Here is a 57,138-nt window from a genome sequence, read left to right on the forward strand (position 1 = left end):
CGGTTCGCTTGCACTCCTCGTCGTTGTACGAGCGCCACTCGGGGCCGTGGTCGACGGGCTGCTCGTCGACGACCAGGCCACACTCCGGACAGTGTGTCTCCTGGCCGCCCGTGGCCAGGCTGGCGCCACACTCGGGACAGTTCTGCGTCGATGCGTCGAGTCGTGTCTGGACACGCGAAGACATGGAGAATCGCTCCTCTACCCGCCTCGGGAGTCAGAAAACAACCGCGTCACTGCTGGTCAGGCGTCGGGAAGCTTGCCGTCGGGGCGGGGCACCAGCCCCTCGCGAATCTCGATATCGACACGCCGGAGGTGCTTGCACCGATCGGCGGTGTCGGGACAGGTACACGTCTCCTCGAGGACGTCGACCTCGTAGCGACTGTCCGACGCCGAGTGGACCTCGTACACACCGGGCTGTTCCAAGAAGGCGACGTCGATAGACTCGCGCTTGGCCCGCTTGGTCCGTGGCTCGTCTTCGGAGCGGACTGCGAAGGGGTCCTCGGCTGGGTCGGTGATACCGCCATCGTCAACGCGGGCCTGCGCGACACCCCCGTCGGCCACCGCTCGGCGCGGCTCGCCGTCGACGTGCATCCCGAACTGGTCGTCCAGGGCGCCGGCGTCGATCCACTCGGGGATGGGTCGCTCGCCGGTCGCGAAGGCGACCCGCTTGCGGTGCTTGCACTCCTGGTCGGGGTTGTACTGTTGCCAGGGACACTCGCACGTTCCCTGGTAGGTGTCGACGAGATACTCCGAGCCAGAACTGGAGTTGACCAGGAACAGACCGGTGCGTCCCGCACCCGACCGATGGAATTCAGGACTGTCATCACCTCGGTGAGTGCGGCGACGGTGCGTTTGTCCGGGCTAGCCTCCTCGACGTCGATCTGCGTAGTGTGGGTGGTAGCCATGTGTTGCAGGCGGGACGTCCTCGTTGGGACACCCCTCAGCCACCGGGGGTGCAGAAAATCAGCCCGGAATCTGCTCACCTGATTCGGCTTCTTCTCGACGAAGCTCCCGCGCTCGCATCCGCAAGTTCGATTGCACTGGTGTGCGGTTCCGGTGCTGGTTCTCGTAGGCGAGATACTGCTGGACGGTCTCGACAGAGTGCATACAGCGAATCCCGGCTATGATCGGCTGGAGGTGGTCGCCGTCCAACAGCCGCTCGGGCGGGAGTTCGTCGAGGATCGCGTCGCGATCGTCGCTCATCGCCGCCCCTCCGGGCGCTCTTGCATGTGCTTGCGAGCTAAGGAGAGTCCTCGTCGAGTGTCTTGCAGGACCCGATCAACTTCCCAGCCCGCCGAAGCACCCAGCCCTGGTCCGTCGACCGAAGGAGCAGCGCCGCCGTCGTGTCGGGAACGTGCCAGCCGATCATGTTCCGCGTCCGGGCTTGGAACTCCCACTGGCCTACGGTAGCGTCGATCGCCGCCTGCTTCTTGTCGATCATCGCCTCCGACCGTCGGCCACCGGCGCCGAAGTCGCCCAGCGTTGCGGTCCCCTCCGAGCTCATTCCGGGGCCTCCTGTTGGGGCCAGCTGGCGACCGTTGCTTCGATGGCGTCGACGATCGTCGCGACGCGGGCCTCCAGCGGCGCCGTCTCGTCGAGGTCGACGTCCAGGACCGTCCGCAGTTCCAGTACGTCCGGCAGATCCAGGATCTCCGAGTGCCGGGCGACCGCCCGCAGGACCACGGCTTCGAGGTCGTGGTCGCTAGCGTCTTCGCGAGCGCTCCTCGCGATGGACTCGATGAACGCCGAGTGGTTCTGACACGAGACACCCACACTGCCGGGTCGAGACTGGTTTCGAGACATCCTCTCACCTCCAAGGAGGCACACAAAACCCGGGGAGAGAGCTAGCCTGTCTGTAACGGTAGGAAACCGACGAGCTGTCAACCCCTCTTACAGCCAGTTAGAACTGACATATTCCAGCGTGACATCCTTTTGATCGAGATACTCAGACATTTCGTGGACGATGTCGCCGACTTCGCGTGCAGCGAGCGTCTGGTCTTTCTGGAAGAGAACCCTGGACTCTGAGAGAGGTCCATCTCGGTAAAGAAATCATCATCCTGGGTCAGAATCAGCCGATTTCCGGCCGTCGCGTAACTGGCGATAGCGGTATCAGAACTACCGACACCAAGTTCGGAGACGTCTCGAATCCACTCCACGTCGTGACCGAGCTTCCGGAGATACGTGACCGTCGCACGCTCAATATTCTCGTCGGCCAAAATACGATACGCCATCAGTCCCGGACGTCGTCAGGATCGGTGGTCAGGTGTTCGTGCTCTTCGATCGCTGCCTCTCTGTCGGCTTCTACGACCTGCATCTCTTCTGGGTGATCGTAATAATACGTGAGTGCACGATACACATCTGCGACATCAATATCATGGCGGTCAGCGACAGTTCGGGGACTGAGACCACGGTCTTCGATCTGTGTCTTGATGAACTGAACCGTGATTCGTCGTCCCTCTAGATGTGGCTCGTCATGGAGTTCACGAACGATCTGACGTGCCACTTGACTCATATTATTCTGTACACTCCGTCGGTACTTGAATTGCAGGCTTCAGAATATCAGCTACTGTACCAGGGGGCCACAATCGAGGGAGTTCTCTAACTGGTATTCAACGGCGGGAACCGAACCGACCCTCCGGCCCCGACGGCGTGGCTCACCGGCTCGAAAGGAACCGTGAGACTCCGAAGAATGTACTCCTCGCCATCGTACACGAAATTGAGTGAGGCTGTTCCCTGGGACTCGTACCCGCCGTCGCCGTGCTCGAAGACTGCCGTGAACCCACAGGACCGGAGCGTGGTCTGGCCGTCGCCCTTTGCGAGATCGACATCGTTGTGTGGCACATCTTCGAACCACTGAACAGCCACGTTCCGGGCCGCCTGCCGATCCGCCTCCAGAGCGTTCACCAGACTTTCTTTGACAGTTTCTGGTAACATATTTTCCCACTTCAACAGGAATATAAAATAAAAATATGGATTAAGTTATCGCTTAGAACACTGCGTAATATCTGTCTGCGACCGGTCGACGGCCGTGTCGGACTGCTCTGGGTCCGCCCCTGGACACTGCTCGTAGCCCGCAACTTCGCGGAGCGCTCGCTTGTCTCGCCCAGCATGGACAGCGCAGGGATGCCCGCTGGGCCGGCGACACTGGCTGCCGACGTCGGCGCCACAGGCGGGGCAGTCGACTTCCAGCGCTGGATCTCGCTCCCACTGCTCCCCGCAGGTCGAACACTGGACGGTCACTCTGACCACCGTCCGAGCGTTGACTGCTCGCGAACGCGCTTGACCGGGCAGAGAAACCGCCACTTGAACCGCTCGCGAACGCGCTTGACCGGGCAGAGAAACCGCCACTTGAACCGCTCGCGAATCGGCTTGTCCTCACGGTTGCTCGCTTGCCCTGGCTCCCGATACCCGGTACAGGTCCAGCCTTTGTCTCGGAGGGCCCGAACCATCGCGCCGTCGAAATCGGCTCGCACCCAGGTCAGAAGGAACCTGATACCGCGGTCCTCGTGGTCGCGAACGAAACGCTCCTGGGAGCGGGCCAGCGCTGCCGAGGCGAGGTTGGGCATCCGGACACCGAGACAGATCCGGGCGACCTCAACGATCGTGTCGCCGGCGACGACTTCGCTGTCGACAACGGGCTCGTCCGTCGACGGGAGGACCCGGCGGGCTGTTGGCCGAATGCCTCGTGGCAATGCCTCGACGTCGACGGGTTCGGGACGCAACTGGCCGTCGACGCCGTACCGGATTCGCTTCTTCGAGATCAGCGGATACCGGTACGTAATCGCGCCGACGAGCGACTCCTGGAAATACAGCCCGTGGTGGGCGAGGTTGACCGACGGCAGCGAGTCCATGTATGAGTGGTGGGCCTCGTAGACGGCGGCTGCGGTCTCCCGGTTGATCGGGGCGACGTCGACGTGGTCGGCGAATCGAACCCCAGCGGCACCGTGAACGGGTCGCCGCCCGCATGAATCGGACAGGTACAGCTCGTCGACGGACGATGCTGGAACGACTGCGTGGGTGGGTGAGTAGCCATCCTCTCACCCGCCGGAGGAACAGAAAACCACCCTGTGAGTTACTGTGAGGACTGTTTCGGAGCGACGAGAACCGCGCTGTCTGGCCCCTCCAGCAGCATCCCATCATCGCCCAGGAAGTACAGCGTGTACCGCTCAGGCGTGTACCGGTGGCCGTCGACGAGCGTTGCGAGCGCTCGCGACAGCAACCGCGCCGAGAACAGTGGTCGCCCGGAGGGGAACGTGAGTCGTCCGGATTCCAGTGGCTCCCAGGCGTCGAACCGGAACCCAGCTGGCGGCGTGTATGTTGCCCGGGAGACGGCGACGAGATACTCCTGCCCGTCGACGACCTTGCCGGTGGAACGGCCACGACCCAGGCGGAGCTGGACGAACCCGTCACACTCGTCGGTCACTTCGTCCTGCCAGGAAATCGGGGTCGGGGCGTCGGCGTTGGGCACCGGCGGCCCTTGGACTGCCTGCTCCCGAAGGTGGGTTTTGGCCGCTGCTTCGCTCTCGAACTCCTCGCCGCAAGTACAATGAAATTCCTCGTCCTCGACATAGTAGCCGTCGGTGTCCTCGATTCGGACTGTATCGCCCTCCCGCAATTGGATACGGTCGACGTACCGCCAGGAGTACGCCGCCTCGATCTCGTGGTCGCCGGCGAGCGTGATGAACTCGAAGCCGCCGGAGTAGTCGTGAGCCGTTTCCTCGGTCGGAGTGGAACTGTCTGTCGACATCCTCTCACCCTCTGGAGGAACAGAAAACGGGGCTGGCTGCGTTGTAACCAACACACCCACAGGAACCCGACCCAGTGTTGGTTAAGACCAGCGCCGGAGGTCACTCTGTGCGTCTGTCTGTCCCAGGAACGATAGCCGATCGGAGTCGGGGACACGAACCGCCTCGCCGTCGCGAGTGACGTACTTGTTGAGGTATCGGTAGTCCGCTTCCCGATAACTTCCGTCTTCGTTGGTCGCGGCCTCCGGCGAGACGTACACGATGCTGAACGCGGGCAGGCCGAACGATCGGGTGCGAGAGACCTGAAGGACCATGCCGTCGCCAGGGCTATGGCACTCGAGAAGGTCTCCCCGATGCAGTTCCTCGTCGAGAGGTGGCCGCTCACACTCCGCTCGCGTGAGCTTCTGGCCGTCGTAGCTGGCCTTCCACGGCTTGAGCGGGTCCAGATCCTGATCGGGACAGACCCGTGCCGTCGTGTCGTCGAGCAACTCGACGACGAAGGGGTACTGGCTGCCAAAGTGGTAGTCGTAATCCGGAGACCGTCGGGCTCGCTCGACGTGTGTCTCGACTGCCTCGCTGGCCATCTCTCGGCTCGGGAACAAGCCCTGCCAGGAACAGTGGTGGTCAGCACAGACGGCCAGGAATCCAGTCTCGGTGGATCTGATCGTCTCTCGATCTAGCGGCGTCCCGACGCGAACGTCGGCTGCCCGTTCGATGTGACGCCCTCGTGGACTACACATCTTGGCCTCCCTCGCCGCCGTCGGTCGCGAGGCTCGTCTGCCTCGTGGCAAGGAATCGTTCGGGGACGTCTTCGAACGCTTCCAGGCCTGCCTGCTCGGTGCCGTCGACGTCGACGCTACTGTGGTCTGTTTGCCACGAGGCACGTTTGCGCTCGAAGCCCCCGTCGAAGGCTGAGAGTTCCGATTCTCTGGCGGGCGTGGCGGCTGTGTCAAGGTCCTCAGCCCGGTCGGAGAGCCACGCCATCTGGTCGAACATCCCGTCGAACTCCCGCTCCTGGAAGGGGAACCGGACAGTCGCTTTCGGCGGGAGCGCTCGGTACGTCTCGCGATCGGTCCGAATGGCGGTCGGCCGTCCGTCGAAAATCTCGCGCTCGCAAAGCGCATCGACGTAGTCACTGCCTGCCAGTACGACCAACTCCCGGCAGGGCGACTCCTGTTGATCGGCGGCAAACGGGCGGCGAAGCCAATCGCCCAGAGCCGAGTGGACACGAAGCGCCCACTGATCTGACGGGTTGCGACTCGGTCTCCCGACGGGAGCCGGTAGTGTGGTTCTCCGTCGATCGGTTCGCCCCGCAGGTCCTCGACCGTGGTGTCGTAGGGAGCGACCGTCTGGCGGGGCAGCAACACGCCGTGTTCGGCGGAGAGGACGCCCCAGGCGTTTGCTCGTCGGTCGGCGGTTCGTGCCCACTGGACGGCCGCTTTGGCGTACTTGCGCTTGACCGCAAAATACGAGGACGTGTAGAGGTTGCGAGCGTCGGCTGGATCGTCGGTTTTCGCGTCGCCGCAACCGATGAGTACGAAGCGGCCGCGGGTTCGTTCTGTCTGCGTGGTGGTCATCGTTGACTCCCTCACCCCGTCAGGGAGTCAAAAAACCGCTACTAGAGGCTGTTGGCGGTAAACTAACGTGCGAGATACAGAGGTTCTACGCAGCACGACGGCCCGTCTCTTTCAGAGACGCTCTACTGACTCAACTGCTCAGTGTGCGTATCAATCACAGACCGGTTTTTCGAACACCGGTTCGGGATCGGTTACATGGTTTGGGTCACATACCCGGATAGCACCGTCATCACGAACAAAAACATCCCATTCATTCACGGAGAAATGGAGAAGGTTCGGCGTACCGTCAGGGCCTGTGAGCAACTTGTCTATCGATTCTAAGTCGATCTCGTCGGACAATGGGTCAAGTTCTATCGGGCTGATGCCCTCGGCTGCTGCCACCGCTTCGATAATTGCCAGAGACGGGGGGCGTCCGCGTTCACCCTCAAACCGTGTCCCTACTACGGGTGTGCACTCACAGACACTCTGCTCGGTCATGATAGACAAAACGTGTAGCGGGTGGTATTTGTTTTTTAGGGAGAAAGAATAGCAAGGAGATAGTTGAAGACACGTTTTGGCTATTACGTGGTCGGTTTAAGCGGTCGGTGAGCAGCCTGTACTGACCGATTCAAGCGGCCTCTTTCTGGCAAGGATTTCATGCGAGATACGCGCCCTGTATGCAGCAAGTCCACCGAGACCTGTCACGGACCGATGGTTTCAGAAACCAATGCTAGCTGGCCTCAGTATTCGGCCTTCGGCGTCAGCCCCTCCCGGTATTCGATTCGCTCTCGCTCATGCTGATCGCGATAGGCGAGTGTCTGGCCGTTCTCGTACTCGATGACGATGGCGTCCTCCAGAGCCTCCGCAGTCGCCCGGCTGCCGTCGACAGCCCAAACGGGGTCCATCGGCTCGCTCTCTAGCGGGCTTCGAGCGTCTCCGCTGCTGGGCCAGACGCCCTTGTCCTGCCAGAATCGCTTGATCCACTCCAGGCTCTCGCGAACCGTCTCCCGGATCGAGAGATGGTCAGCCGTGCCGTAGCCGTGGGGCGTAAAATACTCGCCGTGTAACGCCGCGAGATGGATACCATTCCAGTCGACGCCGACGATATCGGCTGGCTCCTCGCCGGTGACACGCGGCTGTGTCAGCGCCTCCATGGCCTCGTACTGTTTCGGGGGACTCGCCCCCAGTAGATGCACTCGCCGGCCCCGCCAGTCGACGATATCTATGTACTCCTGGGCGGTCTGGTCGGAGTAGCCCAGCGGGTACCCGAGTACGATGTCCTCGTCGATCTCGTCGATAGCCTCTCGGCACTTCGGGACGACAATAATCTCCGTCTCCGGAAACTTCCGTGTCAGCTCCCGTGCGGCCTTGTTGTAGCGTCTGGCCTCCTGGCGATCGTACGCATCGCCGAGTATCCCGACCGACGGCTCGTAGGTCTCGAACCGCTCGATGTACCGGTCCAGGTCGGGATTCCGAAAGTCGTTGTCGAGGATCTCGACCGGGATGTCGACGTTCCGGAGCGACGATTGATAGGAGTAGTCCTCGCGAACGCCGACGGCGAATCCCCGCGCGTAGGCGTCGATCACGAAGGGCTCGCGATGGAGGAATCCGACGTAGTCTGCGTGCTGTGCGTCGCCGATGGCCGTCGCTGACCAGGAGTGGATCGCCTCGGAGGACATGGAGTATCGCGCGCCACTATCGGGCGCGCCCAGCTGGCCAGCGCGCCACAAAATCCCACCCTGGTGGTTACTCGTTTTCGACGGCGTCGATGAGATCCGCTGCTGTCGAGGAGATCCGATCCAGGCGGTCCCGCAACGTCTCGGCTGCGTCCCCATCCCAGGCAGCGAGATAGAACGCCGAGTTGTCCGGGTCCAGCCCGAAGTGTCGACTGACGATGTAGGCGACGGCCTCGGCTTCGACCTCACGCTTGTCCCGTTCCGTGTCGTCCTGGACGTCGAAGTGGAGCTTGGCGTGGGCGAACTCGTGGATCAGCACGCTCGCGACTGCTGCTCGGTTGTCCTGATGCTTCACTTCGACCACAGGATTGGTCGTCGTCACGCTTCGGCGCGTGCAGACCCCCTTTGCGGCTCCGTGGTCCCACTCGTCGGACTCGACAAGTTGGGCGTCGACGCCGATTTCGTCGGTCCCAGCCAGAAGGTCTTCGACGAGTCCCTCCGGGTCGCCGTGGGTCTCTGTCTCCAGTTCGGGGAGTGGCTCGCCCTCGGTCTGGGAGATGTCGAAAACGCTAGCTGGCCGGAACCCGACCAGTCCGCGGGACCACTCGTCCGGGTCGGTCTCGTCGTACTCGCAATCCGTGTTCTCGTGGTACGACGGCGAGTTCCCGCACTCGGGACACTTGTTCGTGATGATGGGCGCCCAGATCCAGATGGCCGACTCCCCTTCCTGGACGTAGCGATCGAACTCGTTCTTCCAGGTGTTGTACCCCGCAACGCGGGTCGCGTTGGGACACTGCATCTTGATGAGCAGCGTGTTCCGGGCCGAGTAGTCATGGAACTTCGACTGGACGTCCAGCCAGCGCTGGAACTGCTCGCTGGCCTGGGCCTCGTCGGTGAGGTCAGCGAGGTCCTCGACCCACCCGTTGAGGCGCTCGCGCATGTCGTCGGCACGGCTGTCCGAATCGTCGAAGGTAGTGGTCTGCTGGCTGTGCTCCTGGTCGGGGAGGTTGCTCTGTGTCGTCGACATGGTTCTGTGTCGGATCGCGCTCTCGGGCACGACCCCGCACCTCCCCTGGGGGCAGAAAATCCCGCTGCTGTACTGCTTGAGGGAGCTGGCACAGGCTGTCAGAGAGCAGCGCTGTTTTCAGAGCTACTGGGACGAACCAGCTGATCAGTAGGTGTGCGCATCCACCAGAAGCGACTTGAGCTCTAAGATCCAAGAAAAGATATGGCGTGGTTAGCAGAGGGACTGGTTTCGCTGTTCTTTCTGGTTCTGATCGGCCAGTATACCTATCGGGAAGCCAAGAGGGAAGGTCGGTCGTCGCCTGCACTCCGAGGAGTCTTCTGGATTGCGTTTGGTGTCGTCGGTGTCGTTCGCTACCTCGTCCATATCCAAGAACAAGACCCGAAGAAACTGGGATGGGTCGGGCTTTCGGCGCTGCTCTTTACGCTGTGGGCCATCAGAACCTTCGGGATATGGGGGCTGAGCGGTGGGTTCTATCTCTGGGGAGGGCTGTTCGCCGGGTTCTTTGTCATATACTGGCAGTTTAACCTTGAACAGGATAGAGGGGGCATAGATGACTTATCTTCTCCAAGTACGGCTGTCGAGTAGTACCGCTGTACTGACCTCTGAAGAGATGAAGAAATCAGTAAAGATTCCGTTGTTTTCTTACTCGCTTTCCGCTGATTCCCACCCCTTGTGGAAGTACGCCAGCGCGGTGTTGGACTCGAACAGTTTGCCCGACGGATCGTGACAGATCACTCCGGCCTCTGGAATGAACGAGACCGTCCCCTCGTCGGCTAGCCGCTGAACAATATCGCGGGCTCGTTGCTCGTCGACCTTGAAGGTATCTGGCCGCTGTCGGTCTCGGTCCTGTGCGATTTGTCGGCGCTCGAAGCGTTCGTAGTCTGGTATTGCAGGGTCCATTGTGCTCACGAGGGTTGGCCCTCACCCGCCAGGGGCGCAGAAAATCGGCTTAACCAACAGACGCGACAAACGGGTCTCAGCGTTGGTTAAACACACCACCGCTTCCGGAGAAAACCACCCACTCAGCTACTCTTCGGGCATTTTCGGCGCGATAATGAATTGACAGGCTCCGTCTGCGTCGGGGAACTGCGACTTGACGACCAGCGGCAGTTCGTCTCCGATATGGAGAACACGGTTGGCCCCGCTGGGCAGCCCCTTGCTTACCGATGTGGCCAGATCGGCGTCAAAGGCTGCCTGGACGTCAGCGGGGTCGAATGCCACCAGATCGGTCGCCTCGCGCCGGTAGACCATGCTGTCGGTGTCTCCAACAGCCTCGAACCGGAGTTCGCCGGCGTCGGGGTCGACGGTCAGATCGAAACGATCGTTGGCCTTCTTCGCCGCCCTGAGTGCGAATTTGAAGTCTCCCTGGTCGAAGTGCGCCGTCGCTGGCAACTCCACGGGCGGAATATTCGGTGGGTTGCGGAGCAACTCGACTGGTTCGAGGTCTACAGTTCGGGAAATTCCGTTGATCGTGATCTCCAGCGCTCCACTTGCGGCTTTGAGAGAGAACTGTACGAGGTCGTCCGGCTCCCCGATCGAGAGTGCTTCCCGGACTCGGCTGACAGTCACCCCCAGCGTCCCCGGACCCGCCGTGAACGTCTCGAAAGAGTCTCCGTCGACACTCAGGTCAACCATCAGGTGGTTCATGACGTCGCCCGCTCTGATCGCGAGCGTCGACGTCGACACACCAACTCGAACCTCGTCCGCAACCGCCCCGGCGGCGGTGAAGATCTGGTCGAACACCTGGATCTCGCCGCTGATCCGGAGATGGCGGGGCGCATCCAACGTGAACAGAGATGACGATTCCTGGAAACAAATATGGTGTGAGTTCCCGTGAGATGAGTATATGCATTTCCCACCAACTCTTCGTCTGGTTATGAGGCGCCCGATGGACCCCGTGTAACACACAGTGGGGTATCTCTCTAACTGAGAGACTCCACTGGTTATTTTTGTAAATCGGTCAGACACCGTAATTGATGCCCTCCACGTTGCGACGTACGTTCCTCGGGACAGTCGTATCCGGTGCGGTCGCCGGTATCGCCGGTTGCTCCTCGTCCTGTCCAGACACCGACACACCGGAGCCGTCACACACCGTCGGGACGGCCGACGGGTCGGCGTTCGAAACAATCCCCGATGGCGTGTGGCCGTCACCGAGGTTCGACGCGGCGAATACAGGGTACACTCCAGTGGAGTCTCCGTCACCGACGCCGTCAGTCCAGTGGCGGTCGACTATCTCCGTCAGTTCGGGAGACGAGACTGAGCGGCTGACGAGTGGACCGATCGTCGCCGAGGAGACGGTCATGGTAGCCACCAGAGCAGGGCTGTTCGGCCTGTCGCTCCGTGACGGCACCGAACGATGGCGCCGCGACCTCGTGCCGGCGGCCGTTGAGTCAGCACACGGGTACGGCCAGAACCTGCGTCCCCGATCGTTACGGACGAGACGGTGATTTGTCCGACGGCCGACGGCGTCATCGCCCTCGACATCGCGGACGGGAGCACTCTGTGGCGTGCGGACAACGTGACAGGTGCGGGGACGCCGGCGCGAACCGGTGAGGGGGTAATCTGTCCGACAACGGACGGGCTAACGATGGTAGATACTCGTGACGGCAGTCCACGATGGACGGCCTCAGTCGACGCCAGGGACCCAGCGGTGGCCGACGACACGATCCTTGTCGGCGAGGATCGGACGGTCGCTCTCGACGCTGAAACCGGCCAGCGCCGGTGGACCGTGCCGACGGGCACGAATGAGCACGCCGTCGTCGCGGACAGGACGGTGTATCTCAGCACGGGGAACGATCTAGCCGGTCGAGCGCTGTCGGACGGCTCCGAACAGTGGCGGATCGATCGTGGTCGGTTCTTGGCCCCGCCGGTCGTCACGCCCGAGAGCATCTACGCGGTCGAATCACCGGGCGAGGCCGGCGACGCGACGTTCGCGTTCGACCGGGCGGCCGACGGGAAGCCGACGCCACGGTGGTGCTCGCAGGTCGGTAGCGGTGCCGTGACCGCTGCCGCCGGCGACGGCCTGTTCACGCTCCAGTCAGCCGGGTTGGTCGCGTTCACGAGTGACTTCGGCGACGCCACCTGGCGATACCCGCTGCAGGACGGGCTACAGCCGCCGGCGGTGCTTGACGATGCCTTGGTAACAGTTTCGCCCGAAGGTGTCGTCGCAGCGCTCGGAGGTGACTGACCGTGTGGCGTCCCTCATCACGGAGCGGGGGACCGCTGGCCGTCGTCGGCGCGCTGTGTCTGCTCGGCGCGATGCTCCCGCTCGGGGTCTGGCCTGCCCCCCGGCCGGGGGATTCGTACGTGTTCGACCCGGCGCCGTTCAGCGCGGTCTGGGCACAGCGTGTCGTCGTCCCGGCGTTGACCGTCAGCGCGAACGTGTTCGTCCTTGCCGGGCTGTACGCACTCTACCGACGCGACGGCCCAGCGATGCCGGACTGGCAACGTTGGACCGCCCGGGTGACGCTTCTAGTGGCTCTCGTCTGGCTGTTCGGGACCGCTCTAGTCACGTCAGCTGGCCCGAACGACTTCGTCGGCGGTGTCTACGGTGGGCTGCTGGCTGTGCTCTCTCTGATAGTCATCGTCCCGGGACTCGTCGCCTGGGGCGGGGGCTATCTCCGGAGCGGACAGGTGCGACTCGGCGCCGCCCTTGCCGGCGGCCCGTCGTTGACGGCCCTTTACGTAGGTATTTCGCTGTCCGGCGTCGACTTCGACCCCGCCGGCGGACTTCTGCTTGCCGTACCGACGGCCGCGATGGCGGCCTTGGTCGGATACGACCTGTTGGTCGTGACTGCGTCGCCAATCAGCGGCGGGCACACCGAATCATAGTAGTATCGTAATCAATTTCAGCTTGTCATAGGAACTACGATGTGGTCCCCGCAGATGATTGCTAACGCTGTTGTCCTCCAGTCAGGTGTTACACTACAGTACGGCGCGACTGATCCAGTCGGGATGGTACTCACTGTTCTTCTCGTGCTGGCGATCAATGTCGTGATCTACTCTTTCAAGAAAATTCGAGACCGATATTTAACCGGCGATGAGTGAAGCCAACAACGCCTCGGATCCTGCTCTGGCCTGTTGGTTCGAAATTAGACTGCTCGTTCGTCGCGTTACTGCCCCGCATCATATTGGGCTGGATCGGACTCGTCAGTAACAGAACGTACAAGCAGCATGATGAACAGACGAGTACGAATCAGAACCCATCAAACTCGAGGGTAGCAATACCGACCGTGTAGCGCCCCGGACGGCCGAGTACGACGGTCAGACTCACTCCCGTGAGTCCGATAACTATGTAGCTGTAGGATGGATCTTCGTCAGCATCCACATCCACCGACGCATACAGTTCCCTCCGATCGTCGACAGTATATATACACGACCCCTGGAGGTGGTCAAACCGGTAGCCCTGCTGGGGTCGTCCCTCCGAATATAAATTACTAACATCGATCATCCGTTTGTTGATACCGTATGCCCTCCATCCTTGAGAACCCGCTCGCGCACTACGGCTTCCCAGCCATCAACGCTGTCGTCATCACAGCCATCGCGTTCACGTTTCTGGACGGGGCCATCAGGTGGGCAGCACTCGGCATCGCTGCCCTCGAGGTCATCGTCGTACCGCAGATACTGAAACGCGCTGCGTGAGCACGACTGTCGCTCTGCCCGAAAATGCCTACCATACCAGTCGAAAGACGGGGACCTCCGGCACACGCTCTGCGGCGAGGTGGATCATGAGTCCAGTCAGTCCGAGTGTGATCGCGTACGGGTTCGGTGCGGTCTTCGGTATCCTCGCGGTCGTCTACTTCGCCCGCGATATTCTGCTATCCCTCTCGGTTACGTCCAAACTCGCCCTACTGTACGCGGGTTCGCTGTCACTGTTGTCCGTCGGTGTATTCGGGGACGGAGCCGTCTCACTCGTCGGCTTCACAATCGGTGGCGCCGGATACGCCGTCTCGTCGTTTTACCTCGTGAAGTGGTACAATTGGCAGCGGATCGGCCGGTTCGCGATCTCCGCAATCTCGGCGGTGCTGTTCGTGTGTCTGGGCTGGCTGCTGAGTTCGGGTGTCCTCGCCGGCGGGATCGAACTGGCCGGTACGGCCGGAGTGGTTCTCGTTGGCGCGGCCCTAACACTCGCCGCTGTCGACCGTAACGAAGGCGAGGTGGTACGGTACGAGGTGACGATCGCCGAGACGATCGAGACACGGACCGATCGGATCGGTACCGTCGAAGTCAGGAACGAGAGCGGGTTGTTCAGACACGCGTTCGAGTTGCCGAGTTTTCGCTGCGTGGTGGGGAACGGAAAGGCGGAACAGACGATCCCTGTCAGAGTGGGTTCGGTCGTCGACTCAGGCGCGTCGGCAACTATCGGTCCCAGCGAGAGCCGGGACGCCCCGATCCGGATCGAGTGGCGAGCGGTCGAAAAGCGACTCGAAGAGGCCGAACTCCCATCTCGCGATTCATACGAGGCATCCATCGCTGGGGAGGACACACACAGGCTCACCACCGAAGCTGGAGAGACGATCACCGTGGAGCTCTGTTGAGTGCGATCTTCCACTAACAGCGAACCCACCGCCAGGTCGCCGAACCAGACACCCTACAGCGGAAGCGGATTCGCGACCACGGTACCCGCCGTCGCGATTATCGACGGTTTGGCCAGCGGTTGGCTAAGCATCGCTTGTCGTCGGTAAACCACAATGAATCAGGATTTTGGTCTGAGATATCACCCAATCACAGGTCCGGGGTCCAGTTCTGACCGTCCTTCGGGCCGGCGACCGTGGCACCGGCCGAGCACGCTTTCGGAAACAGCAGCTTTCTCAGTGCCTTCTCGACCATGCGGTCGAGCATTGTAGAGTCACCAGTGTACCTTAGCTCGATCAGCGAGTAACTCACCGCACAGGGTCGACCTGTGATCTTGCGGACAGTATGTCAAACTTTTATTTTACGAGGTGTCAAACTGTCGACCACGCTGAGATGGTGATTGACGATATCTTTGGACTTATTCTGGATGTGATACTAGAATTTGTCCCCAATATAGTATGGAAGCTTCTGTTTTTATTGCTCGGTATCACAACGATGGCAATCGGTACGACCATGCTTGATGAATCACCGCAAACAGGCGGAGGGTTGATACTCGTTGGCGCGCTTCTGCTGATAGGTTCGCTAGTTTGGTTGCTCCGAGACTGAACGGTAGTTCGACTGTGCTGCGCGATTCGGCCTAATCGGCTCCGTAGTTTTTCTCGTGCAAGATCCGCGCTCTCTATTCAGCATAGAGTTCACGTTCCAGGGTCTTCCAGAGAAAGGAACTGCAGGGCTTTGTGAACGAACACGGGGCTCTGGCTACGCCCGAGGTGGTGGAGGTTTACGGACTACGGCGTAAAGAAGCCGAACAGCGTCTACAGAATCTGTCCGATGTTTCGTCGTTTGAGGGCAGCACCAGAGACTTCTGGTTTTGATCACAATTTCTGCGAGAAGCACGGCCAGTTTTCTGGAGAGAGTTGCCACCGTGAATACGGGAGTCAACGGGGCAAATCGAATACATAGAGACGGAGTCGATGGGCCGTTCCCACAGAGTTGATTTCAGCACCGCTGGGTTGAACCAGCTGTTCAGTGGGTATGCCTCCCTACCACCATATTCAATCAGTTTCACGGTGAAATCAACAAGCCTGTGGTTTCAGTTTTTAAGGGCGCTTGGCTAAAAACGGCGAAACAAGATAACAGACCGTCAGGACCTCCGCGTGGCGGCAACCGCTATGAGCAAAAGCGTGGTGACAGTCAGTTCAAGTCCGAAGCCGGGACCGGACCCGCCGGTCGTCGTGTCTACGAGGTCACTTTTTTCTTGCACGTCAGGGTCGTTCGGGGCGTAATCTTCGGAGTCAATCACGCCGTCCCCGTCGCTGTCTTGGATGGTGTCTTCCTCCGTACCTCCGTTCGTATCACTTACAGTGACCGTATCGGTCGTGGTTGGAGAATGGGTCGCGGTCGGCGTCGGGGTTTCGGTAGGCGTGGGTGATGGAGTTGGGGTCGGCGCCGATCCATCGGAAGCAGGATACCACCGGTGTTCGTTGTTCTGGCTGATCGTGAAACTCCATTTGTACTCACTCTGGAATCCACCGTTTTCGAACATACGGAGACAGATGGGACCGTCTTCTTCCGCATATATCTTGAATGACGCATTCTCCGTCGGCTCCGAACGCTTGTAATAATCGGCGTCAGTACGGTACTCTTCCATGTTTTCTAATTCGGCAGCCGACGTGTCTGGACTGAGGTCAAACGTGAGCCGCCGTTCCGCGTCGCCAATGTTCTCATGGAAGATAGTCACGGCGAAATAATCGCCTTTCTCAGCCTGAAGCGACAACGCGTCGGTATCTCCGGGTGAGTTGATCGCGCCGCCGACGGCTGTCGCGTTCGCGTCGTATTTGTCCTCAAGTTCCTCGATACTATACGGCGTGTAATCACAGTTATCAGCGATCTCGTCGTCAGTCGCCTGTACGACTGCGGGCGTGGCCGCGACCAGAACCAATATTGAAATGACAACAAAGGCCTTGTTCATTCAGTCCGACTATTTAACACTGGATAATAAAATATTCCGAAAGGCTCAGCTTTTTCCACAGTTCGTACTGTTCTATGTCCACTTCGATACAGTCGTGTTCATTCAATAGGACTCTTTTATACTTGAGATGCTACTTTCTTCCTCTGTAGTGAACGTTCGAGGAATATGGTGGAGGAGAGTAATATACGGGTTACTTACCTTGCACGCCGTCCACACTGAGAGATTGACCAGCGGTATCAGGTACAAGCTTACTCGGCACAACCCGTGTGAGAATTACCATGCCCGACAGTTCGACGAGTGTTTGGGTTACGACGATGGCTGGCGCAAGCGAATAACCTGATGGCAGTGCGAGTGCCAGGGGAAGGACGACAAGCGAATTCCGTGTCACCGATGTGAATACCAGCGAGCGGCTTTCTCCAACTCCCATTCCGAGGAGTCCAGCCGCGAGCCGTCCAAGGAGCGGCATGATGACCAGAAAGGCGACGTATATCGGGACGACAGCAGCGATCTTCCTGATTGAATCTTGTACCCGAGGGAGCTGTGAGGCGATGATCACGAACAGTGTTACGCCCATCATCGGTACCGAGAGCCACCCCATCACGTCTTGCCACGTTTCGCCACGGGGAGAACGCTCTGCGAAGTATTCCGTCGCCCACGCGAGTGAGAGGGGATGGCAATAATCACGATGAACGCCTCGATGAATGGGCCAGCTTCGATGAATTCGGCGACTTGCTGACCCATGAACAGCCAGAGATACAGCGGGAGCAACACGAGCTGAATCAGCATGAGAGCGGGTGTCGCGGCCGTAATCTGTTCGGAGTCGCCCCCACCGAGTTCTGTGAACGTGATAACGTAGTCGATACACGGCGTCAGCAACACCATGAACGCGCCGACAAGAATTGCCGGCTCTTGTGGCAGGAACCGTGTGAGACCAAACACGACCACCGGAACGACGACGAAGTTCATTCCGAGAGCTGCCCCCATGAATCGCCCGTTCCGGAACGCTCGGCGGATGCGAATGAACGGGATCTCTAAGAACGTCACATACAACAAGACTGCCAGAACAGGATTTATCAGCGGTTCTAGGACCGCGCTCGCACCCGGTATCCCGAGACCGATACCGATAGCGAACAGGACGGAAACGGCATACAGTGCGACCTGATTGTGCTGAATCCACCGTTTCGAGAGCCCACTCATAGCCGTACTACTGTACCCCGGCGGCTAAGTCAGGAGAACCAATCATAGGGATGTCCAGCCTCGTGTGGCGGTGCGCACATGCATTTTTGACTGTGTATCATGCGAGGTGTCTGCGTCTGAAAAGTGAGCGGATTGTTATCGTAGAAACCAAACCGCGGCACTTGTGTAACGCATTAATCGTTACTCTGGACGGTCAGCTGTTAGCCTGTACCGACCGTCAGTTTGCTTGGTCGAGTATGCTGGGAGAAGCACGACCAGTTTCTAAGGAAGGGGCTACTGCCTTTGAGTAGCGTAAAAGGCAGGATTGCAATTCGAGGCTCTGTTGAACTCCTATTGCCTTGTTTAATCACAAGACAACGGCCGGATAGGGCTACTCAGACACATTTTCACAGCGTCAGCGGCACAATTTCGGGACCAGACGATGCAGTAGCTGTCACTACTGGTGCTTGGTGAATGATCAGAACTATGGCATTTTGTTCCCACGGTCAAGTGACGACGGCGATACCTCTCCTGGATATGTCCGGAGAAGGGGAGCAGGCGGCGAGCCTAACTCGCCGCCTGCGTTAGGTTATGCACGATGCACTTGCGTGTGAGCTCCCGGAACTGGCCGTGCCAGCTCCGGGAGCGGAGCTTCTCGCCGTCGTCTTTCTTCAACTGCGAGAACCCGGTTTCACTCATCCAGCGCTGGTTGTAGTCCTCGTTCATTCGTGCATTGTGAGCTTTCTGTAGCGGTGTCTGCTCTCGGTGCTTGATCAACGGCCGCGTTGAGTTGGAGCGACACTCCTCACGGAGGTCGCTCCAAGAGTAGTTGGCGTCAGCAGACAACACACGCAGGTCTTCCGCGTTCCGGCGGAAGACCTGCATCCCAATATGGCCGTCCCACGCCTTCTGCGTCGTGTAATGAGTATCCTTGATTGCAGCGTGTTCACGTCAATCAGAATCGTCGTCTTCATCTTCTGGAATGAGAAGTCTGCGCGGTCGCGGTAGTGGTAGCTCGTCTGATCGCGTTGGAAGCCACTTGCATCAATCGCTGCTTCACCGCTCCAGCCCGCCTGCTCCGCCGAAGTGCGGAGCAGGCGGCGGAGCTCACGCATCCGATACTCATCCTCCCACCGACAAATCGAGCTGTAGTGTGGAGCCTCCTCAAGGCCGAATACAGCTAAAATACCGGACATCTCGTTGAGATAGTCTTCAGTTTCTCGTAGACTCTTTTCCAGTTCGACACGGAACAGAATCAACGCTATCTGTGTCCACTCGGCGTACCCGTCCGCGCCTTCCGGCGCGGCGGGTACGTCAGGATCGTCTACGTGTTCTTTGGCAAGTTCTCGACACATCCACGCTAGCCGTCTGAGCGATACCATATCGCCAGACGGCGTCCATTTCCGGGTTAGCTTAACGGAATATTCCCGTCTGAGCGTCTGAGGCTGCCGCCATTAGCAGGCAAAACAAGGCAACTCCTATTGAATCCACACCTTTCCCGCTGAAACAGCCGGTAGGTAGGTAGGTAGGTGTGCCAAGTCATCGAAGCGAGCTGGCAAGCTATGCTAACAGTTGGCACAAACACTAATTGCCTGAGGTTAGAACTACACTTACAACCCTTTCGCTATGAGTTCATTTGCGTTGGAGGACGTGAAGGTCCTTCACGTCGACGACGAACCCGATTTCACGGATCTGGTTAAGGACATTCTCGAAAGTGAAGATTCGGCGCTATCGATCTGCACTGCTACAAGCGTAGACGACGCATTATCAATTCTCCAAGTCGAGGACCTCGACTGTATCGTGAGTGACTACGACATGCCGGGAAAGAATGGGCTTGATTTTTTAGAACTGGTTCGAGACGAGTATCCGAGCCTTCCGTTTATCCTGTTTACCGGGCGCGGTTCAGAACAAATCGCAAGCGAGGCGATCTCTGCCGGGGTCACCGAGTATCTCCAGAAAGAGACCGGGACAGACCAGTACAAGATCCTCACGAATCGAATTCGAAACTCGGTCCAGAGTGTGCGCGCCGAAGCGGCCTTTGAGCGAACTGAAGAGCGCTATCACAATTTGGTGGATACTGCTCCGATACCGATCGTTCTCTTCGACGAAGAGGGACGAGCCGTCTACTCGAATGAGGCTGCGGTGGAATTCTTTGATGCCGATTCACACGCTGAAGTCGAAGGAAAATCCTTTGTCGAGTTTCTGCATCCCGAAGATAGGGACGTTTCACGCGAACGCTTTGAGCAGCTCATGACGGAGGATCAACCGATGCCAGAAATTGAATATCGTATACAGACGATGAACGGCGAAATTAAAACCGCGACAGTTGCGACCGCTCCCGGAATCTACCATGGAGAGCCCGTCGCGCAGGCGATGGTATATCAGTAAGTTAGTCGACTGTCCTGATAGAGTTGTCTCGCCGGTGTCTACCGACGTGTCGCTGGTGACTGTAGGCCCTGTACTGACCGTCAGTTTGCTTGGTCGGTAGAGCATTCGGCGAGAAGCACGAACAATTTTTTGGAGAGAGCTGCCATCCCTAACCAGTGTGAGACGCACAAACTAACTCAATCAGACCAAGAGATTTAGAAAAGATAGAGATTGGTGGCGTCCACAACATAAACAGAGGCAACTGTAGATGCCGTTCATCGCGCGTTTGGGATCGCGGGGCGGGGAACTAGTCTCTCCCGGCCAGGTTGATGCTGAGAACAAACTCTACTGCCCGGAGTGTGGAGGTGAGATGGGTATCAGGGATGGCGACGGAAAGAAACGGCACTTCTGGCACACCGAGAAGCTTGGTGGTGCGGACGGACACGAGTGTGATGGTGTTGGCCGGGAGACCGCTGAATCTGAGATCCACAGTCGGGTGAAAGCGTATGCTGTCGAGGCTCTCGCAGACCGGTTCGTTAGCCTAGATACAAAACGAAACGGGGAGGAGATACCGGTTGAGGTTGCAGAGACCAGCAGCAAGAGCGACTACCGCAGGGCCGATGCGATGGCCGAGTTCGAAGCGGAAAACCGGTTGTTTGGGCGCGGGCTGGCCGTAGAGATTCAGCACAGACATGAGGAAAAGAACATTCCTCGGGTGAGCGCGGACTTTATCGAGGCTGGATACACTGTCCTCTGGATCGATACAGCAGATGTCGAAACACAGCGGGAGTTTCCTGATATCGACCTAGCGCTCCAGTCCGAACAATTCGTATCTTATACGCCGTACAACTGGTCTGAAATCGAGGTGCTTAATGACTTTGCGGCCGAGGAGTGGTTTCAGCTCGAAGAAGACTGGCAGCTAGAGGATCCGTTCCCGAACTGCACACACGAGTTTCAACAACAGGGCTCGATTGCGATGTGTGCTCTGTGTGAAACCAAATATCGGTGGCATGACCCTTCAAAACGCCCGGCGTTCGAGGAGACATGTGGCTTCGAGTTTGATACACGTGTGAACGGTGAGAGACCGGACTTTCCCGACAGCCCTGAACCACATATCCACCATTGGTTCTCTATCGAACAAAACCCTGATTCTGCGGACCCTAGGTACAAAACCTCTGTCCAACGGAAGAGATGCGGGAAATGTCGGGCCTCAAAGGTTATAGATTCGGATGGAAATTCAATCATTGATCATACCGAGAAAGATATCTACGAAATCAAGACGGGACTGATGAGGCGTCAAGAACACTGTGATCACAACTGGCACCGGTACGAGGAACGATGCACACTTTGTGACCTACCGAGGTCAGATATAGATAAGGATTTCAGCGGAGGTTGGTTCTAATCCCCTTCTTAGAGTCTTCTAAAGAGAAAACACAGAATCAGGCGCCTGTTCAAAACTAACAGAGAGTGGCTCTGTTGAAATCCTATTCTTCAGACGGACTCTCGTCTGAAACAGCTGGCCGATGAGAACTGCTCAAGAGCAATACAGTGAGGAGCCGAAAAAGTGCTCGCGGTCGAGTTGATGCTGGATACAGCCGGTCTCAAGTGACTGCGCTTGCTCATTTCCGACCACCCTCCACATCCGTCTCTGTCTCGGTTTTCGCATCGCTCTCGCTCTCCTTACCAGCATCCACCGAACCACTCTCGCTATCTCGTTCCGTCCACTCAACTATCACCTCATCATCACCAGGTAACTCAGCGCCATCCGGCACCGACACAAACACATCTAAGTACCGAACTGACTCTGCAACATCCTCTGGCGGCTCCCCGACTTCCTCAACGAGCTCCCCGAACTTCACCCTCGACGCTTCCTGCACCGTATCTAACACATTCTGATGACGCTCCGCTCGCTCTTCCTGTTCCTTGCGCTCCTGTCGCTCCCGCTCTTTCTGCTCGTCCGTCTTCCCTATCTCCTCTAAATGCGTATTCGCCGCCCCCAGCTCGTCCTCGATACCCTCGACAGCAGACACAATCTTGTCCTCATTGCTATCGCGAATAATCTGATTCATATTCTCCACAACGTCGAAGTACTCGATCTCCTCGTGTTCCTCGTACTCCGTTCCAAACGGGCTCTCAAACTCAGTATCGACGTGCAAGATACCCTCGGAATCGCGCTCTTCTAGCTTCGACTCAATCCCGTGCATGTTAGTGGTGAAGGGTTTGTCGTCATCGAGCGGGAACCCGAGTTCGTACGACTCCCCGGGCTGGAGTATCGACGTGCGGAACTCCTGAGGGTCGTCGTCGGTGTCGGCGAAATCGAGCGTGGCATGTAAGTCGTGTGCCGCAGCATTCCCCGTGTTCGTGATTTCAACCACGAGACTAGTCGGGAACATGCTGGTAATACCGCCGCGTACTACGGGCTGGTTCGACATCTCCCGTGTGTCCGCCATTTCGTCAGTTTGTTGCTTGGTAAAGTACGTGTACGCCACCGTGACCACCACGAGCGCGGCTGAAAGGGCTATTTGCGCGGTCGAAGTAGGGTTTGTGAGGATGTACGACCAGACTTCGCCGAGCTGAAGCACGACGGAAAGAACCATTTCTCTCGGAGTTCAGTCGCGCGTATATTTTTCTTTGTGGTGAACACTCACAAACGTTCCAACGTTACGCCTGTTGTGCCGAGGAGGACGTCCCCACAACGTTCAGTGAAAAAGATACACACTTACTCCCACCCCGATAGTGAACGATGGTACACCACCCACAGAAACGAAGAAGTCAGTATCCGCGAAAAATATCTGACGGCTCATCACTGATTTTCTGAACGGTCATGAGCTTTGTCACGCTAGCGTAGATATCCACGCAGTGCGCGTCAATCAGCAGGCTGTTGTCTCTCACGTGCGCGTCGTCGCGGTTATTTATCGTCTGCGATTCCGGCAGCGTATCGCACAGCAACTACTTCTGCTTCTTCTGCGACGCGAACGGTCCGTAGTTTCGTGGCAGGTGGTTGTCTCGGGAATTATAATCAACGTAGATGGTATACTGGTCGTTAGAGAGTTCGGTTGAGCATACGTCAGTAATCAGAACCAAACCTCTGGTTCATGATATGGGCTGTACATACTCTGTGGTGTCAAAAGATGGTTTAGACTAAGTAAAGGTTATATCACGCGATTGTAATGACATAACCATCCAGATGACTCAGAAGACAATTGGACAGAACACCGGTCAATCGGGCCGGGTGAATTTGTCGGGACCCGAACTCGACCAATTCGATGCAGAGGTTGGAGACGCTATCAAGGTCGATGTCGCCGAATCGAAGGGAATCGCCAAGGCGATTATCGAGAACAGCACGGAGAGTGAGTTCGTGATCGTGTCCAAACCATCAGCTGATTCATCATCCATGGAGGAAATCGATGAGTAACAAGTACCCCTCTCTTTTCGAGAGCTGTCAGCCACGAGACGATGTCTTAGACGGCTCACTTCAGGAGGACCAGTTCGCCGCAAGTTTAGCTACGGTTGCTCACGATCCAAACAAGGCGGCCCCAAATTACCGTGAGGCCTCTCGGTTCTTCGAGATGACCTACCCCACCGAGGGGCTGAAGACGCTGTTGAGTAATCTCACGGGACGATTCCTCGCAAGTGGGACGAACCAAGGGACAGATTATACGAGTAGTATCCTTTGTCTCGACACGCGGTTCGGTGGTGGGAAAACCCACGACCTCATCGCTTCGTACCATCTGGCTGAACACGCTGGCGATATCGAGAATCTGGAAGACCATCTTCTACCTGATGATGAGCGTAGTGCAAGTGCGTACCAGGAGGCCGTAGAGGAAGGCCTCTCAGTTGACTCGGCGGTCTTCGTCGGTGGGCACGTCGACGCCCGGAACGCCCGCAGTGACCGGAACGATCCAGACGCCCCGAACACGAAGACGATGTGGGGCGAGATCGCCTACCAGCTGTACGGTGCAGACGGCTACGAAGAACTCAAAGAGTACGACCAGAACAAGAACGCACCTGGGCAGAACAAACTCAAGGACCTCTTCGAGCTCGGCGATGGTCCCGCTCTTGTCCTCATCGACGAGATTGCTGCCTACCTGGAGAGTGCATCGGCCGTTGAGGTCGGCAACGCAACGCTGGCCAGCCAGACGCTGAGCTTCGTTCTCTCACTCTTGGAGACGGCGTCCGAGTCCGATGATGTCACCATCGTCTACTCGATCGCGGACACCGCGTTCGAGGAGGAAGCCGAGGACGTCCGTGGGCTTATCGACGAGCTCAACCAGATCGGACGCCGTCAGCATAAGACGGTCACACCAACCGACGAGAGCGAGGTCGGGCAGGTGCTCCAGCATCGTCTCTTCGAGGATATCGACGATGAGGCCGCAGCTGAGGTGTCCCAGTCGTACTTCCAGTTGTACACCAACAGCGAGCGGCAGTTCCCCCAAGAAGCGACGGACGCGAGCTATGTCGACCGGCTCGAACGAGAATACCCGTTCCACCCGACGGTCATCGATACGCTCACGGAGAAGATCGACACGATTCCGAAGTTCCAGCGAACCCGTGGGGCGCTGAAGCTCCTTGCGCGGGCTGTCTACTATCGCTGGAACAACCGCCCGGACCACTACGAGCGTCAATGGGTACGGCTATACGACCTCACACCGGCGGACGACGCTCCGAGCGGGAGTATCAGTTCGACCCTCCATGAGTCGTTATTCGAGTTCGTCGACCTCAGTTCCGCTGTCTCCGCAGACATCTACAACGATGACGGGACTGCCCATGCACAACTCGAGGATCGCAAGTGGACAGAGAAGGGAATCCCGGCACTCGGCTCACACATGACCACCGCCGTTCTCTGGCATAGCCTAGCCTACGGAGAACAGGCGACCGGGATCACTCGGGCCGAAATGAACGAAACGCTAGGTCACCCGGACATTCGCTTCGACAACTACGACTCGGCCCTTGATGCGCTGGCGGGAGCGGACATGAGCGTCGCGTGCTACTACCTCTACGACGAGGAGCGGGTTCGATTCAAGTCCGATCCGAACCTCATCAGAATCATCGACCAGCGCGTCGACAATACCCCCGACGCGCAAGCGCGCTCGCGATTCGAAGCCAGACTGGAGAGCGAGACCGGGACTGGCGCGTTCGAACCGGTTTCCTACCCAGAATCGCCGGCCGATCTCCCGGACAAGGCGTCGACGCCACAGCTCGCCGTGATGCACATGGACACGGCGCCGGTCACTAAGGAATTACTCGAAGACGAATCGAACCCCGAGTCCGTCCCCGAGAAGGTTCAATCACTGTACCAGAAGTCAGCCACGAAGCAGGGCGGCGATGTCCAGAGTCGAGTCTACAAGAACTACGTTCTGTTCCTCGCCCCAGACGACGAGCGCGTGCGTAGTGCCGTCGACGAAGCCCGACACCTCGAAGCCATCGAAGCGCTCCTCGATGACTCTCAGCAGACCGCAGACCTCTCAGAGGACCAAATCGAGGAGCTTCGCGAGCGCCAGGACAAGAAGTACGGGCTACTCGGTGAGCTCGTCCGCGGGGTCTATCGCCATCTCTACTACGTCGACCGCGATGGGCTCACCCATATTACGATCAACGCGACCGAGGCGAACGGCGGCACCTCGCTCGTCAATGCCGTTGAGGAAACCCTCGACGACCGCCTGATCCGCGCCGACGCCGACGCGAAGGGTGTCGCGTTCTTCAAGCAGAAACTCTGGCAGCGGACGCAGGACTCGATGACGACGCAGCAGCTCGTCGAACAGTTCGCGAAGAAGCCGGGACTCCCGTACCTCCTGAGCACAAAGCCGCTGCGCAAGACCGTCGCGAAGATGGTCGACGAGAGCGGCTACACCTACTGGGACGCCGAAACTGAGACCGCCTACTGGGACGGCGACGCCGATGACCACCCCGAGAACTGGCGGAAGCGGGAGCCATTCGCTGACTCGCCGGACGTTCGTACCTCGATCAAGGATACTGACGTGAAGATCGGGAACGACTACGTCGTCTATACGGGCATCGAAGCTCTCCTTGACGTCCACCACGACTCGATCCGACCGCCCGAAGCTACAGAGGTTGGGTGCACCGAGGACGGCTGTACGACGATGGTTGAGCCGTCTGATGACGGCCCAGCGTATTGTGAGGAACACCGAAAGCCCCCAGAGAAAGCTCGCTGTCAGAGCTGCGGCGAGAAGTACGACGAGAGCGAACTGAACGCCCGGGGGATCTGCCCCGACTGTGCGCAGCCTTCGGGCTGGGACACGGCGACGAGCCAGATGGCGGCGTCGCGGGCGTTCAACGAGGTACGAACCCACGCGCTCTCGAAAGCGGCGTCGGGGGGCGCACCAGGCGTCTCGCAGGCCACGGTCGAAGTGGTGGGCGAGGATCGGCTCTCGAAGGGATCGTTCATTGCTCAGCGAGATGCCTTCACCGACCGGTCGGACGCGATCTCGGTCCGGATGAGCTACGACGTGAAGACATCGACGGGGTCGAGCTACAGCGCGGACTACCAGGGAAGTCTCGACGATTTCTCTCGCGTGACGAACCAGCCCGACCCGTTCGGCGAGTCGGTCAACGTCACGCTGAAGTTCCGGGTTGACCTCGACGAGCCCGAACCGATAACTGACGCCGAGGACGACGTGCTCGCAGAACTACAGGCGGGGCTCGGCCAGACCAATATCGACGTGAAAGTTCAAGCCAGAGGACTGACCGAAGTACCCCCTGAGGCAACCCAATGAAAACTGGAGTCGACTCGACGAAAGCCAGCGCGGCAACTGAGGACGCGCCGACGTCCTCCTTCGGGAGTAGCGTCTACGGCGGCCGGCCGACGTTCGCGATGACGCGCCGCGAAGGGTCGAACGGCGGCGCGGTCACGCTGTACGAACTGCTCCCCGAAGAACAGGCTACCGCCCGTCGCGACCGACTCGAACGCCGCGGGCGTTCGCTAAACATCGAGTCCTTCGAGGAGGTCTTCGACGATTCGTCGGCCGACGAAGCGACGCGCTGGGACTGGGAGGGATGGACGGCGGTGAAGATCGCGCGTCTCGACGGCTGTCGCTTCCGCGCTCTCTCCCCACTCATTAAGGAGACTGTCGACGGCGCGGAACTTGACGCCACCACTGTGACGACCAGCGGTGTCGGCGACCTCTTCCTCCCGGAGACCGTCGGCGTTCGCCTGGCGCTCGCGTTCCGCGGCATCAAACCGCTCCAGCGTGTTGACCGGATGCGTGCCCTGTGCCGCGGCATCGCCCGCATGGGCGACGAGGAGTGTTACTACTGGCACGCGAAGTGTCGCGCCCCGTCCAGCCCGAACGGCGAAAAAGCACTCCGGACCCTGCTGACTGACCACCTATGACAGACCACGACGACGATCTGAAACCGCTCGCTATCGAGGGACAGCTTCCGTTGAAAGCGGTGGGTATCGAGAATCTACGAGAGGCGAATCCTCAGTATCTTCCCCCACATCGCTATCTCCATCCGTGGTTCGCACGGCGTCCGACCCCTGCTTCCAGATTAGCTATTCTGGCGTCTGTACTCCCCAAGGGAGTTGACTCAGATGACCTACTAAATTGGATGCAGATTGGGCCTAAGGAGGGGATTGATGAAGATCTTGCATCTTATATAGAGAGAAAAAAGGCGACAGAAAGTGAAAGGAGTGGAAATCTAGAAAGCCATTACGGATACCCTCGACCGTTCACTCGTTCACCAAGGCAGGCAGAGCGAGAAGAGTTGCATGAGGTTCTTGAGAACCATTGGGAGGGAAATTTACCCACTGTCTTTGATCCGACAGCTGGAGGTGGGGTAATTCCGTATGAATCTCTCCGCTATGGGCTTCCCACACATGCGAATGAACTGAACCCTATCCCCTCATTGATACTTAAAGTGCTATTGGAATTCGCGCCGAATGTGGGGGATATTGAACAAGAAGTTGAGCATTGGGCAAACGAAGTTGACTCTGAAGCATCGTCAGTAATTGAAGAGTATTTCCCCGGTAAGGAAGAGGGTCAGACCCCCATAAATTACGTTTCTACATATAGTATTCAATGCAGATCATGCGGCGCTGATATTCCTCTTGTCCCAAAATGGTGGATTCGAACGAGAAGTGACGGTATTGACGTAGTTTCTCGCCCAGAGGTTCAAGATGATGGGTCTGTGGAATATGAGGTATTGATTGACCCATCTGATAAAGAATTAGAAGGGTTCGATCCGGGTGACGGTCCAGTTTCGCGAGGGGGAGACACGGAATGTCTGAGGTGCGGGGTAGTTACTGAAGACGATGAAGTTAGATCCCAACTAAAGAACGGCGAGTTTGACTACGATATATACTGTGTGAGATACAGGGACCAAAGCGGAGAGCGTGGATTCAGATCGCCTGTACAAGAGGACCAAGAGGCATTAGAGAAAGCAGAGTCCTTCATCCAGTCTGACTACGAACTATCCACCTTCTTGGACACACCGATCCCGGACGGAAACAAGACTACAGAACCAAGAAATTACGGAATGAATGAATGGCGGGATTTGTTCGCTCCTCGCCAACTGATTAGCAATCACGCGTACGTTCAGGCGATAAACAACCAGCGACCGCAGATTAGGTCAGAACACGATGAAGAGACGGCTGATACAATAGTTACCTTACTCACCCTCTCTATTAGCAAGCTCATAGACAGAAACTCTCGCCTGACATCATGGGATACTAGTAAGGGATACCCAAGTCAGATGTTCAAATCACAGAATCTGGCTTTCAAGCGTGTCTTTGTAGATTCAAATATCTCTATTGGAGGTACTGACTTCCTTTCGTACTTAGATAAGATATACGATTCATATAAGGAGATTGTCTCATATCTGCCAGAAGACTCAAAGGAAGGTAATGTAACGAATGCTGACGCCGCTGACCTCCCTCACGAGACGGATAGTATCTCTGCAATAATCGCTGACCCGCCGTACTACAGCAGTATCCAGTATGCCGAACTCTCGGACGTGTTCTACGTCTGGATGCGTGAATGCCTCAAAGGTGTCTTTCCCGACCTCTTCTCTGAAACCCTCACAGACAAGAGTTCAGAAGCAGTTGCTAACCCGGATCAGTTTTCCGATGTTTCGGGTGGTGGTTCATCAAAGAGAGAACTAGCCAACAGAGATTATGAGAAGAAGATGAGCGACATCTTCTCTGAACTCTATCGGGTTCTGGAACCCGGCGGCGTGATGACGGTTATGTTCACGCACAAGGAGACGGATGCCTGGGATACGTTGACGATGTCGCTCATCAACTCTGGGTTTGTTATCACTTCGACCCATCCAATTACGAGCGAGATGCCACAGCGGGCAGGAATGCGCAACAGCGCCTCGGCAGATTCCACTCTTCTCCTCACAGGCCGCAAACCCCACGAGGAACGCGACCCCGACAACACGGTCCCGACGCTCTGGAGCGACGTCGAAGCCGACACCCGAGCAGCCGCGAAGGAAGCCGCCCGCGACCTCCTCGAGTCCGGAATCTCCCTGACCAAGACCGACGTCATCATCTCGGCGTTCGGGCCGACACTCCGAGTCTTCGCCGACGCCTACCCGGTCGTCGACGACCAGGACGAAGAGGTTCCCCCGCGGAAGGCCCTCGAAACGGCGCGGGAAGCCGTGACGCAGATACTCGTTGACGAATATCTCGAGGGGATGGCCGTCGACAACCTCGACGACGTTACCGAGTGGTACATCCTCTGCTGGCTCGTCCACGAGTCCGAGACGTTCGCCTACGACGATGGACTTCAGCTCGGGCACGGTATCGGCGTCGACATCGATGAGATCAAGCGCTCGACGAAGACGTGGCGGAAGAGTCGCGGCGACATCAGCCTCCGCGGGCACGACGGCCGCGTGCAGAACATCAACGAGAAGCCCGAAGACCGGTCGAGTCGCCTGCCCGTCGACCCAGACGACCTCTCGTTCCCGCGTTCCCTCGACGCCGTCCACGCCGCGATGCACGTCTACGACAAGCGCGGCGAAACCGAGACCATCGAGTGGCTGCGGGAGCGGAACTTCGACTCCGACAGTCAGTTCAAGTCGACGCTGAAGGCGCTGCTCCAGGTGCTGCCGCACAACCACGAGGACTGGGAACTTGCTCGGGACCTCGCCGTCGGTCGCACGAGCGATGTGCTTGATTTGGACTTCAGCCCCAACGTCTTCGCCGAGGACGGCGACGAGACGAAACAGAGCACGCTCGGTGAGCACTAGGCATAATGCGAGCGTTCGGCGACCTCACCGCGGTTCACCTCGCTCTCCGGGAGCAGGGTGATGGGTCGCCGACGAAGCTTCAGGTTCCGCTTCCCGGTGACCAGTGGCACGCCGCGATTATCGACCTCTGCGGGCGACGGTTCCAGTATTGTCTTCACGTCCATAACGAAGCCATGTCGGTCTACGAAACCGACATCGAACGCCGCCGTTCATCTGATGGGCGAGTCCTCGACCCGCTACCAGTACGGCTCAGCTGGGGGATGGGAGAAGTCGCCGATCTCCTCAGCGGCTTCGAGTCGACCTTCGATGCGTTCACTGCGTCCATAGATGCGTGCCGGCAGCGAGCAACGTTCGGAAACGAAACCAGCTACGAACTCCTGTCACGCCGCTGGCTTCGGGAGTCACGAGAGCTTCGTGACCGAATCGAGTTCTCGCTTCAGACGTCGATGTGGGTCCAGTGGATTAGCGAAAGCGTCTGGCAAGCCGGTGAGCTGTCGACACATTTGCGGGACGAAGACTCGCGCTATCTACAACAGTACGGGCCCGACATGTTCAGCTATATCGCCCATCCACCGCTGCTCGTGGCCGTCCTGACCAGTGCGGCGATGGTCGAGGAAGTTGGAGCGGTCACAGTGAAAGAGCTTGATACAGGTATCGACCCAAATTTGGACGAAACCACGCTTGAGGAAGTTATTGGGTGGGTTCGAGACGAAGGATTTGCACCAGAGAGCGTCGACTTGGAGGTTCTTGACGACACACTCCGGGAGGCACGAAACGATCTCTCTCACTCGATGACGGCACGAGGGACGACAGTAACCTTGGACACGTTCGAGACGTACATCGAAGCAGTCCAGATAGCAGTAGGATTGGGCCTGAGTCTCGCTGACCGGCTGGCTACCGATGTGCTGGCAGACTTGGCCGATCTATCCCTGAGTCCGAACAGGGACAATAGCGGAGCGACTGGAGTGATTAAGTAGCACCAGATTGAGATAGTCAAATAAGCTCACTAATGGCTGACCTTCAGACCTATTCTTGGGACTCGATTTACGAGAGCCAGCCTTCGACGAGCGGTTCTCATCTTGTTGATGAATTCTATGTTCCAGCCCTCGAACGAAGCGTTCGCTACGACCGAGTAGCAGGATACTTCTCTAGCAGTGCTCTCGCCGTTGCAGCTCGCGGTGTCCACGCACTCGTGGAAAACGATGGGGAGATGCGACTCATCGTCGGCGCTGAACTCTACGAGACTGACCGTCCTGTTCTGGAAGCGCTCTCCGACGAACTCAGCGAGGGCCTTGACGAACTCGACGACGAACGGCTCGACGCGCAGCTCCAACTTCTCGCGCAACTGCTTCGGGAGGAACGACTCACGATCAAGGTCGCTGTGCCACGGCGAGGGGACTGGGGCATCTTCCACCCGAAGGTCGGCGTCTTCCATGACGACCAGGAGAACTCGCTGTCGTTTGAGGGCAGCGTCAACGAGACAGCCGGCGGCTGGGAGCGCAATTACGAGCGCTTCAAGGTCCACCGAGAGTGGCGCGATGGACAGCGGGAATACGTCGAAGGCGACGTCGACACGTTCGACCGTCTCTGGGACAACGATCACACCTACGTCGAAGTCTACGACCTCCCCGAGGCCATCGAAGAGGAGATTATCCACTGGAAGGCTCCCGACTCCGATACTGAGGTCGACACCGCCATCCAGATTGCACGCGGCGAGGCACCCCCGACCGAGCGCGACAAAGCAAACATTATCGCTGACGGCTCGCTCGCACCCGGCGGATTGGCTCTTGCTGAAGAGGGTAGTACGATCACTCCTTGGCCCCACCAGCGCGTCGTCTCTGACACACTGGTCAACACCTACCCGAACAGTTTCCTCCTGTGTGACGAAGTCGGCCTCGGGAAGACGATCGAGGCTGGTCTGACGCTCTCTCGGCTTGGGTTAACAGACGATTTGGACACTGGTCTCCTTCTCGTCCCCGCAAGCCTGAGGATTCAGTGGCAAGAGGAGCTCTGGGAAAAGTTCAACATCAACGCCTACCGCTTCGATCGAGGGAGCGGAAATCAGTACGTCTTCCACGATGTATTCGGCCGTGAGCACGCGCCACCCTCTGCTGCAAGTCTCGACCTCGATGCCGACGAGCGGTCGAAAGCGTGGGTTGAGAGTCCAATTTGGCGGTTCCTCCATGACCAGCAGTCCGACGACCAAACCGACGGCCCATCGATCGTCATCATGTCGTGGCACACCGCCCGGCTTGATGACCGCTGGGATCAGGTCGCTCCCCGCGACGAAGGCGATGTACGTACTCGCGACGATGTCCCAGCGAGCGCACGCGGACGCGACACAACCCGTCGTGAGGGCGTCTGGGACGCCGTCATCATCGACGAGGCACACAACGCTCGCTCCGGAAGCAAGTTCTACACGCTCCTCGAGCGGCTTCGTGAACACACCCAGACGTACTACCTGTTGACCGCGACGCCGATGCAGCTGCACGCCGGCGAACTCTATGATTTGATGGCGTTACTGGACCTCCCTGGCGAGTGGGACCGGAAAGACCAGTTCGTCGAGTTCTTTGAGACTCGGCAGGCCCTCAATCAGGCGCTAAAAGAACAGGTCGAGAGCGGTGGAGGGTCCTCAGGGGGATCCTGGTCGGCCCAAGCCACCTTGGACGAACAGCGGTACCAGGATCGGCTCCCAAACGAACGAAGGCTCTCCGATAGGGTCTTCGACGCGGTCGCGGAGAAACTCGAGATCAACGATGAACAGCACGCACGCGGAATCGCGAAACAGCGTGTACTCGAAGCGTGCAATCTTGCTTCGAACTACGGGGATCAGTACGACGGGTACGTCGATCGGTTCGAAACGGCGGTACAGGAGTACAACGTCGACCCATTCGAAGCGAACGAAGACGAGAAGCTCAAATACCTCCTCTATCCGGATTGGAAGGCCGAGGAAGAGTGGCTCACCTACTCACGGAACGATCAACTCAGTGCCCTCGATGATCTCTCAGAGGCTGGCTGGCGAGTCGTTCGGGACGTTCTCGCGGATTCGACGCCCGTCGACGCCCTTATCCACCGGAATACGCGTGATACCCTGCGGAAGTACGAGAAAGTCGGACTACTGGATGAGACCGTTCCGAACAGAAACCCGGAGCAGCGGAAGATCGAACTGACAGACGAAACGCGAGACGTCTACGACCGCATCGACGAGTACACGAGCAAGTTCTACAAGCTCGCCCAGCAGTCCGATGAGGCCGAGACCAGGGCGATTGGCTTCGTGATGACTACCTACCGCCAGCGACTCACGAGCAGCGTTTACGCGATTTCACAGAGTCTGCAAACCCGCCTCGAAACCCTTCGAGCACAGCGAACCGTGCTGAAGGGGAAACAACGTGCCGCCAATCCCGACCGTTCTCAAGGTAAGTCCAGCCAAACCCTCTTCGAATCCCTCTCTGAGTACGAACTGGACGACCTCGATACGATTGACGAGGTCAGTGGTGACCTCGAAGACGCCGACCTCGCCGAGATTATCCCGAACGTCACCGACCAGGGAATCAATCTACTCGAACAGGAAATCAAAGAGCTGGAGTCGTTCGTTAATGATCTCAAGCGTATCGACGAAGACCCGAAGGTTAGTCAACTCATCAGCGACCTGGGGAAACTGGACCGTGAAGGACATAATCGAGTCATAATCTTCACCCAGTACACCGACACGATGGACTTCATCCGGAACAGCTTGACGTCTATCCACGGCGCAACGGTCGCAACGTACTCTGGTCGCGGTGGCGAGATGTATGACCTCGACAGCGAGGGCTGGACGACCGTTGGTAAAGAGCGTGTGAAGCGAGAGTTCGCTGACGACGACGGCCAGGTCGATATACTCGTATGTACTGACTCAGCCAGTGAAGGGCTGAACCTTCAGGAGTGTGGGGCCCTCATCAACTATGACCTCCCGTGGAACCCAATGCGGGTCGAACAGCGTATCGGGCGAATCGACCGTATCGGACAGCGGTATGACGAGGTCACGATTCTCAACTACAGTTACGAAAATACTGTTGAGACAGACATCTACGACCGCCTCGACGACCGGATCGGTCTATTCGAGAACGTGGTGGGCGATATGCAACCCATCCTCTCGGGTGTGAGCAAACAGATACGAGACGCCACCTTGAACGCCGATTCTGACGACCGTCAGGAGACGGTTAAAAAAGCGGATGAACAGCTATCAAGGGATATCGAGCACCAGAAGGAGGACGACCGTGTCGACGTCGGCGAGTCCCTTGATGACGTTGACGAGCTTGTAACACAGGATGTCCTCGACGAAGCAAAACTTGATGCGTGGCAGTCCTACAGTCACCCGGATCTCGTCGACGTCGGCGAGGAGGAGTACGAGTACCAACCCCCGTTCGAGACACCGAGTCTTCAGTCAGTATTGGTCGATAACGATGCGCTTGCTGAGGCCGGTGTTGAATTCACCCCGGTTCACGAGATTGACTTCGAGTACGATGACGGGGACTTCGATTTTGCGGACAGTACATATCGCCTCTCAGTAGGTGATGCACCGATTGAGGTCCCATCCGTGGATGGGGAACAGACGATTGCAGAGGCTATTGCGACTGGTGCTGACGAGGTGGCGGTGACGTTCTCTGCTGTATGTGCTGACGAGTTCCCATCGGTTCAGCATCTTGCACCAGGCCATCCACTTCTAGGACACCTCCTCACAGTACTGCAGGATGTGAGTGAGGATACGTCGCGACTCCAACAGCGGATCGTGACTCGACCCGATCAAGACCAAGAGCCAGTCGTGTGTGCGTGGGGGCGAGACGGCGTGTTTACTCGGATTGCAGGCGATGGGACTGTGACTGAAAATGGACCGATGGATTCCCTTCCGACGTGGTGTGACCAATTCCTCGACAACCGAGAGAAGTCAACAAAGCAGCCACAGTAGATGGGTAGTTTTGTAACCATGGACTTCCCAGATGAACCAATAGATGCCAAATACTGCTCTTGAAGCAAATATCCGCGCTATCGGAGACGGTGCGAGACTGGAACAGTTAGCTGTTGACTTGCTTGGTCGAGAAGGATACGACGTCGATTCCGTATTCGACCAAAATCTCAAACAGAGCCTCCACGAACTCGCTAACCTTCTGGGGTGACTTGACTCGACCCGGAAACCCGCCCACAACGGTAAATGGACGGACTACAAACAGCAGTCAATAATGTCGAACGAGGCTGACGATTTGTATGATAAGTACATCGACTACGATGGCAGAGATCTCGATACCCGGAATGTCGGTGATGGGAAAGTAGTTCGGCCGATTACGGCCGAGAACTTTGAGATGGAGAAACGGACTCTGGGGGAGGTTCTCACCGATCAGAAGTTCAACGTACCAGAGTACCAGCGACTGTACTCGTGGAAGAATATCCACCACGAACAGTATTGGTCGGACATCGAGCAGTTCGTTAATGCCGACCTGGTCGCTGACCGACGCGAGGTGTCGGACGTATTCTTCAGCTCGATGTACTTCGCAGTCAACGACGACAAACAGGTCTATGAGGTCATCGACGGTCAACAGCGGCTGACGACGACACACCTGTTGTTACGCGTCCTTATGGAGCACCTCGAGGACGTCGATCCAGTTTCTATCGAGGACGATACTATAGCAGAGTTCCGGGACTATGGGATCGGGCGAATCACCGGTATCCTGTATGTGGAGGAAGCGTTCGGGAAACGTGAGCCACGGCTCACGCTGAACAAACACGACGCTGAATTTTTCAAAGCCCTCATGATGGGGCCGTCCGCCCAGGTGAACTACCTCAAGAATGAAGCTGACTTCAGCATTCACGGTAACAACAGCGACGCAGTACAGGTCTCGGAATGTCTGGACCGGTTCGGCACCACGGAAGATGAACTCGCGAACTTAGATACGGACTCTCTCTCATCGGGGGCGTTCTTCAAACTATATCGCTCACACAGGCGGTTGTTGAACGCTTACGAGTTCTACGACCTGAAGATCAGCAACGTCGTCGCCGACGCCGAGACGCCGGACGAGACGGTTCGAGCGCTTGTGAACATCCTCAATTACGTTTACAATTCCTACCACGTCGGGGAATACCTGATTCGAGAGGCGGAATCGGACTTCCGAATGCAAATCTTCGAGATTTTGAACGACCGTGGCGTCGATCTGACAAAGATCGACCGTATCAGGGCCGCAGTCGTGAACGCCTTCTTCGATACCGACGTGAAAGACGAGTACGTCGACAAGTGGGAAGACATCGTGGTGGCGTTCGCGACCGATGGTGATGCCATCGACGACTACCTCTCCATCTATCTGAGTATCGTCGACGATGGCATCGACAGGATTGGTGACGCGAGCGCCGAACTGACCAACGCTTTCGACACGCGGAACATCGACTCGGATGTCGTCCCGAGGCTTCGGAATATCGATGAAGCGAAAGCCTTCCTTGACTACGCACACGACCTCATCGACTACTACCAAGATATCACTACGACGGAGCTCGCCGCTGAGGACCTTGAGTTAGCCAGCCACCGAGAGCAGTGTCAAGAAATCCTTGTTCGCCTCAATAACCAACAGATGGACCAGTGGCGGCCATTCGTCCTGGCGCTCTACTATCACACCAATCCTGAATCGGAACGGGATGCAGCACAGTTCTACCGCGTACTAGAGACCATCGAGAAACTCAACTTGCGACGCCTCCTCATCTCTGAACGACCGAGTATTTTCCGCGAGGTCTTCATCGAGACCGTCGAGGAGTTCAATCTCGCACCAACTGCCGATGCCACCCCAGATAGTGTGTACGAGGCTTCTCGAGAGTATCTCATCACCGAAATGCGTTCCTCTACGCCGACGCTGTTCGGCGACCGGTTCATCGATACGGTCGTCCAGACTCAGTCTTGGAGTACCGGAACGGCGCGACTGCTCTTCGGGAAGATCGCCCAGGATCACTTCGACGACAGTAGTCGTGCCGTCGAGCGAGACCTGAACATGGGGAACATCCATCTCGAACACGTCCTCCCACAGACTCCCGTCAGCGACCCGGAAGACCCTACGTGGCTTCGAGAGTTTTTCAAACTCGATTCGGAGCCGGATATCGAGATCGCCTCAGAGATCGAGCGCTACATCGAGCTGGTGCAGCGCTCTGATCTCGACGAAGAGGAGGAGCGACTGAAAGACAACATCTCGGAGTTCATCACGCAGGGGTTCATCGACGATATTGGGAACTTCCTCCTGCTTCGTGACTCCGATAATATCGGAGCGAGCAACCGGCCACTCGCCGAGAAAATGACGCAGTATTACACCGAGATCGACGGTTTCGCGAGTATCTACCCTAATCGGTATTTCACGGCCGAATATGGCAACGTCGACCGCGAACCTCTCGACAAACTCCGTGAGCAGCACGATGGCGGTGACGTTTCGACCGTGGACGCCGATGTAGTGGCATATTTCAATTCATTCTGGACCTATGAGTCACTACAGGACCGACGGGTTGAGCTGCTGTTGGATATTCTAACGACGCTAGGCTTCGAGTCGTTTGAGGATGAGTTCGGGATCGGCTCTGATCAAGAGGAGGTACGCCAAGAAATCCGAGAGAAGACTGACCAAGAGTTTAAGAAACGACTTTCTGTCCGCTCTCTTTGATCCCCTGAAAATCGATTGGGAGCCCTCAATCGAATCCCTGCGACTCGTTTCGGGGGAAGCCTATTCCTATCTCCGATCTGAAACCCCACGTACCCATTTGGTATCAACGCGATGACTAGCGATTCCGATCTCCATCCAACGCTCCAGCCGGATTATCATATCGCAGAGCGTGTGCGGATGCAACTGGAAGTATTCCCGAGAAAATTCCGCCAACTGAACGAAGGCGGCCAATTAAGCACCATTCTCCGTAGGACGCAAACACTCCCGGGGGCACGGGTCGAACAGGCGCCGGAAGTATTCACTGAGCAATATCTCATCGAGCCAGTCCTGAACGGACTCGGGTACCGCAACCCAGCCTCCGAACAATATACAGGCGACGGGCCACACTTCATTCGCCAACCCCTCACATATGACAAGGTAGAGCCGTTGCAACCGGATTATCTACTCAAGGAAATCGCTCCTGAAGTGGTTTGTATTGTCGAGGCGAAAGCGGCGAATCGAGAACAAATGTGTGGAGCCAAACAAAAAGCGACAGAGGATATTCGAACCTATATCGAAGAGGACACATTCTGTAAGTACCTTCGAGATATGGAGCAACGGTATCTGGTCGGCATCGGAACTGACGGACTCCGATGGACACTATGGCTGAAAGATCTCGGAACCGGGGAAACAAAATCCGGTGTCCCGAAAGTGGATCTCACACCGATCATCGAGCAAGAGGCGATTCGGCTCGACACAATCGATGGTGAAGTCGCTGACGGACGAAATGCTGCACGGAATCTACTTTTAGATGAGTTTGTTCCTGCATTTGCAGTAGATAATTTGCTCGACCATGTGAAGACTGAATTCAGTGGCTGACTATCTAATATGGTACCACACAGGCTCCTAACACTGAGTGACTGGTCGGTGTCTAGCTTGTGTTGGCCATTGGGCTGTTGACCGTATCGACCGTGGCGTGGATGGTGCGATGACCGGGATCTTAACCAACAGGCGGTGGTAAAAGGTGGCAGTGTTGGTTAACAAACGCCACCATTCGAATCAACCGATAACCGGTCGGTAATTCGAGAGTTGAACAACCAGAGCGAGTTCACGCCATGGCTTCGAACTGTCCAGAACGTCCCTATTTGAGTTGAATTTCAGTCTGTAGTTCTTGCTTCAGTTCGACCGATTCGTCCAACAAGACCTCTGACTGGACAATATATTCCTCACTAAGTAGTTCAAAACTGTCTAACGTCCTCGCGAATCTCTTCCCGCTCTCGAATGGAGGGATTCCCTCTCGGTGAGTCTGCCACTCCACCTGGTGCTCATATTGAACTCCTTGAGAGTCCGCCCGCCTTTTTGACCATTCCGGCCGTAACGTGTGATGGTGCCTGTGACACGCTCCACTTTCCAATGATCACCGAGACTACACTCGGCATATGCCCGTTTTACGAGACGCAGATACCAGCAGGTATGGTACTTACTAAATACGAGGATGGCGTCTACGCGGAGTGTCTCTCATGTGAGGAGCCAGTCCACCCAAGTTAATTCGTTTCAACCCACATTCGGCCCATAGTCGACAGCTCGGTTTCGAGACGATTTCCTTCTTTCTCACGGTCCACATAGCCCTTTTCGTCAAGTTTCGTGACGTTGTATTGGACTCGGCTTCGGAACGACTCATCATACTCGACATCCAACGATTGGGCCAGTTTCTCAGCCAGTGACGACGTTGACGATATCGAGTCTCTCCCCCTTAGGAAATTCAGTATCTTCTTTTCAAAGTCGTCAACATCGCTACCCGGAGACGAGGGGAACTCGACGTACATCTGCCCATCCATATCCTTCGCTCCTTCCGTGACACCACCATCCTCAACCTTCTCCAAGATTTCGCAAATGTTCTGGTACTGTGGATAGACATCGAGACTTTCCTGGCCCTTCATCCAGTCTCTGGCATCTTCCAACGCTTCAATCATATCGAGGACAAGGTAGTTATCCGGTGGGACGTAGTAGGTATGGAGCTTATTGCGGATCTCCTCGACTTCCTTTTGATACTCAGTAATGATTGAGTCAGCGGCGGTCGCAAAGGCGAACGCGGTGGTCCTCGGCATCGAGGAAATGTTGACATAGACATCGTTACCTTCCACGATTTCGTTGAGGATGTAGTCGTGCGCTTCGGGATAGAGGAGCTCGTATTGGTACAACTTTTCGACCTCCAATGTTTCTCGTTCGACTTCGACGTCGAAAAGGTCAAAAGAGTTCTCCAGTCTATCGGTCAATCTCGACGCGAGTTCCGCTGCACGGCTAGGGTCATCGTTATTTTCGATATCATGCGTCACGAGTACGACACGGTCGGCTTCCATCTGTCCCTTCGAAATCGGGAGGATGAGCCGGTCAAAATCGAATCCAACCGGCAGGAAGTGGACCCGTTCAGTCATGGTTCTCTCTGTATCTGTTTCATGCTAAAGACCTTCGTTATCCGCTATCTATGTGTGTCGAGTTATGTCCCGAACCCAAATTCGTATTTCGTTTCGCCTAATCTATGACACTCTTAGAAGAATTTCCAAACAACATTTATCTGTGTTCGTCTCGTAGTGGTCAAACAGGTGCCATTGGAAAAATACTGCACCTAACGATCTACATGACCCCGTTCCCCAAGGATTTCGGCGGCAAGGTACATCCAAGCCATCCGGCGCACAAAGAGCTGTTCGCACACCGACCAGACTCCGTTCCGTTCGTTGCCTGCAAGTTCCACCGAGCGTCGTGGTTCGTCAATCACCCTCGGATACAGTTCTTGCACCCCGACCAAGACCTGTTCATCATGACGTACGAGAACGACGGCCACATACTTGGACGCACTCCCACTGACGAGGTCGACCGATACGAGAAGTTGGAGGACGACGCTCAAGGCGTGTTCCCTGGAGACCGGTTCACCTACGACGAGGGGATGAACCGACGCGAGCTCGTCAAGGAGATCGAGGAGAGTGTCAAGCGACAACTCACGGTGCAGGAGCTGATGACGGATATCGACATCCCGGTCTACCCGTGTATCATGGGGTGGGAGGATTGGCACTTCGAGCGATGCCGTCCCCTTGTCGAGAACATCAGTCGCTCCGTCGGATTCGACGCGACCCAGTACTACTCCAAGTACCGACTGAAGGAACACGTCGAGACGATGGTGGAGGTCCTCGATGTCAACCGGGTCTTCGTCAACGGACGTATCGCACCGGAATGGCTCAAGATGCTCCCGGAGTGTGTCGTATCCTGCTCAGGAGCCTGGAACATCCGTCAGGAGGCGAAGGACGCGACCGGGGAACTCCAGGGCGACCGAATGCCCGACATCGCAGCGAGGCGCGTAGACGCACTGAACGAATGGCAGTCCGACATCACAAACTTCCTATGACTCGAAAAACAGGTGGTCCACCGAAGGATAGAACAGACGAAGAACCATGGAAACCACCGGGTGGAGAGAAACCAATGCAACGGTCTCTCGACCTGGCCTTGCAGCGGGAAGATCTGAACGACACCGAGGAGGAACCCGACTTCATCTACGGCGACATCGTACACAACACAGAGACAGAAGACCCGATTGCATTGGTCGTCGTCAACGTTCCCGGACTCGAAATCTGTGAGTGGGAGTTTGAGGACGGAGAGACCCTCGCCGATCGGACGGACAAGTGCCCGGAAGATGACGAAGTGGTCATCGTAGTCCCCTTGACGGTCTTAGAAGATTACCTTCCCAAATGGAACGAGCGCGAGGTCCCCGTGGATATCGACGACCTCATTGAAGACCAAGTTCCGTTCGCACCATTCCCGTCACTCCAACTGGTCCGGGTACAGGACTCTTTCCTCCGAGACTAAATCGAGAATATTTATCACGAGAGTTATTATGCGTCACTCGTTCGAATAAATCAATGGTCTCTGGTTTCTATGGAGCCCTCGCGGCATCTGCCAGTGTCTTCATTGGTATTCTAACAGCACTGCTCGCGAGCAACCTCTCTAACCTAAATGCACAACGAGAACGAATTGATCGACGGATTGGGACTATTGATTCCCGATTAGAGAATCTAAACAAACAGTATGAGCATTTTCGTGATACAATAGAGGAAATCCGAGAGCAACAACAAGCTGAGCAACGTTGTGAGCAAGCAGAAGAGGAAGTAGACAACTTCATTGAGGAGCATATCCGTGTGGAGTTCACTGCCGATCCAGACGAACTAACACCCCGAATGTTGCAGCGTGAATTAGCCGATTATCTTGATGTAGATCGACTCAACGAGGAGCAACACAATGTCCTGCAAGAGCGGTATGAGGATATCCAATCGGCTCTTACCACTACATCTTCATATGGAGGAGACATTCCTGATGACGCGTTTATTGACGCGGAGGTAATGGCTATCAATAATCAGATAGACCATCAGTGGCAGATACACACGGAGCAACGATATAATCGGAACTACCGACGATGGGTTCAGACCATGACCGAAATACGGTCTCTGCAGGACGAACGGAGTCGCCTGGCTGATAGGCACGAGTCACTTGACCCATCCCGGATTCGAGGTAGTCTCCGTGCCACCGTAGTCACAATAGGTCTCTCGGTTGGGATACCACTCCTATTCTACTTTTTCCGAGTAGCAGAACTCAGTTTTGCGAACTTCCCACCATGGGTGGAACCGACATTAGTCTCTTTACTGTGGGTCGGTGGTCTTCTCCATGTATTCTCCCACCTCAGAGACCAAGTTAATGAGGAGACCGGAGACCTCCCGGATGAGCCTGATGTGTCATTAGACGATGACACAACTGACCTATAAAGAATCCACTGGCACGCAGGCACGGGGTCGTAGTCCGAGTAGCGCTTGGCGTTGGTCTGGTTGAGCGTGAGGACAAGACATAGCCCACCCAAGGTAGAGTTTAACTTCTTTAGTATTCCCAGTGCTACTTTGAGTACTGGTCCGTGGCGATCCATGCCGTACCGTGCGTCTGACGTCGTGTTGTTGCACGTCCGAGGCAACGCTGTGGGTTGGATTCTACCGTTAGAATCTTGGCTCCTATTACAGGATGGTGTGTGACCTTGTGGGGTACAATCAACGTTCGATGGAACAAGGCTGTCTCAAGCCATGTAGTTCGCAAAAAGCTAGTGGTTCCTGCGGATCGGTTAAAAAGGCGGGTGGCTTAATACTCGGCTGAGAACCCAGAAAGTATGCCTGGTATCGGCATCTACGTTTGTGGTCTTACTGCAGACTAAGACCAGCAATAACATCTCAAGGACCTCCGAGAGTTTGCTCAAGACACGTACGACGAGCCAGAGATCTAGAGCTTATGCCGACATAATCTGTGGAACCGATATCGACCGTTGTAAAGAGTACCAGCGGCACGGTAAAGATATCAAAGACCGTAATTTAGACACTGTTCGTCTTTGCGCATAAGAAATATTAGTTTAGAAGTTTGTTAACACCATAACGTGGCATCAGTTAGACCACTGAAGGCCGCTCCAATAATCTTGATGGCAACAGATGGCGCCAAACTCCTGTATGGCGGTGTTTTCTCTTGGGATGGAAAAAAGGTATTAGCGGGATTAACATGGACAATGGGTGGTTTTTTCTGTGGGCTTTCACTTGCTCTTTCAGCGTTTATTCAGTCTGCTAAAGTAATTAGAAGAAACAATTCTTCTAGTATTTCGCCATATAGTCCACCAACGCTTGTATTTTTGATATTAATAGGGCTCGCCAGTGCGATAGCTCATATCTCAATTATCTTAATCCCAGGGTTACTAATATATTTATTCCGAAATTTTCTCACTCCATTATGGGTCATTGTTAGTCTGATTCTATTAGCAATGATGGTTGGCGAGTTTACTTCAGGACGTAACAAAGTGATAATTAAGATTTTAGGAGAGGATATTGAGCGACGTTTGAACCCTCATAGGTCTTCACATGCCAAATCGATAGAACCTGACCCAATTGACTTAAGCAAATATTTTCGAAGCACACCCGCAGAAATCACAGAGTCTGCATTAGATGAAGTATTCGGAAAATACGATCGCTCGAATACTAAAGGAATTTCGAATAAAAATTCTGACCAAACAACCAGCAGGCGTTTATCTACTGACGAAGCTAACAATAAACTGGAACAAATTAAAAAAGAACTGGAGAAAAATAATTAAGACCGAAGCCAAATTCTAATGTCACGAATACGGTGTTTTAGTCCCATCACTACTGGTTCCTGCTGGTCTCTAATCAGTATGGCGGCAGCAAACCAAAATCCAATTGTGTAACCAAATGCACCAGCTAGCGTCGCGATTAACTGACCGATGAATGCAAAGTTAAACAGTTCCGCACCGGTTGTGAATAATATGACACCAAAAATAATCTTTTGATCGAACTTGTCGCGAACCGGTCGGAGCTTCCAGTGGAGGCCAATAAAGGTCACAAAAAGAGTGACTATCGTCCAGATGAACTGAATAGTATACCCTAGCGAACGGAGAAACGGGCCGTTTACTATAACATATCCTATAAAATAAAGGCCTATAAATATAATAAAAATAGCTGTGAGCTTATGTTTTATTTTAGCTCCGAAATCTCCACCCCATCTCCGTGACCGTGTAAACCGTATCACTTTCTTATAGAATCTGATTGCTGCAACGCCCTCAATTGCTCGTCCACAAAATAATAGTAATATAATATACCAGTTTGATATTTGGTAATTTTGAATTACAGCAATAGCTGATAGCAGGATGCCAAATGTTAACCCAGAGATTAGTAATTTATAATCACGAGTTGGTATAGTTATTTTATCGGTGTGTTGGAGATCGGTGTTATCCCGGGGAAACACATAGACACTCTGCTGAATATGGTAGATGAGAATAAGCTCAACTCCGAGCAGAACAAGTAATGGAGCCAGCCAAAGCGGGACTGAATCAATCCAAAAACCAAGCTGCAGAAACAGTGAGAGAATCATATATCTGCCCTCACCAGCTCCTTGATGATCAGCACAGAGAATCCGATGGGGAGTAGCAATAGTAGGACGAATGACATATATCCGTAGATTTCGGTGATAAGCGGGGAAACATGGATGCCACCAATTCCGGTGCCCCCAAGAGAGAGCGCAAACAGATATCGCGTTCGCTGATTCATTTTCATGTGTTCATTTGTCATTCTAGCGTTCATTATAGCGGTAGTGAGTAGACCGACTGCCGTTCCAATTGTTCCCATACCTAACATCAACAGAAGTTCTGGATTTAGCATCTCAAAAGGCCCAGGCATATCCAAGAACTCGTCAATCAGCGTTTGCAACCATAAAATCGTCATTCGATTCATAATTTGACAGTCATTTTATATTTGGGTTTGTTTTAATTGAATCTGAGTGATGTCTACCCCTCAAATATGTATATTTATGTATGGGCCACGATACGGAATTTAGATCACTTTCCGAGTTGTAGAGTTTTTCGCTCAAATTGGCACCCTAAGATATTAATTGATGTCAATACTTGTTAAGCAATATGGCTCGTCGGGCAACAGGCACTGAAGACGAGGACATATCGGGGGCAGAATTCGTACGCCGGTATGATCTCTCAGAAGTTGACTGGAAGGAGAAATGGGATAGAATATATATTAACGAGAAGGACAAAGAGAAGCTGATCAACTACGGTTTACTGGAACAACAATTACAAGCGGCATCGTTTGATCAGATGACGTTAAGCCGACACGGTGCGGTATTGCTATCAGGACCGCCTGGGACGGGGAAAACAACGCTCGCAAAGGGCGCGGCGTACAAACTCGCCGAGGAAATCGACCGCGAAGCGCTTGGACTTGAGCGCGTCGTGTTCAAGCAGATTGAGGTTAGGAATCTATTTTCGAGTGACCACGGCGATACGCCGAAACTCGTTGAGGAGGCGTTTGACCGGGTGATAAAGGGTGGCCAGCGTGGTCACACCTACCAAGTTGTCCTGCTCGACGAGGTTGAGTCACTATTCGCGAATCGAGGGTTGCTCGGTGACACCGACCCGATGGACGCTATCCGCGCGGTCAACACTGCCCTTGATTGTCTAGACGCGTTATCTGACCTCGACAATATCTATGTCATCGCGACATCGAACCAACCAGGCGCCGTTGACAGTGCATTTGTGGACCGCACAGACGAGCAGATTTATATCGGGAATCCGGAGCCGAAACACCGGCGCCAGATACTTGAAGACATCTTCACCAGCCTCGAGGAGGCATTCGAGACGCAACTGTCGCCAACGGACGAACATATAGAGACGCTGGTCAGGCTTTCGGACGGCTTCTCCGGCCGACGGATGCGAAAGAGTGTCCTCTCAGCTCTGGCCAGAGAGACATCGACGGTTCGGGATCCGGCGACACTCTCAATCGACCAACTGCTTCGCGAGTTCAAACACAAACGGGAGATGCTCGACAACGCCGGCAATGATTACATCCAGCTCGGAGTAACGCCTGACCAACCTAACGACGCAAGCAACGACAACGACCAGGAGGGAGCTACCGAATGAGCAATGGAACAGCCGAATCCACCGATATCGGTGTCGACACAATCGTCGACAATCGCACCGCACTGTACGACCAATTGGAAGCCCAACCGTATCGTCTCCTGCAGGAGGAGGTCGCGGAACTCATCACGAGTACCGTCGAGGCGGCGGGACGGGACGCTAACGATGTCGAGACGGCGCTGCTGTCTGATCCCCTCGACGAGGACTGGTGGTTCTCGATTGCAAACGGGCAGGCACTTGATGCGATTGTCGTCACCGGTAACGAGGGGGTGATTCGCGTCGACATCACGTACGAACTCGGCGACGAGCGGGATCTCACAGTCCCGAGCCCGGACGCGCTTCCCATCCTCGATGACGGGGACGAGTTGACGATTTACTGCCTGATGAATCGCGACATCGACCTTTCGGCTACAACCGGGAACGTCAAAGTAGAGAGCATAGTGCCGGAGCCAAAAGAGGAGATAACCGATCCAGGGCCGGCGGAAGAGAATCCAACCGACGGAGAGGGCGAGACCAAGGGCCGCGATAAGCCGTCTACTGACACTGAGCCTGTCACCCTCACACTCATCGGGCCAGAAGGCCAGGAGGACACCACTGAGTTACCACATGACCAGACAATGGGGTTCGTCGTCACGGATCTAAAGCAGTCGCACGACGTATATGACGCTGAAATTGGTCTGTACGAGGATAAAAAGTACTCGACAGCTATCGACAATAGTGCCGACCCTGGATCATACGACGGAGGGACCGTATACTGGCAAGTTGAACGGAGGGCGGCTTGAGATGTGCTGCACCACCATCTCTCAAATCGAGTTGAATCAAAGGCGAACAATTTGGAGGAAGTAACTTATGGCGAGTAAATCGGGAGTTCATACGGATGTCAACGCAAAGGTCACGCATAAAGTGTGGACGGAAACTGCGAACTTCGTGGTCAACTCCACGGTTGGATTCCTGTTCGATTATGCTCAAGCGCGTGGTTTGGGGACTGATCGGATCTCGAACAAACGAGAGGAATTAGAGAGCGCGTTATACACATATCTTAACACGAGACACTTGCGGAGGGTATCGATCGAGGTTTACGAAGAAGGTGCTGGGAAAGATGACGAGGCTATCGAGCGGTTCGACCTTACCTTCGACGTGAAGGATCCAGACAATCTCTCGGACGATGAAATCAAAAAACTACAAGATAGAGACTTCAATCAGTATCGAAAGGATGTAATGAGTCAGTTACAGGATCTCGACTCACTCCCATCTAATGTAAACTATCGAATCCTCATCTGGTGTGTGTCAGAGAACGACCTTGGCCAACCGAAACCGGATGTCAAAGGTTGGTCGTCGACGACAGCTCGGTCGACTGACCACCTGAGTAAAAAAAATCTCGGGGATGACGAGGATGGTAGTGCGATTCGGGCCGGAGCAGTCAACGCTGACGCTAGTCTGTGGATTCGCTAAGGAGGCCCCACGTAATGCCAACAGTCAAATTCACCATCGACGGCGACGAGCACGAAGTCGAAATCGACGGCGCGCATCCGAACGATGTGTATCAAAAGGGCGACGAAGTCGTTGACGCAATCGAGCAACTCGGCTACGAATACACTGAGAGCCCACCGACTATCCAAAACCTCGCGGACGCCGACCGGATGACCCGCGAGGGTGGCGTCATGGATCTCGGCGAGATAGACGATCAGGTGACTGGAAGTAGCAGTGGGGGTAGTGGTGGAACGCCAGAGACTGAGGAGACCTCTTAACCGAGGATGTCATGGAATTATCCCACAGTGAGGGTGTTCGCGAACCCAGAGAACCAAAACTTCGTCGTCACCCAAACGGTGGGATTCTTGATTTCTTTTGCTCACTCGCGTGGCATAGAAACTGAGCAAATATCGAACAAAAGAGAAGAACTCGATAGCGCCTTATATACATATATTGCTACGCGACATCTACAGGTAGTCCGAATCGAGGTAGTTGACCAAGAAGACATTAACACCGCGATTGAGTGGGCCGACCTCTTGTTCGAGTGGGTATCTGCAGATGACCTCGAAAAAGGACAAGAATCGGACTTCGACCAATCTCGAAAAGATGCGATGAAGCAGTTGCAAGGTCTCAACCCGTTTCCGTCGTCTACCGAGTATCGGGTTTTGCTCGGCATCGCGAGTGAAAACGACCTCGGACAAGCGCCTCCTTCCATCGACGGATGGGTAAAGACAACTCCTCGCAGCCCACCGGAATCTGCCGACGTTCAAGATAAAGACCGACAGTGCGACCTCACCTGGTACGAACACATTCTATGACACGTAACTCTAGCAACACCGGAACGAACACCAAGCAAACGACGAAAGCCCACTCGAAGACCCTGGTACAGAACCAAATTGCGCAGCTGTATTCTTTGATTAGGCTGGAGTCAGATGTCAAACATGACTTCCTTGAGAACAACCGTGATATCTTAGAGAACATCTTTGAGATGGGACTTGACCAGGAGCGGCTTGACGAGGTGTGGTTCGTAATTGTTGACCAGCAGCATCGCATCGTTGACGAATGGGTACTTGACATATCATATAATAGCGGATTTTACGAGCTTACATCGCCCGCACGCGAGACGGTCCAAGAGGAGGTTGCGTATTACGGAACCAACGATGGTTACAAGGCTTTTATCCTCCCAGTAATCGACGGTCAGAACGTCTTCAACACGCCAGATAGCGACGGTTTCGGCGTCGGTTCGTTTGGTGGACCCGGTGTCAACGTGGACATCGGCCACCTGCGGTAGCTAGGCGACCCCGAAAACCACCAGAGTCTCAGTTTCTCAGGGGATTTATCAACTCTGAACCCGACAGAGTTAGGCCCAAGATGGTAAAAAAATAAGTATGTAACTCAAAATAACACTTTGTGGACGCAAAAGTAGATACATCCCTTGAGACTTCTCGGCGACATTTTGTTTCGTCGGTTGGGGCATCTGTAGCATCCATAAGCGCCGGTAACCAGATATCTCCTCAAGCAAATCTTCAATCAGATATACTGTTCTATGAAGATTTTGAGTCCGGTGAAACATCTAAATTCACATCAGTAGGGACAGGGCCAAATACGCTACCTGCAGTTGTTGAGGACCCTGCTGTGGCTGAAGGGCAATATATGTTGAGAACTGGCCGCGGCGGCACAAGCACTGCGGATCCGATTGAAATACCCGATTCTGGTGCTTTCCAGATTTCTTTTTCTGTTGCCCTCATCTCAAGTAGATACTATGCTGAATCAGCAATTGCTACTATAAATTACAACTCGCAAGAAAAAAACCTTTTATCATTATTCGGGGATCCTGATGGTAATTTCAGTTCAGGTATTAATGATATTGACCTTGGCAGTTTTGAGCTAGACGAGTGGACTAATTTTAGAGCTGTTTTCGAAAAGAACCAGGAATCTGTTGAGTGTGTGTACTATCTTAATGGTTCTCAAAGGGGGACAGCTGAAATCGAGTCTGATATTTTTGGTACAAACCTTGAACTGGAAGTGTATTCTGGAGAGGCTGCCCTATGGGATGAATTTAGAATCGAATATCAAGAAGAGTCAGCAAACGCGGGCGATTCTAATTTTGGTTCTGATGGTGTAGGAATTCTGTCTGGGTTTGTGGCTCTTGTTTTAATGGCTTTTGCCATTATATTCACCGCGATATCTTCTTCAATCGGTTCAGGAAGTGAATCTAAGACAGGCTCCCAACGACAAGTTACAGAAGAAGATGTACAGGATGGTCTTGAGAAAGCAGAGGAATCCCTACAGCGAGACCGTCGTCGATGAGTTCAAATGATCCACTCGGCTTTGCTCGTTAGCGTCGGCGGTTGAGTGAATGAAGAGGCTGTCTATCTCGCTCATGGGGTCATCGACATGTCCACCATCGTTGTTTCGAACCCACGAGAGGAGATTATACTCTGGCTTAACGATCTATGAGATGAAGATGGTGTTTCGTCTATTATACCAAAGAGAATATGGCTGGGACCACGATATCGTTCTCATCGAATACTTCTTTTAACACATACTACATAGCTGTCTCGTCACACGGTACTGCCGCCTAAACTACGTTTCAGCTAGCTATTGGTCGATTGAAACCGGGTTGCGAATACGTGCCGAACACGTTTTCGGGATATAGAGCGTCTACAAACCAGTATCTGTCGAATCAAACGGAGTTTGAGATGTTCTCACGGTGATGCTATGCATTGGTCGTGGATTGGCGGGAAGTCACGGACCAATTGAGAGAGAACAACCGATATCGTACTCAGACCGCGAGTCCTGCGGCTTGCCGCAGGCGAGCGACAGGTGTTGCATCACCTTCTCACCCGGCTTTCCGGAGAAAGTTCCCGACCGCCCGGACGAACGTCCTGGCGGTCACGATTGGCGGCGACCTGATTTCTCGCTCTATGCCGACTTTCACCAGAAAGTCGGTGAGTCGCCACAGATTGTACAGTAGCGCTGCGAACGTGAAGTTGAACAACCGCACTCGGTAGTCTGTTGAGGAGGTCTTGGGGAGGTACGCTTTCACCGACTTGTACTGGTTTTCGATGTCCCAGCGACGGCTATAGCTGTTCGTCACGTGAGCGATCTCGTCGGGATCGACGTGATCGCGGTTGGTCACGAATACGGCGTACTTGCCTTCAGCGTCGTCACTGGTGGCTGGAACGTACAGATATTCTGCAGTATGATCGACGTCCCCGTCTATCCCGACGGGGACGCCGTGGTTGACGGCCGCGTCTACCCCGTCTTTGCTCTCGATTTTCTCAATGGCCTCGTAATCCGGCTCGTACTTCGGTACTGGCATCGTGTACAGCAAGCCACGACCGTTGATCTCTGCACGGACGTTTCTCGTGTAGAAGCCACGATCTAGCAGAATCTCGTCGAGATCAACGTACCGCCGGGCTCTCGAAAGCAGACGCGCTACGACGTCTGCTTTCGAGTCAGCTGGGGCGTCGACTGGTTCCCAGTCTGAATGTTCCTTGACGCCCTCAATCCCAAGGATGATCGGAACGTCGTTCCCGACGATTGTGATCGTCGCGAACGTGTAGCCGTGTTTCAACTCACCGTCGTCGACGTACCCGCTCACCATGGGCGGGTACGTCGACTTTGGGATCTGTTCGTCCTTGTCGATCCACGGCCAGACGTGATAGGGGACGTGCGTGAAATCGACGGCCGCCACCACGTGGCGGTCGTCGAATGGATCTTCGTAACGTATCGTCTGGAGGATGTTCTCGGTGGCAGTATCGAACGCGTCCATGAGATACTCGCGGAACACCTCGGTGAACGCGACGATATCCTCGATTTGTTGCTCTTGGAGTGGGATAGAGACCTCCTGATCAGCCGACATTGCGAACTGCTTGATTACACGGAGGAACGTCGAATCGTCACAGGTGTCGTTCTCGTCGAGAAACCAGCCAGCTTCGCCTTCAGAATGGGCGCTTCCTTGGGTGAGGCATGCCGAGGCGAACAGATCGAGGATCTGTTCGTCCTCGTAGACTTTGTTATCGGCTCTGTGAGAGTCGAACTCGCCGAAGGCGTGCCTTCGGGCGAGCTCGACGATCTTGTTCCCCTGCTTTCGAACGTGCTCGCGTGTTACGGTCGGTTCATCATCGTTCTCCTCGATATCGTCTTCATCTGGGATAATCGGAACCCGTGCTTCCAACACGACGCCATGATCAACGGCTTCTTGTGCGATACCCGTAGCTGCGGCGTTAAGCGTCCGTTTGGTCTGTTCGCCGAACTGCTCCCACGCGTACGAGAGTGATTGCTGGCTCGGTGCCTTCTCCAATTCAAGTGTTTTCAGGAGTGATGGTCGGTTTTCGAGGCGATCTGCGACCTCGCTCTGGGCGAGGTCGTAGATCTCCTGATAGAGATACACCCGAGCCATCGGTTCAGTGCCGTTTGCGACCTTGTGTTGCTGGCGGTCGTCGGTGAGTCCGTCAACTGGAATCGATACCTCTCCAAGGACACGCCAGAGATGATCCACTGATTCACAGACTTCCCCAGCGTGATAGACGACCGCCCCCGCGAGCGCGGGGGCGTCGTCATCGACTGCCGTCAATCGGTTAGAACTCATCGTAGTTTCGAGCGCGGCAGCGAGCGGTTTCAAGTCGTCACATTAGTCGCCAAATCGACTGTTCCAGATTCTTATCGAATTCATAGCTGTCTCGTCACACGGTACTGCTGTCCAATCAAAGTATCACCAAGCTAGTGGTTGGTAGAAATCGAGATCCCGAAAACGTGGCCGAAATGTGTAGAAAATGGTATAGCGATATATGATACATCGGTATTCCAAAAACTAAAAATCCACCTTTGTAGGCTCTCAGGAGACCAAATACGAGTGATTCTCGCCCTTTCTCAAGTGCTTACGTTTACTCCAATAGACGTACCTACTCGGCCTGGCATGGCTTCACCGGGTGAACGAAGGCGCGTACAAGATTTGCACTCCACACCGCTCCCAGAGGAAAGTCTCGCTACTGGCACACTACCGGGTGTGTGCTACCTTTAGAGAGATAAGATACATTACTATTCAATTGCAGCTACCACAAGAAGTACTGCCAGAACGAGTTGACCCTTTAGCCTCCTACAATATTTGGATTAGTTAGCATAGGTAGATCAGCTACAATCTTTACCTTAGGTACCTTAGCTGACCCACCTTACCTAAAATATTCACCTTAGGTAGATTATCTACCTTACCCAACACAGCTAAGTTACCTTAGGTAGATGAGTTAGCTATGTCAGGTACCTCACGGGCGGTAGCTGTCGGCGTTTTAAAAGGCGGGTTCGGAAAGACCACGACAGCAGTCAACCTCGGTCGGGAGCTGGCTCACCGCAACGATCGAACGCTCCTGATCGATCTCGACGACAACGGCCACATGACGCTTAACCTCGGTCACGAGGAAGCCTATAGCGCTGAAACAAACCACGCGGCCGAAGTACTACTTGATGGGGCCGATCCACATCAGTACACCGTTGACGTGGTTGATGGCTTAGACCTGTTCCCAGCACACGTCGCGTTGGAGGATGTCCAGTCGGGTCTCAAGGAAGCCACGATGGGGACAACGCGATTGAAAGAAAATCTGGTCGACGAAGTCCTCGAATCAGACTACGAGTACATCATTATCGACTGTCCAGCGAACCGGGGGAAACTCAACGACAATGCGATGTACGCAACTGGGAACATCATCATTCCACTTCGGCCAGAGAATGGCTACGAGAGTGGATTGACGAATACGATTCAGCGACTCGTAATGGAGGCACGAGAGTACTTTGACCTGGATATTCTCGCTGTTACACCAACGGATCTCTCGGATCGCATCGACCAGGATACTCGGGACCGCCGTCTCCTGCGCGAGTTGACTACGCGCGACGCAGTCGCTCGTCATGTTCCGAACTATGCGTATCTCTCCGAGGATGACTGGGATGCTGTTGACAACGGCGACTATGACGGTGCTCTCCCAGGAATCCGACACCGGGGGGCAATCGATAATGCGAACGATGCAGGTCTCCCGCTGCGTGACCACGACTCGACGTGTGATCAATTGACGTGCTATGATGAACTCGCTCAGATTGTGGAGGCTGGGGAGGTGCAGCGCTGATGGCCTTCGACGACCTCAACGATGCTCTGGATGAGCAGGATAACGAAGATACTGACTCAAGCTCTGACTCTACCCAGAGCGACACAACCGAGACTACTACCTCGACGGGAACGAGTACTGAGACAGAGCCATCAGGTGGCCCGGCGTTCAGCTTTGACGATACAAAGCAAGAAGCGATATACGCTCGACCGTCTTCCCTCGATGAGTTGGGTGATGCACTGGCGGAACTGGATCTGGAGCTCCGAAATCGGGGCTTGAGAGATGTCCCAAAGCGGGAGAAACACGACGCCCTCGCCCGATTAGCTGGAAATCATATTGAGGAGCTTGCTGACCTGATCGAGGCGGAGAGATAATATATCGCGATATATAGTTTATCATATCAGAAACGGGCGACTGAGGGATTGTATCGTGTACTTTCAGGCGTATTCAGGCAATTCAGTTTGTACTGCACATTAGATCAATAATGTGCTGTGGGTTGGAGTGAGTCGCCGCCCTCGGGGAAACACGAAAGCTGCAACCACCTCATGAGGCCGCTTCCCCAGGGGAAATCCTGTGACTCTCCCGCTCGCATCTGAGGTTAACGGTGAATCTCCAACAATGTCGTCGTACCTGTATCGAGACTATAGGCGACCGCCGGAGGGTGTCATAGAACCGTTCTCACACCCTGCTAATCGTCGCAGGGAGAATCGGTCGATACAGGCGAGAGACTTACCGTTTGATGCAGGTGGTATCTATACCCGACATCTCGTTAGCGCTCTGTCACCCAGTTTCTCACATGTGACCCCATTTATACGCCCTCGGGGCCAATTTATAATCAATCGTATGATGTCAAACCGTCGATATAACGGGGAACAGGTCATCGACAACTGGGATTCCGTCTTCAGAGCTCTCTCGTCAGAACCCCGTCGTCAGATCATTGTCTCCTTATTAGACGCCCCGGCAGACCAATCAGTCCCGTTGCCAGAGAGTGCAGTCAATCCCAACGTTCCACCGAACACGGAAACACTTCGTCAGCAATTACATCACGCTCACCTGCCGATGTTAGCAGAGATGGGCTTCATTACGTGGGAGACAGAGCCGTTCGTTGCCGCCCGCGGCCCGCAGTTCGAGGAAGCCGCAGTGGTATTCGACGCGCTCCACACAGAAGCAACCAGTATCCCCGGTTCGTTAGTTTTCGGCTGTCAACGGCTCGAAGAAGAACAGCAGCAGAACATCGACATCGAATAAATCATCCCCTGATCAGTTCGCACAGTCATTCTAATAGCTGATTCACCTAATCGTGGGTGCAAACAACACCTTGGGAATCGTTCTATGACACCCTAGACCACCATCGAATCAGTGACCGGCCAAGAAACGAGACACGAATCCAGGTTCACTTATTAAGAATAGGCGTCAATACATATAATCTATTTATAGTAGTGATTCGTGTAACGGCACATGAGCCACGAGACGGTAAACACAGATAACTCGGGGACATCTATTTCGCTTTCAATACCTCCTTCAGATCCGAGTTTATTCAAACACAAAGCGACAAGCGATATTCTCCTATTTTTAACTAATCACAGACTTAGTGACTTCTCGCTCCGAGAACTTGCGGCGCAGGTCGACCATTCACCTCAGACCGTCCGGCGGGCAGTGGACGTTCTCAGTGCGAATGATCTGGTCGTCGAGTCTTCCGAGAGCAACCAGCGACTCGTCCAAATCAACAGACAACGCCTCTCAGTCCCAGACGATCCGATCCTCCGAATTCCGCAAGCAGAGTATCACCAGCCGGTCAAAGCCGCTGTCACGAAGCTTCGTGAGAATATCAGTGACGTCGTCGGTATCATCCTGTATGGCAGCGTTGCCAGGGGAGACGCTGACAGACGAAGCGATATCGACCTCTGGGTACTCACACGCTCCGGGCGAGCCGAAAGCCAACGGGAAGCAAATGCTGTTGCCCGTGATCTCGAAGAGAAAAAATTCGATGGGAACCGATACGCCTACGACATCGATGTTGAGGCTGTCCAAGCGATTCCGGCCTATACAGAGGACATCCGGGAAATTATCGTTTCTGGCATTCCGGTCTACCAGACGAACGACTTCCAAACGGTCGAAAACCTCCTCTTAGAGGAAGGTGGCGACGATGAGTAGCGGTTCGGACCCCGCAGCTGTGCTCGAAGCACTCGAGCGTGCGCAGGATGCCTTCGAAATGGTTGGACGCGGTCGAACGGAGTTTGAAGAAGGAATTAGCGCTGATGCAGACTGGGAGACACAGCTGACGAAAGCGTGTCGCCTTCTCGAAGTTGTCGATACACTCCAATCACAAGACGGGTACTACACCGCTGTTATCGAGGTCTGTTTCGGGGCCATTGAACGGTCTATTGAGGCGTATGCGCTCTCAATGACGAACGATACGCTCCAAGATTTTCAGGATCACCAGTTCAGTTATCAGCGCGCCCATCAAATCGGGCTCTTCGAGAAACAGACTGCAGAGGAAATGAAAGACCTCTACAGCGAAAACCGGACAGAGAGTTACTACGGCGGCGGTCGACCAACCAAAGAACAAGCAAGAGCAATGACCGAACTCGCCACTGCTGTCCATCAATTCGTGGTAGATCAGATTCGAGAGGGTGGAGTCTGTTTGTGTGGCTGACTGTCTATAGGGTTCAAACCATATTTTCGCGATCTTCATCCACTACGTGACTACTGTGTAGTGGAGTTACTAGCCCGCCAGCACTCGTAACAGCCAGAAATGCCTGCTAACACCCTGGGATTCACGTCGCCCCTCAGACACTCTCGATGCCCACATCGAAGCCAGCGAGCTTGCCCAAGACAACTCCGATATCTTCGATGATGAGTGAGTAGCCCCTCTTGTGGGTTCACAATTCTACCCCCTCTTTCGAGTGTTCCAGTACGTCGTCAAAGCACCCAGAAATAGTTCCAGATGTTACCATAATATGTGCCGCTATCACCCCCCACCCCAACAATTCAGGAATACATAGTATTCCCTGAATTGTACCCCATTAAATTTGATCTACTATCCGTGAATTTTTATTCGGTGAGGTAGGTACATTTCGACGGAGAGCGATGGAACAAAAGATCATCCAACTCCGAGACTATCAGAA

At 55.4% G+C, this 57,138-nt stretch carries 57 protein-coding genes and 4 pseudogenes (1 of these 61 only partly in view); 34 read left to right on the top strand and 27 right to left on the bottom strand.

The window, feature by feature from the left end; genetic code table 11:
• Positions 1-240 precede the first annotated feature (240 nt).
• The 16 genes and pseudogenes from P0204_RS21230 to P0204_RS20410 all read right to left on the bottom strand — a co-directional run bounded on the left by P0204_RS21230 (position 241) and on the right by P0204_RS20410 (position 9,004).
• A complete protein-coding gene (locus tag P0204_RS21230) occupies positions 241-591 on the bottom strand; it encodes a hypothetical protein (protein ID WP_419181167.1) in 351 nt (116 codons plus the stop codon).
• Positions 592-963: 372 nt separating this feature from the next.
• Positions 964-1,203 (bottom strand): DUF8129 domain-containing protein, encoded by a 240-nt coding sequence (locus P0204_RS20350; RefSeq protein WP_276224572.1) that lies wholly within the window; start codon positions 1,201-1,203, stop codon positions 964-966.
• 37 nt (positions 1,204-1,240) lie between these two features.
• On the bottom strand, positions 1,241-1,504 hold the full coding sequence (locus P0204_RS20355; RefSeq protein WP_276224596.1) for a hypothetical protein: 264 nt from the start codon (positions 1,502-1,504) through the stop codon (positions 1,241-1,243).
• Positions 1,501-1,803 (bottom strand): hypothetical protein, encoded by a 303-nt coding sequence (locus tag P0204_RS20360; RefSeq protein WP_276224574.1) that lies wholly within the window; start codon positions 1,801-1,803, stop codon positions 1,501-1,503. Before P0204_RS20360 ends, P0204_RS20355 begins: the two co-directional genes overlap by 4 nt.
• A gap of 77 nt (positions 1,804-1,880) precedes the next feature.
• On the bottom strand, positions 1,881-2,231 hold the full coding sequence (locus tag P0204_RS20365; RefSeq protein WP_276224598.1) for a DUF5615 family PIN-like protein: 351 nt from the start codon (positions 2,229-2,231) through the stop codon (positions 1,881-1,883).
• Positions 2,231-2,512, bottom strand: coding sequence for a DUF433 domain-containing protein (locus tag P0204_RS20370; protein ID WP_276224079.1), 282 nt, complete (start codon positions 2,510-2,512; stop codon positions 2,231-2,233). The genes P0204_RS20365 and P0204_RS20370 overlap by 1 nt, the downstream gene beginning before the upstream one ends.
• Positions 2,513-2,598: 86 nt before the next feature.
• Positions 2,599-2,934: a hypothetical protein gene (locus P0204_RS20375; RefSeq protein ID WP_276224576.1), complete on the bottom strand. Its 336-nt coding sequence runs from the start codon at positions 2,932-2,934 to the stop codon at positions 2,599-2,601.
• Positions 2,935-2,979: 45 nt separating this feature from the next.
• Positions 2,980-3,348: a zinc finger domain-containing protein gene (locus P0204_RS21235; protein ID WP_419181166.1), complete on the bottom strand. Its 369-nt coding sequence runs from the start codon at positions 3,346-3,348 to the stop codon at positions 2,980-2,982.
• Positions 3,237-4,033, bottom strand: a pseudogene (locus P0204_RS20380) (hypothetical protein). Before P0204_RS20380 ends, P0204_RS21235 begins: the two are co-directional and overlap by 112 nt.
• A 39-nt stretch (positions 4,034-4,072) precedes the next feature.
• Positions 4,073-4,747 carry a hypothetical protein gene (locus P0204_RS20385; protein ID WP_276224578.1) on the bottom strand — a complete coding sequence of 225 codons (675 nt, stop codon included), beginning with the start codon at positions 4,745-4,747 and terminating at the stop codon, positions 4,073-4,075.
• Between the two features lie 81 nt (positions 4,748-4,828).
• Positions 4,829-5,485, bottom strand: a complete 657-nt coding sequence (locus P0204_RS20390) for a hypothetical protein (protein WP_276224579.1) — start codon at positions 5,483-5,485, stop codon at positions 4,829-4,831.
• A complete protein-coding gene (locus tag P0204_RS20395; protein ID WP_276224600.1) occupies positions 5,478-5,900 on the bottom strand; it encodes a hypothetical protein in 423 nt (140 codons plus the stop codon). The genes P0204_RS20390 and P0204_RS20395 overlap by 8 nt, the downstream gene beginning before the upstream one ends.
• Before the next feature lie 215 nt (positions 5,901-6,115).
• Positions 6,116-6,322, bottom strand: a pseudogene (locus P0204_RS21025) (DUF6884 domain-containing protein); the annotation flags it as partial.
• A gap of 150 nt (positions 6,323-6,472) precedes the next feature.
• Positions 6,473-6,799 carry a HalOD1 output domain-containing protein gene (locus P0204_RS20400; protein WP_276224581.1) on the bottom strand — a complete coding sequence of 109 codons (327 nt, stop codon included), beginning with the start codon at positions 6,797-6,799 and terminating at the stop codon, positions 6,473-6,475.
• A 242-nt stretch (positions 6,800-7,041) separates the two neighbouring features.
• Positions 7,042-7,980: a DUF6610 family protein gene (locus P0204_RS20405; protein WP_276224582.1), complete on the bottom strand. Its 939-nt coding sequence runs from the start codon at positions 7,978-7,980 to the stop codon at positions 7,042-7,044.
• A 67-nt stretch (positions 7,981-8,047) separates the two neighbouring features.
• Entirely contained in the window at positions 8,048-9,004 is a 957-nt protein-coding gene (locus P0204_RS20410) for an ArdC-like ssDNA-binding domain-containing protein (protein ID WP_276224583.1), read from the bottom strand.
• A 201-nt stretch (positions 9,005-9,205) separates the two neighbouring features.
• Between P0204_RS20410 and P0204_RS20415 the strand changes: the two genes are divergently transcribed.
• Positions 9,206-9,589: a hypothetical protein gene (locus tag P0204_RS20415; RefSeq protein WP_276224584.1), complete on the top strand. Its 384-nt coding sequence runs from the start codon at positions 9,206-9,208 to the stop codon at positions 9,587-9,589.
• 57 nt (positions 9,590-9,646) lie between these two features.
• On the opposite strand, the gene P0204_RS20420 is transcribed toward P0204_RS20415, so the two are convergent.
• The 3 genes from P0204_RS20420 to P0204_RS20430 form a co-directional block, all read right to left on the bottom strand.
• Complete coding sequence (locus tag P0204_RS20420) at positions 9,647-9,904, bottom strand: DUF8069 family protein (RefSeq protein WP_276224586.1); 258 nt, start codon at positions 9,902-9,904, stop codon at positions 9,647-9,649.
• Between the two features lie 126 nt (positions 9,905-10,030).
• Positions 10,031-10,789 carry a beta clamp domain-containing protein gene (locus P0204_RS20425; RefSeq protein ID WP_276224587.1) on the bottom strand — a complete coding sequence of 253 codons (759 nt, stop codon included), beginning with the start codon at positions 10,787-10,789 and terminating at the stop codon, positions 10,031-10,033.
• A 175-nt stretch (positions 10,790-10,964) separates the two neighbouring features.
• Positions 10,965-11,306: a hypothetical protein gene (locus P0204_RS20430; RefSeq protein ID WP_276224602.1), complete on the bottom strand. Its 342-nt coding sequence runs from the start codon at positions 11,304-11,306 to the stop codon at positions 10,965-10,967.
• Here P0204_RS20430 and P0204_RS20435 point away from each other — a divergent pair.
• From P0204_RS20435 to P0204_RS20455, 5 genes are all read left to right on the top strand, one after another.
• Entirely contained in the window at positions 11,305-11,451 is a 147-nt protein-coding gene (locus P0204_RS20435) for a hypothetical protein (RefSeq protein WP_276224604.1), read from the top strand. The genes P0204_RS20430 and P0204_RS20435 overlap by 2 nt on opposite strands.
• Positions 11,448-12,191: an outer membrane protein assembly factor BamB family protein gene (locus P0204_RS20440; protein WP_276224605.1), complete on the top strand. Its 744-nt coding sequence runs from the start codon at positions 11,448-11,450 to the stop codon at positions 12,189-12,191. Before P0204_RS20435 ends, P0204_RS20440 begins: the two co-directional genes overlap by 4 nt.
• Positions 12,192-12,193: 2 nt before the next feature.
• Positions 12,194-12,835, top strand: a complete 642-nt coding sequence (locus tag P0204_RS20445; RefSeq protein ID WP_276224607.1) for a hypothetical protein — start codon at positions 12,194-12,196, stop codon at positions 12,833-12,835.
• A 636-nt stretch (positions 12,836-13,471) separates the two neighbouring features.
• Positions 13,472-13,645, top strand: coding sequence for a hypothetical protein (locus P0204_RS20450; protein WP_276224589.1), 174 nt, complete (start codon positions 13,472-13,474; stop codon positions 13,643-13,645).
• 86 nt (positions 13,646-13,731) lie between these two features.
• Complete coding sequence (locus P0204_RS20455; protein ID WP_276224590.1) at positions 13,732-14,541, top strand: hypothetical protein; 810 nt, start codon at positions 13,732-13,734, stop codon at positions 14,539-14,541.
• A gap of 1,181 nt (positions 14,542-15,722) precedes the next feature.
• On the opposite strand, the gene P0204_RS20460 is transcribed toward P0204_RS20455, so the two are convergent.
• The 3 genes and pseudogenes from P0204_RS20460 to P0204_RS20470 form a co-directional block, all read right to left on the bottom strand.
• Entirely contained in the window at positions 15,723-16,550 is an 828-nt protein-coding gene (locus tag P0204_RS20460) for a hypothetical protein (protein ID WP_276224591.1), read from the bottom strand.
• Positions 16,551-16,740: 190 nt separating this feature from the next.
• Positions 16,741-17,747 (bottom strand): annotated as a pseudogene (locus tag P0204_RS20465) (arsenic resistance protein).
• A gap of 546 nt (positions 17,748-18,293) precedes the next feature.
• A pseudogene (locus tag P0204_RS20470) lies at positions 18,294-19,108 on the bottom strand (IS5 family transposase).
• 244 nt (positions 19,109-19,352) lie between these two features.
• Here P0204_RS20470 and P0204_RS20475 point away from each other — a divergent pair.
• Together P0204_RS20475 and P0204_RS20480 are read left to right on the top strand one after the other, a co-directional pair.
• Positions 19,353-20,114 carry a response regulator gene (locus tag P0204_RS20475; RefSeq protein ID WP_276224593.1) on the top strand — a complete coding sequence of 254 codons (762 nt, stop codon included), beginning with the start codon at positions 19,353-19,355 and terminating at the stop codon, positions 20,112-20,114.
• Between the two features lie 247 nt (positions 20,115-20,361).
• Positions 20,362-21,495, top strand: a complete 1,134-nt coding sequence (locus tag P0204_RS20480; protein WP_276224609.1) for a competence protein CoiA family protein — start codon at positions 20,362-20,364, stop codon at positions 21,493-21,495.
• 217 nt (positions 21,496-21,712) lie between these two features.
• Here the strand turns inward: P0204_RS20480 and P0204_RS20485 are convergent, their stop codons facing one another.
• Positions 21,713-22,690 (bottom strand): hypothetical protein, encoded by a 978-nt coding sequence (locus P0204_RS20485; protein ID WP_276224611.1) that lies wholly within the window; start codon positions 22,688-22,690, stop codon positions 21,713-21,715.
• A gap of 590 nt (positions 22,691-23,280) precedes the next feature.
• Between P0204_RS20485 and P0204_RS20490 the strand changes: the two genes are divergently transcribed.
• The 9 genes from P0204_RS20490 to P0204_RS21290 all read left to right on the top strand — a co-directional run bounded on the left by P0204_RS20490 (position 23,281) and on the right by P0204_RS21290 (position 39,490).
• Positions 23,281-23,508 carry a hypothetical protein gene (locus P0204_RS20490; protein WP_276224613.1) on the top strand — a complete coding sequence of 76 codons (228 nt, stop codon included), beginning with the start codon at positions 23,281-23,283 and terminating at the stop codon, positions 23,506-23,508.
• Positions 23,501-26,827, top strand: coding sequence for an ATP-binding protein (locus tag P0204_RS20495; RefSeq protein WP_417374848.1), 3,327 nt, complete (start codon positions 23,501-23,503; stop codon positions 26,825-26,827). The genes P0204_RS20490 and P0204_RS20495 overlap by 8 nt, the downstream gene beginning before the upstream one ends.
• Positions 26,824-27,444 carry a DUF7680 family protein gene (locus tag P0204_RS20500; protein ID WP_276224615.1) on the top strand — a complete coding sequence of 207 codons (621 nt, stop codon included), beginning with the start codon at positions 26,824-26,826 and terminating at the stop codon, positions 27,442-27,444. The genes P0204_RS20495 and P0204_RS20500 overlap by 4 nt, the downstream gene beginning before the upstream one ends.
• Positions 27,441-30,305, top strand: coding sequence for a DUF1156 domain-containing protein (locus tag P0204_RS20505; protein WP_276224617.1), 2,865 nt, complete (start codon positions 27,441-27,443; stop codon positions 30,303-30,305). The genes P0204_RS20500 and P0204_RS20505 overlap by 4 nt, the downstream gene beginning before the upstream one ends.
• 5 nt (positions 30,306-30,310) lie before the next feature.
• Positions 30,311-31,282, top strand: coding sequence for a hypothetical protein (locus P0204_RS20510; protein ID WP_276224618.1), 972 nt, complete (start codon positions 30,311-30,313; stop codon positions 31,280-31,282).
• 32 nt (positions 31,283-31,314) lie between these two features.
• Positions 31,315-35,250: a helicase-related protein gene (locus tag P0204_RS20515; protein WP_276224619.1), complete on the top strand. Its 3,936-nt coding sequence runs from the start codon at positions 31,315-31,317 to the stop codon at positions 35,248-35,250.
• Between the two features lie 271 nt (positions 35,251-35,521).
• Positions 35,522-37,963, top strand: a complete 2,442-nt coding sequence (locus tag P0204_RS20520) for a DUF262 domain-containing protein (RefSeq protein WP_276224620.1) — start codon at positions 35,522-35,524, stop codon at positions 37,961-37,963.
• Between the two features lie 111 nt (positions 37,964-38,074).
• The gene (locus P0204_RS20525; RefSeq protein ID WP_276224621.1) at positions 38,075-38,821 is read left to right on the top strand and encodes a hypothetical protein; all 747 of its coding nucleotides are present in this window, start codon (positions 38,075-38,077) and stop codon (positions 38,819-38,821) included.
• A gap of 534 nt (positions 38,822-39,355) precedes the next feature.
• Positions 39,356-39,490: a DUF7837 family putative zinc-binding protein gene (locus P0204_RS21290; protein ID WP_465260853.1), complete on the top strand. Its 135-nt coding sequence runs from the start codon at positions 39,356-39,358 to the stop codon at positions 39,488-39,490.
• On the opposite strand, the gene P0204_RS20530 is transcribed toward P0204_RS21290, so the two are convergent.
• Positions 39,487-40,377 (bottom strand): HFX_2341 family transcriptional regulator domain-containing protein, encoded by an 891-nt coding sequence (locus tag P0204_RS20530; protein WP_276224623.1) that lies wholly within the window; start codon positions 40,375-40,377, stop codon positions 39,487-39,489. The two genes, P0204_RS21290 and P0204_RS20530, sit on opposite strands and share 4 nt — an antisense overlap.
• A 383-nt stretch (positions 40,378-40,760) precedes the next feature.
• Between P0204_RS20530 and P0204_RS20535 the strand changes: the two genes are divergently transcribed.
• From P0204_RS20535 to P0204_RS20550, 4 genes are all read left to right on the top strand, one after another.
• Positions 40,761-41,342, top strand: a complete 582-nt coding sequence (locus tag P0204_RS20535; protein ID WP_276224624.1) for a hypothetical protein — start codon at positions 40,761-40,763, stop codon at positions 41,340-41,342.
• 74 nt (positions 41,343-41,416) lie between these two features.
• Positions 41,417-41,800: a hypothetical protein gene (locus tag P0204_RS20540; RefSeq protein ID WP_276224625.1), complete on the top strand. Its 384-nt coding sequence runs from the start codon at positions 41,417-41,419 to the stop codon at positions 41,798-41,800.
• Positions 41,801-41,853: 53 nt separating this feature from the next.
• The gene (locus P0204_RS20545) at positions 41,854-42,750 is read left to right on the top strand and encodes a coiled-coil domain-containing protein (RefSeq protein WP_276224626.1); all 897 of its coding nucleotides are present in this window, start codon (positions 41,854-41,856) and stop codon (positions 42,748-42,750) included.
• 692 nt (positions 42,751-43,442) lie between these two features.
• Positions 43,443-44,102, top strand: coding sequence for a hypothetical protein (locus tag P0204_RS20550; RefSeq protein ID WP_276224627.1), 660 nt, complete (start codon positions 43,443-43,445; stop codon positions 44,100-44,102).
• Here P0204_RS20550 and P0204_RS20555 read toward each other — a convergent pair.
• Complete coding sequence (locus P0204_RS20555) at positions 44,099-44,896, bottom strand: hypothetical protein (RefSeq protein WP_276224628.1); 798 nt, start codon at positions 44,894-44,896, stop codon at positions 44,099-44,101. The two genes, P0204_RS20550 and P0204_RS20555, sit on opposite strands and share 4 nt — an antisense overlap.
• Entirely contained in the window at positions 44,893-45,246 is a 354-nt protein-coding gene (locus tag P0204_RS20560) for a hypothetical protein (protein WP_276224630.1), read from the bottom strand. The genes P0204_RS20555 and P0204_RS20560 overlap by 4 nt, the downstream gene beginning before the upstream one ends.
• 191 nt (positions 45,247-45,437) lie before the next feature.
• On the opposite strand from P0204_RS20560, the gene P0204_RS20565 reads away from it, so the two are divergent.
• The 7 genes from P0204_RS20565 (at position 45,438) to P0204_RS20595 (ending at position 50,222) form a co-directional block, all read left to right on the top strand.
• Entirely contained in the window at positions 45,438-46,445 is a 1,008-nt protein-coding gene (locus P0204_RS20565; protein ID WP_276224632.1) for an ATP-binding protein, read from the top strand.
• Positions 46,442-47,224, top strand: a complete 783-nt coding sequence (locus P0204_RS20570; protein ID WP_276224634.1) for a hypothetical protein — start codon at positions 46,442-46,444, stop codon at positions 47,222-47,224. Before P0204_RS20565 ends, P0204_RS20570 begins: the two co-directional genes overlap by 4 nt.
• 67 nt (positions 47,225-47,291) lie before the next feature.
• The gene (locus P0204_RS20575; RefSeq protein WP_276224636.1) at positions 47,292-47,894 is read left to right on the top strand and encodes a hypothetical protein; all 603 of its coding nucleotides are present in this window, start codon (positions 47,292-47,294) and stop codon (positions 47,892-47,894) included.
• Between the two features lie 14 nt (positions 47,895-47,908).
• The gene (locus tag P0204_RS20580) at positions 47,909-48,190 is read left to right on the top strand and encodes a hypothetical protein (RefSeq protein WP_276224638.1); all 282 of its coding nucleotides are present in this window, start codon (positions 47,909-47,911) and stop codon (positions 48,188-48,190) included.
• 27 nt (positions 48,191-48,217) lie between these two features.
• Positions 48,218-48,730, top strand: a complete 513-nt coding sequence (locus P0204_RS20585; RefSeq protein ID WP_276224639.1) for a hypothetical protein — start codon at positions 48,218-48,220, stop codon at positions 48,728-48,730.
• Positions 48,727-49,203: a hypothetical protein gene (locus P0204_RS20590; RefSeq protein ID WP_276224641.1), complete on the top strand. Its 477-nt coding sequence runs from the start codon at positions 48,727-48,729 to the stop codon at positions 49,201-49,203. Before P0204_RS20585 ends, P0204_RS20590 begins: the two co-directional genes overlap by 4 nt.
• Before the next feature lie 119 nt (positions 49,204-49,322).
• Positions 49,323-50,222 carry a hypothetical protein gene (locus tag P0204_RS20595; protein WP_276224643.1) on the top strand — a complete coding sequence of 300 codons (900 nt, stop codon included), beginning with the start codon at positions 49,323-49,325 and terminating at the stop codon, positions 50,220-50,222.
• Positions 50,223-50,754: 532 nt separating this feature from the next.
• On the opposite strand, the gene P0204_RS20600 is transcribed toward P0204_RS20595, so the two are convergent.
• A complete protein-coding gene (locus P0204_RS20600; RefSeq protein WP_276224644.1) occupies positions 50,755-52,509 on the bottom strand; it encodes a transposase in 1,755 nt (584 codons plus the stop codon).
• A 658-nt stretch (positions 52,510-53,167) separates the two neighbouring features.
• Here P0204_RS20600 and P0204_RS20605 point away from each other — a divergent pair.
• The 6 genes from P0204_RS20605 to P0204_RS20630 form a co-directional block, all read left to right on the top strand.
• Positions 53,168-54,031, top strand: a complete 864-nt coding sequence (locus P0204_RS20605) for a ParA family protein (protein ID WP_276224646.1) — start codon at positions 53,168-53,170, stop codon at positions 54,029-54,031.
• A complete protein-coding gene (locus P0204_RS20610) occupies positions 54,031-54,384 on the top strand; it encodes a DUF7970 domain-containing protein (RefSeq protein ID WP_276224647.1) in 354 nt (117 codons plus the stop codon). The genes P0204_RS20605 and P0204_RS20610 overlap by 1 nt, the downstream gene beginning before the upstream one ends.
• 472 nt (positions 54,385-54,856) lie before the next feature.
• Positions 54,857-55,258: a hypothetical protein gene (locus P0204_RS20615; RefSeq protein ID WP_276224655.1), complete on the top strand. Its 402-nt coding sequence runs from the start codon at positions 54,857-54,859 to the stop codon at positions 55,256-55,258.
• A gap of 210 nt (positions 55,259-55,468) precedes the next feature.
• Complete coding sequence (locus P0204_RS20620) at positions 55,469-56,164, top strand: nucleotidyltransferase domain-containing protein (RefSeq protein WP_276224649.1); 696 nt, start codon at positions 55,469-55,471, stop codon at positions 56,162-56,164.
• Complete coding sequence (locus P0204_RS20625; protein ID WP_276224651.1) at positions 56,157-56,666, top strand: DUF8154 family protein; 510 nt, start codon at positions 56,157-56,159, stop codon at positions 56,664-56,666. The genes P0204_RS20620 and P0204_RS20625 overlap by 8 nt, the downstream gene beginning before the upstream one ends.
• 434 nt (positions 56,667-57,100) lie before the next feature.
• Positions 57,101-57,138, top strand: partial view of a hypothetical protein gene (locus P0204_RS20630; protein WP_276224403.1) — the beginning only. 229 nt of this gene lie beyond the right edge of the window; only the first 38 of its 267 coding nucleotides appear in the window; the start codon lies at positions 57,101-57,103; its stop codon lies off the right edge, out of view.

Origin of the sequence: Haloarcula halophila (assembly GCF_029278565.1) — an archaeon.
Lineage (GTDB): Archaea > Halobacteriota > Halobacteria > Halobacteriales > Haloarculaceae > Haloarcula > Haloarcula halophila.

What these genes read in the sequence shown, in the direction of transcription:
- P0204_RS20560 (WP_276224630.1), bottom strand. Translation starts at nt 45,246, where the DNA reads ATGACGATTTTATGGTTGCAAACGCTGATTGACGAGTTCTTGGATATG.
- P0204_RS20480 (WP_276224609.1), top strand. Translation starts at nt 20,362, where the DNA reads ATGCCGTTCATCGCGCGTTTGGGATCGCGGGGCGGGGAACTAGTCTCT.
- P0204_RS20435 (WP_276224604.1), top strand. Translation starts at nt 11,305, where the DNA reads ATGGTAGCCACCAGAGCAGGGCTGTTCGGCCTGTCGCTCCGTGACGGC.
- P0204_RS20580 (WP_276224638.1), top strand. Translation starts at nt 47,909, where the DNA reads ATGCCAACAGTCAAATTCACCATCGACGGCGACGAGCACGAAGTCGAA.
- P0204_RS20495 (WP_417374848.1), top strand. Translation starts at nt 23,501, where the DNA reads ATGAGTAACAAGTACCCCTCTCTTTTCGAGAGCTGTCAGCCACGAGAC.
- P0204_RS20405 (WP_276224582.1), bottom strand. Translation starts at nt 7,980, where the DNA reads ATGTCCTCCGAGGCGATCCACTCCTGGTCAGCGACGGCCATCGGCGAC.
- P0204_RS20490 (WP_276224613.1), top strand. Translation starts at nt 23,281, where the DNA reads ATGACTCAGAAGACAATTGGACAGAACACCGGTCAATCGGGCCGGGTG.
- P0204_RS20360 (WP_276224574.1), bottom strand. Translation starts at nt 1,803, where the DNA reads ATGTCTCGAAACCAGTCTCGACCCGGCAGTGTGGGTGTCTCGTGTCAG.
- P0204_RS20520 (WP_276224620.1), top strand. Translation starts at nt 35,522, where the DNA reads ATGTCGAACGAGGCTGACGATTTGTATGATAAGTACATCGACTACGAT.
- P0204_RS20555 (WP_276224628.1), bottom strand. Translation starts at nt 44,896, where the DNA reads ATGATTCTCTCACTGTTTCTGCAGCTTGGTTTTTGGATTGATTCAGTC.
- P0204_RS20375 (WP_276224576.1), bottom strand. Translation starts at nt 2,934, where the DNA reads ATGTTACCAGAAACTGTCAAAGAAAGTCTGGTGAACGCTCTGGAGGCG.
- P0204_RS20625 (WP_276224651.1), top strand. Translation starts at nt 56,157, where the DNA reads ATGAGTAGCGGTTCGGACCCCGCAGCTGTGCTCGAAGCACTCGAGCGT.
- P0204_RS20615 (WP_276224655.1), top strand. Translation starts at nt 54,857, where the DNA reads ATGTCAAACCGTCGATATAACGGGGAACAGGTCATCGACAACTGGGAT.
- P0204_RS20365 (WP_276224598.1), bottom strand. Translation starts at nt 2,231, where the DNA reads ATGGCGTATCGTATTTTGGCCGACGAGAATATTGAGCGTGCGACGGTC.
- P0204_RS20545 (WP_276224626.1), top strand. Translation starts at nt 41,854, where the DNA reads ATGGTCTCTGGTTTCTATGGAGCCCTCGCGGCATCTGCCAGTGTCTTC.
- P0204_RS20540 (WP_276224625.1), top strand. Translation starts at nt 41,417, where the DNA reads ATGCAACGGTCTCTCGACCTGGCCTTGCAGCGGGAAGATCTGAACGAC.
- P0204_RS20610 (WP_276224647.1), top strand. Translation starts at nt 54,031, where the DNA reads ATGGCCTTCGACGACCTCAACGATGCTCTGGATGAGCAGGATAACGAA.
- P0204_RS20410 (WP_276224583.1), bottom strand. Translation starts at nt 9,004, where the DNA reads ATGTCGACGACACAGAGCAACCTCCCCGACCAGGAGCACAGCCAGCAG.
- P0204_RS20450 (WP_276224589.1), top strand. Translation starts at nt 13,472, where the DNA reads ATGCCCTCCATCCTTGAGAACCCGCTCGCGCACTACGGCTTCCCAGCC.
- P0204_RS20515 (WP_276224619.1), top strand. Translation starts at nt 31,315, where the DNA reads ATGGCTGACCTTCAGACCTATTCTTGGGACTCGATTTACGAGAGCCAG.
- P0204_RS20475 (WP_276224593.1), top strand. Translation starts at nt 19,353, where the DNA reads ATGAGTTCATTTGCGTTGGAGGACGTGAAGGTCCTTCACGTCGACGAC.
- P0204_RS20605 (WP_276224646.1), top strand. Translation starts at nt 53,168, where the DNA reads ATGTCAGGTACCTCACGGGCGGTAGCTGTCGGCGTTTTAAAAGGCGGG.
- P0204_RS20430 (WP_276224602.1), bottom strand. Translation starts at nt 11,306, where the DNA reads ATGACCGTCTCCTCGGCGACGATCGGTCCACTCGTCAGCCGCTCAGTC.
- P0204_RS20600 (WP_276224644.1), bottom strand. Translation starts at nt 52,509, where the DNA reads ATGAGTTCTAACCGATTGACGGCAGTCGATGACGACGCCCCCGCGCTC.
- P0204_RS20355 (WP_276224596.1), bottom strand. Translation starts at nt 1,504, where the DNA reads ATGAGCTCGGAGGGGACCGCAACGCTGGGCGACTTCGGCGCCGGTGGC.
- P0204_RS20535 (WP_276224624.1), top strand. Translation starts at nt 40,761, where the DNA reads ATGACGTACGAGAACGACGGCCACATACTTGGACGCACTCCCACTGAC.
- P0204_RS21230 (WP_419181167.1), bottom strand. Translation starts at nt 591, where the DNA reads ATGCACGTCGACGGCGAGCCGCGCCGAGCGGTGGCCGACGGGGGTGTC.
- P0204_RS20415 (WP_276224584.1), top strand. Translation starts at nt 9,206, where the DNA reads ATGGCGTGGTTAGCAGAGGGACTGGTTTCGCTGTTCTTTCTGGTTCTG.
- P0204_RS20455 (WP_276224590.1), top strand. Translation starts at nt 13,732, where the DNA reads ATGAGTCCAGTCAGTCCGAGTGTGATCGCGTACGGGTTCGGTGCGGTC.
- P0204_RS20590 (WP_276224641.1), top strand. Translation starts at nt 48,727, where the DNA reads ATGACACGTAACTCTAGCAACACCGGAACGAACACCAAGCAAACGACG.
- P0204_RS20460 (WP_276224591.1), bottom strand. Translation starts at nt 16,550, where the DNA reads ATGAACAAGGCCTTTGTTGTCATTTCAATATTGGTTCTGGTCGCGGCC.
- P0204_RS20420 (WP_276224586.1), bottom strand. Translation starts at nt 9,904, where the DNA reads ATGGACCCTGCAATACCAGACTACGAACGCTTCGAGCGCCGACAAATC.
- P0204_RS20575 (WP_276224636.1), top strand. Translation starts at nt 47,292, where the DNA reads ATGGCGAGTAAATCGGGAGTTCATACGGATGTCAACGCAAAGGTCACG.
- P0204_RS20385 (WP_276224578.1), bottom strand. Translation starts at nt 4,747, where the DNA reads ATGTCGACAGACAGTTCCACTCCGACCGAGGAAACGGCTCACGACTAC.
- P0204_RS20570 (WP_276224634.1), top strand. Translation starts at nt 46,442, where the DNA reads ATGAGCAATGGAACAGCCGAATCCACCGATATCGGTGTCGACACAATC.
- P0204_RS20505 (WP_276224617.1), top strand. Translation starts at nt 27,441, where the DNA reads ATGACAGACCACGACGACGATCTGAAACCGCTCGCTATCGAGGGACAG.
- P0204_RS20620 (WP_276224649.1), top strand. Translation starts at nt 55,469, where the DNA reads ATGAGCCACGAGACGGTAAACACAGATAACTCGGGGACATCTATTTCG.
- P0204_RS20550 (WP_276224627.1), top strand. Translation starts at nt 43,443, where the DNA reads ATGGCAACAGATGGCGCCAAACTCCTGTATGGCGGTGTTTTCTCTTGG.
- P0204_RS21290 (WP_465260853.1), top strand. Translation starts at nt 39,356, where the DNA reads ATGATCACCGAGACTACACTCGGCATATGCCCGTTTTACGAGACGCAG.
- P0204_RS20390 (WP_276224579.1), bottom strand. Translation starts at nt 5,485, where the DNA reads ATGTGTAGTCCACGAGGGCGTCACATCGAACGGGCAGCCGACGTTCGC.
- P0204_RS20565 (WP_276224632.1), top strand. Translation starts at nt 45,438, where the DNA reads ATGGCTCGTCGGGCAACAGGCACTGAAGACGAGGACATATCGGGGGCA.
- P0204_RS20525 (WP_276224621.1), top strand. Translation starts at nt 38,075, where the DNA reads ATGACTAGCGATTCCGATCTCCATCCAACGCTCCAGCCGGATTATCAT.
- P0204_RS20530 (WP_276224623.1), bottom strand. Translation starts at nt 40,377, where the DNA reads ATGACTGAACGGGTCCACTTCCTGCCGGTTGGATTCGATTTTGACCGG.
- P0204_RS20370 (WP_276224079.1), bottom strand. Translation starts at nt 2,512, where the DNA reads ATGAGTCAAGTGGCACGTCAGATCGTTCGTGAACTCCATGACGAGCCA.
- P0204_RS20500 (WP_276224615.1), top strand. Translation starts at nt 26,824, where the DNA reads ATGAAAACTGGAGTCGACTCGACGAAAGCCAGCGCGGCAACTGAGGAC.
- P0204_RS20510 (WP_276224618.1), top strand. Translation starts at nt 30,311, where the DNA reads ATGCGAGCGTTCGGCGACCTCACCGCGGTTCACCTCGCTCTCCGGGAG.
- P0204_RS20400 (WP_276224581.1), bottom strand. Translation starts at nt 6,799, where the DNA reads ATGACCGAGCAGAGTGTCTGTGAGTGCACACCCGTAGTAGGGACACGG.
- P0204_RS20350 (WP_276224572.1), bottom strand. Translation starts at nt 1,203, where the DNA reads ATGAGCGACGATCGCGACGCGATCCTCGACGAACTCCCGCCCGAGCGG.
- P0204_RS20485 (WP_276224611.1), bottom strand. Translation starts at nt 22,690, where the DNA reads ATGGTTCTTTCCGTCGTGCTTCAGCTCGGCGAAGTCTGGTCGTACATC.